The sequence below is a fragment of the Niallia yueguangensis genome (genome assembly GCF_052663115.1).
Window position 1 is genome coordinate 57,672 of the sequence record NZ_JBQTCX010000002.1, and the last position, 57,671, is coordinate 115,342.

Sequence of the window (57,671 nt, forward strand, 5' to 3'; positions counted from 1 at the left end):
AAAAAGAAAGATAAAGTTTCTGAAGTTCGATAGGTGTCCAGGTACAGCGCCTAGCCCCTGTGAAAGATAACCTCTTGTCTCTAAAAGTAAAAGACACTTTTTGAGACAAGAGAACATTTTTCTTCGGGGCTGGTCAAGGCGCTTTCGCTTTTCTATTAATCAAACGTTTGTTTAACGAATTTTTACTTCTTTTTTCTCGTCAGCTGGAATGCTTACGTACACAGTTTTTGTATTTGTATCATAGAAGAATGTATTCGTTTGTTTTTGTGCTTCTTCTAAAGAAGCTACTTCTGTGTATTTAGTGTTGCCAGCTTTAACGCGAGTTGGCTTTTCTACATTATTTACCTTTAATGTATATTGTGCAAGTTTAGAATCACTGTAGTTCTTCGTTTTTTGCTTTTGTTTAAATGTAATAGAGTTGTATTTTTTCTTCACCTTAAACTCTGTTTCGTTAAACTCGCCGTTTTTATAATCCTCTGTTTCTGCGTCATCTTCATAGAAAGTGTAAGAAACTTCTTTATCTACATACGTATCAAGAACAAGATTTGTTAACGGTTTTTCATCTGTATATTGCTGCACTTCACGTGTAGGGATAATCGAGTCTTTTTTCACGAAAATTGGCAAATGATCAAGCTGTGCGTCTACTGTAATCGTTTGGCCGCCTTGATATTCTTGTCCAGTCCAATAGTCTGTCCAATTTACGCCTTCCGGAAGATACACTTCGCGGGAAGTTTGTCCTTCTTTCACTACTGGTGCAAGCATCATTGAATCACCGAACATATATTGATCGCTAATATCATGTGTGTTTTCGTCCTGTTGGAACTGGTAAACAAGCGGCTGCTGTATTGGCTTCCCGCTGTCTGCAGCTTCTTTAAACTCGTTATACAGATATGGCAGCAATTGATAGCGCATTTCGATATACTTTTTGCTGATTTGTTCTACTTCTGGACCAAATGCCCACGGTTCTTGCCCTTGTTTTACTGGTGCTTTTGCATCTGAATCATAATGAATGCGAGCGAATGGCAGGAAGGCGCCAACTTCGATCCAACGTGCAAATAATTCTGGACTTGGACGACTAGCAAAGCCTCCGATATCATTTCCGACAAAAGAAACGCCAGACATTCCAACATTCATATTCATAGGAAGTGACATTTGCAGATGTTCCCAGTTACTTACATTATCACCTGTCCATAATGCAGCATAACGCTGTGTACCTGCATACATATCACGTGTTAACACAAATGGACGTGTTCCTGGTTTATTGACTTTAAATGCTTGATACGTAGCATCCGCTTCATCATGACCATATGTATTATGGTACTCCGTATGAAGAATCTTATTATCCTCTGTACCAAAATAATTATCTAATGGCATTGTATGGGCATGGCGATCGTCATCACGGAAGACTGCAGGCTCATTCATGTCGTTCCAGATACCGTCAACTCCCTCGTTTAACAAGACATTATGGTTTTTAGCCCACCAATCACGCACTTCTTGTTTCGAGAAGTCAGGAAATGCAGAGTCTCCAGGCCAAACAGGACCAATATAAGGAGTGCCATCTGGATTTTTCGCCCAAAAATCTTTTTGTGTTCCTTCTTGATACAAGCTGTAATTCTCATCTTGTTTTACAGCTGGATCGTTAATCGCAATCGAATGGAAGCCTGGCATTGATTCTAACTGTTTCAACGCTTGTTTATATTGCTCGTTCCAAGTAAACACGCGATATTCATCCATATAGTCGATATCAAAATGCATCGTGTCGAGTGGAATATTTTTCTCACGATACGTTTTCGCTACATTGAGAATTTCCTCTGGTGTGTAGCCCCATTTACTTTGGTGCAATCCTAATGTCCATTCTGCCGGAACATCCATTTTTCCAGTCAGCTCTGTGTAGCGGTCAATAACATCGCCAACTTCTGGACCATAGGCAAAGTAATACGTTAACTTCCCGCCGTTTGCATAGAAGTAATAATAATCATCCGATTCACTTGCCATTTCATAATAAGAGCGATACGTGTTATCAAAGAAAATCCCGTATGCCTTTTCATTTTTTAAGCCAATGAAAAATGGAATAGACGTATAAAGATATTTTGTATCCTTTGTATAAGAATAAGCATCTGTATTCCATAATCCAATGCTGTCCCCACGTTTATTCACATCTAAACCGGATTGTTCTCCAAAACCATAGAAATCTTCATCTGTATCTGTTTTCTTGAAAACATAAGGTTTTCCATTTTCATAACCGGATGTTTTATCTTGATTTACATAATCTTCATTAATGACATTTCCTTCTTTGTCGAGGAATTTAACACCAAAAGGCTCTTTTTTAATTTCAACGGTTAGATCATCTGTTTTTAGGGTAATGATGCCATCTTTATCCTGTACTTTAAATCTAGGAGTCTTCCAATCTGCTTCTTTTTTCGCAATCCCTTGCGACTCAAATTCCTTTTCACCTTTTTTAAGGATGGATACTTTTACTAAGTCTTTGTCAAAAATCTTGATATAGGCTTCATTCGTGCCTAAATCAAATTTGACCCCATTTGGCAGGTTTTCTACTCCCAAAACTTTTAGCTTTTCTAAATTTTCCTTTACTAATGGTGTATCAGGCTCTGGCTGTGTTACCGCTGCAAGTGCGTTTGGGGCTACCGTTGTTAAACTGACAGCAGCTGCAAGTGAAAGACTTGCTATCACTTTTAGTGGTGTTTTCTGTTTCTGTTTCACTTTACCCATTTTCTCACCTCATCAATTAATTGCATTACGAAGCAAATATACGAAACAGCAAAATAAACTACAATGAGATTTATTTCCAAAAATATCTATATGAAGGAAGGCTTATAAATAGCGGAAAATATAGAATAAAACCGCATACATTATTGGTTGATAGCAGTTTTAAAGAAAACAAAATTCCTTCTATATATCTGTTCATTTTAGGAATTAACATAAAAAACAAGGTAATAGACCTAAAAATGTAACAGAAACCAAAAACAAAATTCAGAATTTTTTCAATTGAAATAGTAATGAAATAATTTTAATAGAAATAAGCGAATAAATTAGTTAAAAGGAAGTGTTTTTAAAAATAGGCATGGGTAAATAAAGGAGTATATATTTGGAAATATAACTATTTTAGCGGGTTTTCTAAATATCAGCATCTTTTATTAATAACTCAACTTTCGCACCCAAATAATTCAGGAAACGAGTTGATCTTGTAACCATTATTGCACTTTCATTATGTTCCTTGACATTATTTATACAAATGAAAAAACACCTCGTTCTATGGTAAAGTGAGATTGACGAGAAATCACTACCATACAGAAGAGGTGTCCTCTATATGATAGAGCAGAAGGAACAAAATAATCAACTACCAAATGAATTAAAATCAGTATTCAATGAATTAGAAATCTTGAAACATCTTCGAAAATCAAACATTAAAAAGAATTTTGGCTTTACCTGTTCTTAATTATTCCAATTGGTGTTTTGTCTTATTTTCCAACAGAAGAATTGGTTTCGCCTTTTGGAATCTAAGAAAGCGGACAAGTTACCAGCAAAAGACGCAATCTATCGTTTCTTGAACCATTCGAAATTCGCTTGGAGACGTTTCCTATTGTCTTTTAGTTCTTCAACCATTGTCAAAGTAAGTAACCTAACGGATAAAATGCGTATCAAAGTATTTATTATTGATGACTCTATGTTTGACCGCAATCGCAGTAAGAAAGTCGAACTGCTTGCCCGATGTATGGATCACTCATCGCTGCGAAAACGATTCTATAAAGGTTTTCGTATGCTTACTTTAGGCTGGTCTGACGGCTATTCCTTTATGCCAATTGATTTTTCTTTATTAAGTTCCAAAAAGGCCCAAATCAACGGGATTTCTGAAGAAGTTGATAAACGTACATCTGGATATAAACGCCGTGTTGAATCATTACAAACAGCTCCTGAACAAATACCAGCCATGCTTAAGCGTGCCTTGAGTGCAGGAATAGAAGCCGAATATGTCTTGATGGATACTTGGTTTACTCAACAGCCTCTAATTCGGTCTATCGTGGAACAAGGACTTGATGTGATTGGCATGGTGAAGGCAACCAATCAACGGTATCTCATAGAAGACCGTTCTGTCTCATTAAAAGAACTCTTTCGTTTGTCTCGTTCATTCCAAGGAAAGAAAGGGATTCTTCGTTCCATTCACACAGTGATGGCGAATGGAGTTCCGGTTAAAGTTGTCTTTATTCAAAATCGAAACAAGAAAAGCGAATGGCTAGCTATTTTAAGCACAGATTGTACGCTAACCGAAGAAGAAATCGTACGTATTTATGGAATGCGTTGGGACATCGAAGTCTTTTTCAAAACGACAAAGTCACTTTTACGTCTACAGAAAGAGTTCCAAGGTCGTTCTTATGACTTGCTTATTAGCATACAACCATCGGTTTACCCGTTACATTGTCCTCTCTTGGCAGAATCGATGTAACACGGATGATCGTACCATTGGCGGTCTCTTTTATGAATTATGTGATGAAATTAGTGAACTCGATTGGGCTGTCGCTTTACAGCAGTTAATCGCGCTTCTTCAAGATACCCTAAAAAAGACAAACAGAATGACCAAAAAACTCATTGAAAGTCAACTACAACAGTGGATTGCAGGCCTTCCAAGCTACATCAAGGCTTATTTGCCAATTTCACTCTGCGAAAGTTGAGTTAATAATTTATATTCTTCTATTTGTAAAACTATCCGGATTCTGAATAAAACTAGATATTTATATAAAAATTGGTATAAATAGGGTAGGATAAAAATGAACGATGCAGCTGAATTTAGAAGGATATTAGGTTCTATTTAGAATGAAAGGAGATTAAAACATGGGAAAAAAGGATAGATTTTATGAGTGATATAATAAGTTATTACAGTCAATTTGATGAGTGGGGCAGACTTGAACGTGAACCGGTTGAATTCCAAGTAAATTGGCACTATATAAAAAAGTATATCCCGAAAACAGGATGTGTACTTGATAATGGTGCTGGGCCTGGAAAATATTCAATGGAACTTGCAAACGAAGGTTATAAGGTCACACTGACTGATTTAACGCCAAAGTTAGTTGAAATTGCTAAAGATAAAGCAAAAGAACTTGATTTAGAAGGACAATTTGATGGCTTTTATGCTGCTGATGCAAGAGAACTTAATATGCTTAAAGAGGAACAGTTCGACGCATCATTAATGCTTGGTCCTATGTATCATTTACAGGAAGAAAATGATCGCATTAAGGCTGTTAAAGAATTAAATAGAGTGACGAAAAAGAATGGGATTGTTTTCGTTGCTTTTATGCCAAGAATTAGACATATACTTGCATCACTCTTATCTCCAGAGAATTGGAAGCCAAACAACTACATGGATTCCATTATTCAATTTTATCAAACAGGTTGTTTTAATCACGCTGATAAGGGACGTTTTACAGGAGCGTACTATTTTAATATTGAAGACATCAATCCTTTTATGGAAGCACAGGGATTTGAAACTTTGGATTTAATAGGATCCAATGCAGGGGCTATTTTAAATAATGATAGTTGGAAGCACTGGCAAGACAAGGGTGAGCAAGAAGTAAAAAAAATAATAGATTTGATTAAGGAAAAAGCAACAGACCCTTATATTCTTGGGATTTCATCTCATTTACTTTATATCGGGAAGAAAAAGTAAACTAATAACATTGTTATAAACAAACAGACCTTTAAGCAGTTGGTTGATTAAAAATAAAGTTGTTTTACAAATTTCAAAATAGGGAGGAATTTTAAGTGAACTCTCATGCATTACAATTATATGATTATCACGTATGGGCAAACAGAAGAATTTTTGAGCATTTAAAAAAACTACCACAGGACATATACGACAAGGAGATTCAAAGTGTTTTTCCTTCCATATCAGAGGTGTTGGTGCATATGTACAATGCCGATACTATATGGCTGCGTGTTATGTCCGGTGACAGTTATGATGAAATCGTAAAATCAAGGAAACAACTGCAGGAGAAAACAAAAGGAAAAAGTATAGAAGAATTAGAGAAAATGTATTTTGATTTATCAGAGCAATATATAGTATTTTTTGATCGTCAAGGGAACTTAGATCAAACAACTTTCTACGAGCATCCTAAATTTGGCCGTCTGGAAACCAGTTTTTTTGAATTAGTACAGCATGTTGTCAATCACGGAACATATCATCGCGGAAATATAACAGCAATGCTAAGGCAGATAGGGCATTCTGGGATCATGACGGATTATGTTGTTTATTTGTATGACAAGAAGACAAAAAAATAGCTTTTTCCGAACTATTTAGAAATAGATGATGCTTTTTTTATTCCGTAATCGGACGTGATATTAAAAAGTTTCGTGAATTGATCTTGATGAACTTTTAAATCACGTCAATTTACGGTAAGCTAATAAATGAAAGCGGTTGTTTATGAAGGGAATGAATATAAATTGAGCACAAGGAGTCGTGGGAATTTAATAGGACCTCCTCGTTTTAAAATTGCTGTGCGTGCGCTTGTATGGCTATCACGGAGTGAAGGAAAGTTGTCCAGTGCATCGATTGCATGTCAGGTCAATTCGCACGCCACTTTTCTAAGACGAGTTTTAGTTTTATTAGTAAATGCAGGAATGGTTGAGGCAAAGGAAGGACGAGAGGGAGGCTATATCTTAAAAAGACCTTCATCTGAAATTACGCTTGCAGATGTTTATTTGGCTGTAAAAAGCGAATGTTTAGAAACGGAAGAAACACCAAACTGCGGTGAAGCAGGAAAACAACTAGACATGGCTTTAGAAAATATTATGAATGAAGCAGAGCAAAAAACGCTTGATTCTCTTCGTCAATATACCATATCAGATTTAACAGCGAATATGGATTTTTTCGCTGAAATAAAAAAAGTATAATTTTGTTAGCATTATCCTTGCTTTGAAGATAATGTTCTTTGTATAATGTGCTTATAAAAGTTGCAGTTAGTTTTTTGCTTGCTGCATTTCTTTTTAATTGTAACTGTGCTTTGTTTAGTTGCAGTAAATTTACTCTTACTAGCGTAAACTGAACACCAAGGGAAGCTTTTAAAGAAAACTGTGCTAAATATTGAACAGTTTTTTGATTCAAGAGTTTTGGAAAATAGTATGAATTTAAGGCCGTTTTCTCAAAGTTTGTTGTTTTTCACCTGAAAACATGGGAGAAGAAGTACTCAGCAGACTGAATACACGTAGACTCCTGTGGGAATGCGAGAAAGACGAGACTTAAGCAGAGCGTAGGCGACGAGGAGGCTCGACGCTCGCCCACGGAAAGCGAAGTGTATTCAGGCTGCGAATTTAAAAGCAACAATCTATACGAAAACAGTCTAATTTAAATTACTTATTTTAGGAGGAGAAACAATGTCAACAAAAGCAAAACAAGAAGCGTTATTTTCTACTGTCATTCGAGATCGCCATTCCGTGCGAAAATATGATTCCAATTGGAAAATGTCTAAGGATGAATTAAATGAAATTTTACAAGAAGCGACACTGGCTCCTTCTGCTGCCAATATGCAGCCGTGGCGTTTTCTCGTAATTGATGATCAAGCCAAAAAAGATATTCTTTTGCCGATTGCACATAATCAGGAGCAGGTCGTGCAAGCATCTGCTGTTATAGCGGTATTAGGGGATTTACAACTAATAGAGAAAGTGGAGCAAATTTACAGTGATGCTGTCGAGGCTGGCTATATGACAGAACAGGCAAAAAGTCAGATGATTAATAATATACATGGCTACTTCTCTGATCCCCACTCTGACATAGTAAAGCGTACCGTGCTAATTGATGGCGGATTAGTATCTATGCAAATCATGCTGTCGGCTAAAGCAAGAGGATACGATACAGTACCAATGGCAGGATACAGCGAGCCAGCATTTCGAAAAGCTTTCGGCATTTCCGACCGCTATGCAGCAGTCATGCTTATTGCAATTGGTAAAGCGGCTCATCCTGCCCATACAACAGTGCGATTGCCTTTAGAAGAAGTTACATTTTGGAATACGATGCCAGAGCAAGGTTAATTGCACCTTATATTCAAAGAAAAAGGGCAGGAGATATAAAAATAGAGGAAGTAAGTTTTTGATATTGGGATAACTGAGCATCATATGGGGAACTTTGCTCTGAGGTAAGCGGAAGCACTCAAATTACGGGTGCTTTTTCTTCATTTTTATCATAGTTGAGCGAGAAGACTCCTTCCTCAAGGAACGAAGAGAGTAGGTGGGAGATGAATCGCCTTCTTTTTTTTTGTTTAAAAGAAGATATAACTGGAACATTCGTTCTTATTTTGGTAAAATATTCTTATCAAAAGTAGGTGGTGAAACAAATGCCAACCATTACGATTAAACTGCCCTTGTTTCAACCAACAAATGTGAAAGAAAAGATGTATGAAACGATGCAACAAAACTTTTCGGAAGCTTGTAATATAGCTATTCAATACAAAAAAGAACATCCTGCAGTAACAAAGTCGGAATTAGATAAAAGATTAGCTCCTATTGAACTTCCTTCTACCCTCATTCAAGAAGCTAGAAAACTAGCACTTAGTCGATACGAGGACTGGAAACAGAATGAGAAAACGAAAGGCTTTCCTTCTTTTCGCGGAAGAATATCCATTCTATTTAATAACCAGAATTGGAGGTTAAGACAGGATAATGGTTATCTTAAGTTGGGAATTCCTACAATGGAGAAGGGAAATCTTACAATAGATAAATACGTTCCTTTAAAGACCAATGCGTATAATCATTTTTGGATTGGTTTTCTTTTGACGGGAGAAATGGACAAAAACTCTCCATTCTTTCAAGCATCCTATGACAGTATCTCCAAATTAAAAAAGGGAAACGGACAATTGTTCAATAAGAAAGGAAAATGGTATTTTTCTTTTGCGCTTTCGTTTGAATTAGAGAAAAAGTCTACAGGTACAAAATCTATTGGGGTTGATAGAGGACTAAAATATATTGCGGTAGCCGGAGATAGGGAAACAGGCAAGTATATTCATTTTAACGGAAAACAGATTGGTCATATTCGTAGGAAGTTTTTTAAACTTCGCAGAAAATTACAAAAAGCGAAAAATACGAAGGCGTTAAAACGATTAGAAAATAAAGAACAACGTATCATTCAATACTGGAATCATGTCATCTCAAAGAAAATGGTTCAGTTTGCTAAAGATTGTGGTGCTTCTATCATTAAAATCGAAGACCTCTCTTCTATTCGTTCTATGAAAAAATATTGGAAAAAAAGCGACAGAAATATTCATTCCTGGTCTTTCTTTGACTTAGAAACAAAACTTATATACAAAGCACAATTAGCCGAGCTGGAAGTGCAAAAAGTAGATCCGTACAAAACGAGTCAAGAATGCTCCAAATGTGGACATACACAAAAAAAGAACCGTCGAGGCTCTTTGTATACAGGTTCGTGTGGATATAAACAAAATGCAGATGTCAATGCAAGTTTTGTTATATCTACACGACCATCAAAAGATATAACTGCGGCTTAAAACCGCTGCGAGGGATTTAATATCCTTCGCAAGGCTCCTGACTGAGCTGTACACCTAGCTGATGATTCCCTACCGTTCTTTGTTTTAGAAACAACGTGCGGACAGGGAGGAGGTAATGGTAACACTAAAGGCACTGACGGTTAGTACCGCAGTGAAATCCCTTTGGAATCCCCTTCCTCAAAAAACGTTAGGATTTTAGGTAGGGGAGGATGTCAAGAAGTTCAGGTAAATAGGAATCATTTAATATTCAATGACTAATTTAAGACAAACAATGGCAGCCCTAACCCAGCTATCCATACCATGGGAACTAAATTAATTATAATCGCTACACGCTTGCTCCGCTCTTGAAGAAACCAAGCGAAAATGGAACAAAAGACGACGGCGATTGGATATAGACCAATTCCTACAACAAAAGCAACGTTAAAGACATGGATACCGCTGTCAAAACTCATAAATGAGAATCCAAAAACAACAAGCCAAGGTATGGTACATAGCAAATAAAAGATTTGGCTGATTACTAAAAATGTTTTCATATAATTCCCCCTTGAAATGGTTAGGTATAGGTATCATATGCTGTAAATATAACTTTAGAGCGGGAAATGAAAAAAAGGAATATGTCCATAGAATAAAACAAAAGAGGGAAACAGGAAAGCCTTCCTAAACTGATAAATTTTCTAACAATATCAATATAGTAAGTTAAACTACTAAATAACCTTTAACTTACTATTATTTGAAAATTACTTAAACTTAACGTTTTACATAAAATCACAAAAAAATGTAACATTCAACAAAATTTCCTCTTTATTCTAAAAAAAATCACTGTTATAATTAACCTAACCTAATAGTTCTGTAAAAAGAACGATAACGTTCTTTGTTAGCGACAAACGAAAAGAGGTTTTGTAGTGATTGATATAAATTGTCATTTATTATCGAATATAAAGCAGCCAGTTAAAAATTTTACAGAAAGCATCTCTATGGCTAGAAAGGCTGCGGAACAAGGTATTCGATTTTTGATCGCCACACCAACTTTAACGATAAATGATTCAAAGGATAATATTATTAACCAGGTGAAGGAGCTCAATATTAAATTGAAAGAGGAAGGTTTAGATATCACCATCCTTGCTGGTGCTGAAACTACAATGAATGATTCCTTTGTACGCCAAGTGAAAGAAAAGAAATTTATTCCGCTTAATCTAGAAAGCCCGTATCTGCTTATTAATATGTCATCAGAAGAAATACCTCATAATATAACTGAAATCATTTTTGAGTTGCAAATTCTTGGTTATCAAATTATTTTAGCAAATCCTGAACTGAATCTTCACTTTAGGAAAAATCCAATGGAGTTATATCATTTAGTGAGACAGGGTGTTCTTACACAAATATCTGCAGCAAGCATCATTGGAAAAAATGGATGGAAAGTTCAGAAAGTAACTGAACAATTAATTAAAAGGCAAATGACTCATTTTATTGCTAGCAGCGCTCAAAATGATAATGGCTTGTGGCTAGAAAAGGCTTATAACTATATAAGAAAACATTACGGCAGTGACCAAGCATTGTTTTATATGGAAAATGCCCAAGCAGTCATTGAAAAGAATAATATATATACTGATCAGCCGATAAAACCCAATAGTCGAAAACTGTCTCGATATTTTAGGGGTTAAATGTTCTTTATAACGAAAAATCCCTGTTCATTTTATAAAAAATCTTATCTTATCATTCTTTTTTAAGAATTTTTTGTTTAATTATGACTCTTTGTCATAATCAGTGTTCAACATTCTTTTAATCTAGCAAGTCATTATATTAGAAATAAAGGATCTTTTTGATAATATGGAACAATTAAAAAAAAGACATATTGCATAGGAGGATTTATGGACAAGCAAAAGATAATAGATATTGAAGAATTGGACAGTGAATGGATAGATCTTATTCTATATGCTCTTGAAATGGGATTATCACCGGAAAAGGTAAGAGAGTTCCTAAATGACATGAAAAAAATATAATTCTCTTAGAATGAGAGATACTGTACTTTTTTAGTTTTTAAATGGTACAAAAACGTTTAAAAATATACAAAAATGGAACAATTAAAAAAAAGACATATTGCATAGGAGGATTTATGGACAAGCAAAAGATAATAGATATTGAAGAATTGGACAGTGAATGGATAGATCTTATTCTATATGCTCTTGAAATGGGATTATCACCGGAAAAGGTAAGAGAGTTCCTAAATGACATGAAAAAAAATATAATTCTCTTAGAATGAGAGATACTGTACTTTTTTAGTTTTTAAATGGTACAAAAACGTTTAAAAATATACAAAAAAGGAAGACGACTAAAGCCTTCCTCTAACTTATAAATTTATACAACCTAACTTGTTGCGTTGGCTTGTTTTGCTAGTAGACACTTTCCCGTTCCCTGTAAGATTTCTTTCTGAAATTTCCTAAAAACAACACATTCGTTACTGGAGATTGTTTACTCAACTTATAAAAAATCAGAGGAGCAGCAAGTCCAATCAAAGTAAACAGCAGCCAGTCGTAACTTGGCCACTCTAAAGCAATTAATCTATTAATAGGCATGTGCAAATACATAATTGGCATCGTCACTTTGCCGAGATGAGCGATGAGATTTACACCTGGTATTTTTTCTAACCAATAGCAGAACAAGAGCAGTGTTAAACTAAAGGTTATTGGAATCAATAAGTCTAAAACAATATTCGTATATCCATGGAATTTCATATCAAGTTTATAATCATAGATGTTAAAACGCTCGCCTAAAAGTAATAGAAAAGAAAGAGAAATGATACTAATGGACATATAACGATTTTGGAAAAAGTCTTTTGCAAATGTTTTTAAATACCAACCGAACGCCACATAAGCAAGTGCCAGCAGGGCTACATCTGCATTTAACGGAAAAGCAAAATCCTTTGATACCAAACTTGCTTCGATATGTGCCAGTATATAACATAATGCAACGATCGATATCCTAATAATATGTGATTTAAAAAGTAACAAGATCCCGGCAAATAAAATCTGCGTAACAAATAAGCAAGTAACAAACCAAAATACAGCGAAATAGTTAGTCAACACTTGTCCACCATAAAATAGGTTATAAAAATCTTTATAAGCATCTATTAAACGAAATTCATTCGTCATGATATTAACGAATTGATAAACAATAAAAAGGGATATTCCAAATGAAACATAAGGAATCAGCAATCTTTTCGTAAACTTTTTAAGCCAAGCCACAAAGTCCGTTGTGTTTGAAATTTCCTTGAATGTATAGCCGCTCAGAATAAAGAATAACGGCATATGAAACCAATAGAAGTAATGCTGCGCAATGTCGTTACTCGTATGGCCCATGATGACAAGTATGATCCCTATCCCTTTCGCCATATCAATCCAAGTTTCTCGTTTATTCATGAAAAATAACAACTCCTTTGGAAAGTTATTTAACAGTCTAACAAATAAATGCAATCATGCAAAAAAGGGAAAAGATGGATAAGGGAAGATGATACTACTGCATATGGAAAATTTTAGGTAGTTTCAAGCCGATATAACCATTCGAAAAAAGAAGCTTATACAACTTAGTAGACATAATGTCATAATGAAAAATAGGTGTTAATGAGGAATTTTGAGAAAAATGTTGGTAAAAACACAGTGGAAGGGCTGGGAACAGGTACCTAAATTTAAAAGGCTGTTTTCGTATAGATTGCTTTTAAACTCGCAGCCTGAATACACTTCGTCCGTTTAGTGAGCGCCGAGCCTTCTCGTCGCATACGCTCTGCTTAAGTCTCGTCTTTCTCCCATTTTTTTACGTGAAAAACAACAAACTTTGAGAAAACAGCCATTTAAAAAAACTCGATATTTAGCAATAAAAAAATAATTCGACAAAACATTCTCTTTATTCTAAAAATAATCCTTGCTATAATTAATTTCATCAAGTAGTTCTTTAAAAAGAACACATGTATTCTTTTTAACTGCGAATGAAGGGAAGGTTTGTAGTGATTGATATAAGTTGTCATTTATTATCGGATAATGAGAGAGATAGAAATTTTGCAGAAAGCATTTCTATAGCTAAAAAGGCTGCGGAACAAGGTATTCGATTTATGATTGCTACACCATCTTTAACGATCAATGAATCAAAGGAAGAAATTATTCTTCAGGTGGAGGAGCTGAATGCTAAATTAAAAGATGAAGAATTGGATATCACCATCCTTGCCGGTGCCGAAGCTACAATGAATGATTCGTTTGTACGCCAAGTGAAAGAAAAGAAATTTATTCCGCTAAATATAGAAAGTCCATATCTACTTATTACCATACCACCAGAAGAACTACCTCACTATTTAACTGACACCATCTATGATCTGCAAATGCTCGGTTATCAAATTATTTTGGCAAACCCTGAACTTAATCCTAACTTTATAAAAAATCCTATAGAATTATATCATTTAGTAAGAATGGGTGTTCTTACACAAATATCAGCAGCAAGCATTATTGGGAAAAATGGATGGAAAGTTCAAAAAGTAGCCGCACAATTCATTAAAGGGCAAATGACTCATTTTATTGCCAGTGGCGCTCAAAGTGACAAAGACTTATGGCTAGAAAAAGCATACACCTATATAAGAAAACACTACGGAAGCGACCAAGTATTTTATTATATGGATAATGCTCAGGCAGTTATTGAAAATCATAATATTCATACTCGGGAGCCAGTTAAACCCAAGAAACGAAATCTTACTACGTTATTTTAGAATGGGGTGTGATGAATAACGGGAAAACATTACTTTATTTGTTGCGAGCAAAAATCAAAAAAAAGAAGATGACTTTAACTTATCCTTCCCAAATGACCACTCTATTTAAAGAGTTAAGATCCCACCTCCACGCAAAGTGTAGGTGGGATTTTTTAGTTGGATGGGGTAGAGTCCCATAGCCATTAAGCTAACGAAAGTTATGTTCTATTCACCTTTCGTTAGCTTTTTTCTATCTCATTTCATACCATTTATTTATGAAAAGTCGATAACTAAAAAAGCTTTTTTTTGAAGGTTTCGATATCTACATAATTATGTAATACATTATCTTTATCAAAATTTTACAATAAAAGGGTATGGAAAAAACAAAACTTTAGTATGGTAATCTTTGATTCAAAAAATTATCTAGATATGTTGATTATGTATGATAAAGGAAGAATATTGAATGAATATCTGTATAGTAAATCATAATTTTAAATTAGGCGGAGTTCAAAGAGTGGCAATAGAGTTAGCGAATTCATTCCAAAAAGAAAATCATCATGTAACATTAATTGATTTTTCTGGTGAAAATAAGTTTTATTATGATTTAGCAGTTGGAATCAAGACACCTTGCGTAATAAGACGTAGAAAAATGACTAGGAAGATACTAAGGAAAGCCTTATATGTTAAATATAAGATAAATAGAACTCCTTTACATACAGTTAGGTTGTATAAAGAACAGGTAGAAGATATAATTAAATACCTAAAGAAAAGTAATCATGAAGTTCTAATACTTTGTCAAGGAATATTAACTGCATTAATACCAGTAATAAAGGAACAGATACCCGGGATAAAAATAGTAACTTGGCAGCATAATGATTATGATGTTTATACAAAGCAATATTATAAAGAAATTATTAATGACTATTTAAAAGGTATTGAGTTAGCAGATTTGGTTGTATGCTTAACAGCTGCAGATATTGATAAATTTAAGAAAATAAACTTTAAATCTTGTAATATATATAACCCTTTAACCATATCGAAACCTAGAATTAGTGAATTAAATCAAAAAAATATTGTATTTGTCGGTAGGTTGAGCATAGAACAAAAAGGTTTAGATTATTTAATCGAAATAGCTAAGGAACTAGAAGAAGAATGGACAATAACAGTTGCAGGTGATGGGGAAGATAAAGAAAAATTTATTCAGTTGATTAAGAAAAACAAGCTAGAAAATAAAATAATTTTAAAAGGACCTTTAAAAAGTGCAGAAATGCAGGAATTATATTATGGAGGTTCTATATTAATATCAACATCAAGATGGGAAGGATTTGGATTAGTCATTACAGAAGCAATGGCTTGCGGTTTACCAATTATTAGTTTTAAAAATTTAGGACCAACAGAAATTTTAAAAAATGGAGATTGTGGAATTTTAATTGATCAATATGATATAGAAAGCTTTGTTTCTAAATTAAAACGACTAATGGAGAATAAGAGGCATAGAGAATTATTGCAAAAAAAGAGCTTAGAACGAGTAAAAGATTTTAATATAAATGTTATTTCAAATAAATGGATTTCTAAGTTAAAGGCACTTTGATTTTTGAACCCCTAGGGATCTGACTAAAAGTGCCTGTCCTTAAATTATTGGGGAAAGGCACCTTCATTCTTATTCTGTCACTAAAAATGAATTAATATAATCGCTCCAAATTTTATATCCTTTTTCATTCACCATACCATCAGCATGTAAAAACTCTAATACTTGTTTATCATTACCAGCTGGCCAGTTCTCCAAATGGTTTAAATAATAAATACCGTGTCTTTCGGCATATTTTTGTAAGGCGTCTACTTGTAATGGATAGAGACTTGCGTTATAAATTTGGTTTGGAGGCTGCAATATAAATGTTGTATCTGACAGTTTCTTGTTAGTAGATTCTATAATTTTAGAAATATTTGCAAGCGATGTATCCATATCAATAACATTATTATCGTTTAAAGTAAACGGCTCAAAAATGACCATATCCGGTTTCTTCTTTATTAAATCGGTTACTTTATTGTCATTAACATACTCTGTAGAGGTTCCATCATATACAATGCTTTCTATTGTGACATAATTTTTATATACAGTAGATAATGTTCTTTTAATATTCGGCAATAATCCTAATTTATCATTACCAATTGCTTCCGAGCCTAATAACACAATATGATATGTTTGTTTATTTTCTAGTGTTGCTTCTAATTGCTCTTTAGCGTCTTCAGGCCAAGCAGAAGCAAAGCGTACATACTCTTCAGCACGGAAATCGTCTTGGAAATTGGCTTCAGTTTCAGTTTTGTTGTTTGTTTCGATTAAGTAGTTTAGTTGATTAGGAGAAGAGCTAGAATGTTTTTTTGTCCATTTCATATTACCAAAAAATAGAACAGCAGCTAGAATAATGACAAGAACAGAAATAATAATCGCTTTCATTACACCCTCCACATTATATTTGTAAAATATTTCAATCGATAGTTAATAACGTAGTATTTAAGTAGTAAATAGTATGCTTTATGAAAAAAATGCTGTTAAATCTGTTAAAAACTTGCTAAATTAGATTCAAAGAGAAAACTTATCTACTAAAAGTATGACAAGAAAAGACATTTTTAGCAAATCTCTTATGCTACAATATGTTTGCTTTATAATAGTTTAGGAGGAAATTATGGAAGAAACGATTAGCTTAAAAGAATTATTTCAAACATTAAAGAAAAGACTAGCATTAATCATCTCCATTACATTGATTGCCATGATTGCAAGCGGAGTAATAAGTTATTTCGTCATCACCCCAGAATATAATTCTTCAACACAAATACTTGTCAATCAAGCAAAAGACGATCAATCGATATACAATTACAATGAAGTTCAAACAAATGTTCAGTTAATCAATACATATAGCGTCATTATTAAAAGTGCAGCTATTTTAAATACTGTAAAAAGTGATTTAAATTTAAATATGAGCATAGCGCAATTAAATAATAAAATCACGGTTGAAAGTGCACAAAACTCACAAGTTATGACAGTATCTGTTACCGATCCAGATCCTGCTGTTGCATTGGAAATTGCCAATAAAACGGCACAAGTTTTCGAAAAGGAAATAAAAAAATTAATGAAGGTCGATAACGTAAGCATCTTGCCGCTTGCATATGACCAAGAAAATCAGTCGCCGGTAAGTCCAAACCCACCGCTTAATATAGCGATTGCAGCAGTTGTTGGATTAATGATTGGTGTCGGTTTAGCATTTTTATTAGAATATTTGGATAGTACGGTGAAAACAGAGCAGGATATTGAAAAACTATTAGAGCTGCCTGTATTAGGTGCAATTACAACGATTGATGAAATGAAAGAAACAAGTGGAAGAGGAAATAGAAGCAATAGTAGAAACAGAGGTGATTTAGTTGGCACTAAATAAAAAAACAACGAAAAAAAAATTATTAGATAGCAAAAGAAAGCTCATCACTAAATTAGATCCTAGATCACCAATTTCTGAGCAATACCGTACGATTCGGACGAATATTTTATTTTCCAGTGTCGATAAAGAAATCCGTACCATTATGGTAACTTCCACTGGACCTGGAGAAGGAAAATCAACAACTGCTGCAAACTTAGCGGTTGTCTTTGCACAGCAAGGGAAAACAGTTTTGTTAGTGGATGCAGATTTGCGGAAACCAACTGTTCATTACACATTTAATCTGATTAATACAACAGGACTAACGTCTGTGTTAACGAATCAAGTTTCATTAAAAGAAGCAATTCATATAAATGATGAAAATAATTTGTATATCCTTCCGAGTGGTCCTATTCCACCAAATCCATCAGAATTATTAGGGTCACGTGCGATGCAGTATTTTATGGAACAAGCACTAGAAGAATTTGATATGATTCTATTTGATACACCGCCAGTCCTAGCGGTAACAGATGCACAAATTCTGGCGAATGAATGTGATGGCAGTGTGTTGGTTGTTAGCAGCGGTAAAACAGAAAAAGATGGTTTGTTAAAAACGAAAGAACTTTTGTCTGCATCAAAAGGCAAGATCTTAGGAGTTGTCTTAAATAATAAGAAGCGAGATAAAAAAGGCGGATATTACTATTATTATGGGACAAATTAACAATAAAAATATAAGATTCGACAAAGTTAGCTATTTACTAAAGATATAGTAGGCTGATAACATTTTGTTATATTAATAGAATAGTTAAACAAATAATGATTGGGAGGGGGTGTTACGATGATTGATATTCATTGTCATATACTGCCTGGTGTTGATGATGGCCCAGAAACAATGGCAGAGAGTGTAGAAATGGCAAAATTAGCTGTACGGGAAGGTGTAAAGACAATTGTCGCTACACCTCATCATAAAAATAATAGATACGAAAATACGAAATCTAAGATTATACATCATGTTAATTTATTAAATACAGCGCTTCAAAAAGAGAAGATTCCATTAACCATCCTTCCAGGTCAGGAAGTACGTATGTATGGAGAAGTGTTAGAAGACTATCAAAAAGGAGAAATACTAACCCTTTCCCATACAAACTATTTATTTATCGAATTTCCCTCATCTACTGTACCAAGATATGCAGAAAGACTATTATATGATATTCAAACAGAAGGACTAATCCCAATTATTGTTCATCCTGAACGCAACAAGGAACTGCAAGAAAATCCAGATTTGCTATATAAACTAGTAATGAACGGTGCACTTACGCAAGTAACTGCAGCGAGTGTAGCTGGATATTTCGGGAAGACAATTAAAAAATTTTCTGAACAGTTAATAGAATATAATTTGACTCATTTTGTGGCTTCTGATGCGCATAATACGCATAATCGAGCATTTAAGTTGAATGAGGCTTATGACTTAATAGAAGAACGATTTGGAGTAGACTACGTTTATTTATTTACGGAAAATTCCGAAATCCTATTACAAAATAAGAACATCATAAAAGAAATACCAGAACAGATTAAGAGGAAGAAGTTTTTGGGGATTTTTTAATATAAAGTAAGTTAAAGTTTTATCAATTCAATTAGTTGGTTTTTCTCATTTATAAACCTAGGTCTAGGTGAATTAATAACCATGGAATTTTATGTTTAAAATAGATTAGTTCCAAGATTTATTCGATCGATGAACTTAAAAGAAGATATCTTAGGTAAGTTACTATAATAAATTAGAAAAAATATCATATAAAGTATTAATCTAATAGTAAAAAGTCTATATAAATGATGGTGTATAAGACTAAGATAAATTATGTAGAAAGTTGGTGAAAGTTAGTGTCAGTTACAACTTCTAATAAAGGAGCCTCACCGCAAAAAGGTAGTGAAATACCTTTAGAAAAAATAAAAGTGAGTGGTAGTAAAACTTATTTGATAAGTAAAAGAATTATTGATATTTTAGCCGCAATTATAGGTATATTATTATTATCACCCCTGTTCTTAATCGTCGTTCTTCTTATTAAAGTCGAAGATAGAAGAGGACCGATATTATTTAAACAAATACGAGTAGGTAAAGGCGAATCCGAGTTTTATATGTACAAGTTTCGTTCTATGGTATCTAATGCTGAAGAATTAAAGGCCTCACTTATGAAGCAAAATGAAGCAGAAGGGCCAGTTTTCAAAATTAAAAATGATCCTAGAGTAACAAGGGTTGGAAAATTTATCCGGAAGACAAGTATAGATGAATTACCCCAGTTATTTAACGTTTTAAAAGGGGATATGAGCTTGGTTGGCCCTAGGCCACCTTTACCTGCAGAAGTAGCTCAGTATTCGAGTTATGAAAGACAACGTTTAACGGTAGTTCCAGGATTAACTTGTTACTGGCAAGTTAGTGGTAGAAGTAATATTGAATTTGATGAATGGATTAAGTTAGATTTAAAATATATTCAGGAAAGAAATACTATTGTGGATTTGGTGCTTATTATGAAGACATTTTTTGTATTATTTGGTTCAAAAGATGCTTTTTAGATTAATTAAGAGAATTTAATAAGTACTAAAATTATTAAGGGAGGTGTCAAATTGTGGATGACTTAGTAACCGTCATCATACCAACATTTAAAAGGGCTGATTATCTATGTCGGGCTATAAATAGTGTTTTATACCAAAGTTATAAAAATATTGAAATAATAGTTGTTGACGATAATGATCCTAATAGTAATTATAGGAAGAACACAGAGTTATTAATGAATAACTATAAAGATTATAAAAATGTTATTTATTTAAAACATCAGCAAAACCTTAATGGTTCAGCAGCCAGAAATACAGGCATAAAGCAAGCAAAAGGGAATTTTATAGCATTTTTAGATGATGATGATGAATTTTTAAATAATAAGATTGAACTTCAAGTTAAAGTAATAAAAGAATTAAGTAATAAATATGGTGCTGTTTATGGTGGATATAATATTATAAGGGGAAATAGAGTAATAAAGAATAGTATACCTGATAAGTGTGGTAATCTAACCTCAGAATTATTACAAATGAACTGGGGAACAGGATCTGGATCAAATGTATTATTTAAAAAGGAAGTTTTTAAAAAAATTGGCCTTTTTGATGAATCTTTAAAGAGACATCAAGATTGGGATATATTATTAAGAATGTTTAGAGAATATGAGATTTTTTCAATAAATAAAATTATATTAAATATATATAAAGATTCGCGAATAAATATTCCGAACCCCTACGGATTTGTAGAAGTTAAAAAGTATTTTTTATCTAAGTTTTCAAGGGAAATAGAAAATTTAAATATTAAAGAATCTAGTAACATCTATAAAATGCATAACATGGAAATTTCTGTAGCTTTTTTAAAATCCCGAAAGTATATAAAAGCAATTAAATATTATAAAAAAGCAAAACAATACTCAACTATTAATTTTAAACAAAAGATAACATTAATCCTAATTTTTATATTTTTTACTCTACCAAAAAGAGAATTATTATTAGTCTATTTAGGACCAGTAATAGAAAAAATTAGATTTATCAAAAACTAAAAATTTAGGAGACTAATTATGAAGATATGTTTAGTTGGTTCAAGTGGAGGACATTTAACACATCTATATTTTTTAAAAGAGTTTTGGGAAAAACATGACCGTTTCTGGGTAACTTTTGAAAAAGAAGATGCAAAAAGTCTTTTATTTAATGAAAGAAAGTATTGGTGTCATTACCCTACTAATAGAAATATAAAAAATTTACTCAAAAATACATTTTTAGCTTTAAAAGTTTTAATAAAAGAAAAACCTGATTTAATTATTTCATCTGGTGCTGCTCCTGCGATACCTTTTTTTTACTTAGGCAAAATATTTGGTGCAAAACTAGTGTATATGGAAGTTTATGACAGGATAGACATGCCAACGATAACAGGAAAAATAGTTTACCCTATTGCTGATAAGTTTATTCTTCAATGGGAAGAACAAAAAAGATTTTATCCTAAAGGAGTTAATTTAGGAGGGATCTTATGATATTCGTAACTGTTGGTACGCATGAACAACAGTTTAATCGGTTAATTAAAAAGATTGATAATCTCAAGCGAAATGGATTAATTTTAGATGACATTTTCATGCAAACTGGTTATTGTAACTATACTCCAAATTCAGTTGATTATAAGAAATTATTATCATATGAGGAAATGAATTACTATGCTGAAAAAGCAAATATCATTATTACTCATGGTGGTCCGGCAAGTATTTTTTTAGCATATTCTTATAATAAAGTTCCAATAGTAGTACCAAGATTAAAACAATTTAATGAACATATTGATAATCATCAACTTCTTTTTGCAAAAAGGTTAGAAAAAGAGAATAAAATAATATTAATTGAAGAGATAGATTCTATTGGGAATGTAATAAACAGTTTTGCTGATAGGGAAGATGGGATTTTCAAGGATTTTAATTCAAATACTAAATTATTTAAAGAGAGATTTGAAAGAACTATTCAAACACTATTTAGTTAATTTATGTATTATTTTTTATAAAAAATAGTAATTAATCGACTTAGAGGTATTCATTTTATGTAACGAATATAAATGAAATCTCTAAGTTATATTTATTAATAATGAGTAATTTATTTGAACAATAGATAGGGAGGGATAAGGTAAATGAAATGTACTTTTGTTGTTTTACATTATCTAACTTATGATGATACTTATGAATGTATTGAATCAATTTTACATAACATTGAATATGAAAATTACAATATTGTAGTTGTAGATAATGGGTCTCAAAATAATAGTGGAGAAATGCTTGAGAAAAATTATGCTGGAAATAAAAAGGTGCATATTGTAAAAAGTAAGAAGAATTTAGGGTTTGCTAAAGGGAATAATTTAGGTTTTATGTATGCAAAATTAACCTTAAAGTCTGATTTTATAATTTTAATTAATAACGATACTCTTATAGAGCAAAAAAATTTCTTAAGTGAGCTAATAGAAAAATACAAAACAACTCCATTTCATGTGCTCGGTCCTGATATTTTATCTACTAAAGATGGGTTACATCAAAATCCTCAACTTGATAAAGTAATTCAAGAGCCTGAAATTAAAAAGATTATATTAAAAATAAAGATTAAAGCATTCTTAAATAAAATCGGTTGTGAAGAATTAATAATGAACACATACTTTTCATTTAAAAAAGGTGGAAAAGAAACAAATGAATTAAATAATAGTTTGAATTGGCAAGCTGAGCAAGAAAATATTCAGCTGCATGGGGCATGTTTAATTTTTAGTCCAGACTACGTAAACAATTATAATGGATTATATGATAACACATTTATGTATATGGAGGAGCATATTTTATTCTATATCACTAATAGAGAAAAATTAAAAACATTATATTTTCCAAAAATTAGGATACTACATAAAGAAGACTCTTCAACAGACGCTTTATTTAATAAGAGTAATAAAAAAAGACTATTTGTTTATAAAAATATGATTGCATCATTAAATGAGTTATTAAGAATTCATAGAGATAATAGTATATACATTGAAAATATGAAAGACTAAATTATAAACGTATTAATTATTGTGAAGTGAATGAAGATGCTGTTAGAAATTTTTAAGGCATCATATAGGGGTACGGTGATGAGGGATGAGTTTTGAATAATAAGGCTATGAGTTTTATAAGAAATTTTTCTTATACAGTAACATCTAATTTATTATCAATATTCATTTCCACAATAGTAATACTAATTGTACCGAAGTTAATAGGTATAAAGGAATATGGGTATTGGCAGTTATATTTATTTTATATTTCTTATGTTGGTTTTTTACATTTCGGTTGGAATGATGGTGTATATCTTAGATTTGGTGGAAAGGAATATAGTAAACTAGATAAAAATTTATTCTTTTCACAATTTTGGATGCTTGTTTTTTTTCAATTGTTTTTAGCTTTTATAATATACGAAGTTTCTATTTTTTGTATTTCTAATGAAGATAGGTTATTCATTGTTAAAATGACTATAGTTAGTATGGTTATTGTAAACTCAAGATACTTGTTGGTTTATTTATTACAAGCAACAAATAGAATGAAAGAAAATGCACAGATCATAATTTTAGAGAAAGTAATATATTGTTGTCTAATTATATTGTTGTTAAGTATAGGAATTAAAGAATACAAGTTATTGATCATTGCAGATATAATTGGAAAGATTTTAGCATTGGGATATTCAACGTATTGTTGTAAAGATATAGTATTTAGAAGGCTAACTGATTTTTGTATAAATTTTAAAGAAACTTTAGATAACATAAATGTAGGAATTAAATTAATGTTTGCAAATATAGCCAGCATTTTGATAATTGGAATTGTGAGATTTGGAATTGAGAGAAATTGGAATGTTACTACATTTGGAAAAGTCTCCCTAGTTATAAGTATAGCTAATCTTATAATGATATTTGTAAATGCTATTGGAATTATTATGTTCCCATTGTTAAGACGAACAAAGGTTGAAAATCTTTCGAAAATCTATAGTACTCTTAGAACGTTATTAATGGTTCCTTTATTGGGGCTTATAATTGTCTACTATCCTTTAAAATTAATAATAGCTTTATGGCTTCCTCAATATGCGGATAGTTTAGCATTTTTAGTTATGATTTTTCCTATGTGTATTTTTGAAGGGAAGATGGCATTACTCATAAATACTTACTTAAAAACATTACGGAAAGAAAGATTAATGTTATTAATTAATTTGATAACTGTTTTTTTAAGTATAATACTTACAACTTTTTTTACAGTTGTATATGAAAGCTTATTATTAATAGTTTTTTCAATTATTATTCTTTTAGCTTTTAGAGCTATTTTAGCAGAGAGCGTATTATCGAAATTACTAAATATTAATGTATTTAAAGATATAATTCTTGAATGTACTTTATCTTTTACATTTATCTTTTTAGGATGGTTTACTTCAGTATATGGAATCATTATTTATATAGTTATTTATATTTTGTATTTGGTAATAAAGAGAAAAGATATAATTACAACTGTTAGCGATTTAAAAAGCATGATAAAAAAATAGAAATAAGTTTTTTATTGTATAAATTTTAATAATTCATATCAACCTATTTTAATGAAGTTTTATAGAAGTAGAGTTTAACAAAATTAATTGGGGGTTATTATGAAGGGGATTATTTTAGCTGGAGGTAGTGGTACAAGGCTTTATCCACTAACACAAGTAACTAGTAAACAACTACTACCTATAAACGATAAACCAATGATTTATTATCCTTTATCTACATTAATGTTAGCAGGTATAAAGGATATATTAATTATTTCAACACCTTTGGATACTCCTCGTTTTGAAGCATTATTAGGTAATGGATCGCAATTTGGTATTTCATTACATTATGAAGTTCAGGAATCACCTGACGGATTAGCTCAAGCATTTATTATTGGAGAAAAGTTTATTGGTCAAGATTCTGTTGCAATGATTTTAGGGGATAATATTTATTATGGCAGTGGCTTAAGAAAAATACTGCAACGAGCTGCACAGAAAGATAGGGGAGCAACGGTATTTGGATATCATGTACAAGATCCAGAAAGATTCGGTGTTGTTGAATTTAACAATGATGGAAAAGTTTTAAGTGTAGAAGAAAAACCTAAAAATCCAAAGTCTAATTATGCAATAACAGGATTGTATTTTTTTGATAATCGTGTGGTAGAAATAGCTAAAAATGTCGTACCATCCCATCGTGGTGAACTGGAAATTACTTCAGTAAACGAAGCTTACTTAAAGTTAGGGGAATTAGAAGTAGAGCTTTTAGGTCGTGGTTTTTCTTGGCTAGATACTGGAACCCACCAAAGTTTAGTAGATGCATCTAATTTTGTTCGTACAATAGAAGATTACCAAGGTATTAAAATTTCTGCTCCTGAAGAAATTGCGTTTATAAATGGGTGGATTTCAAGAGATAGTCTGATTGAGCGTGGAAATTTTTATGCTAAGACAGGTTATGGCCAGTATTTATTAAAAGTAGCAAACGGTGAAATTAAATATTAAAAGAGAAAAGGTGCTATGATGAAAATAATAGATACGTTTATTGAGGGATTAAAAGTTTTAGAGCCAACCGTGTTTGGTGATCATCGAGGTTGGTTCATGGAAACCTATAATGAAGCTGTATTAAAGGAAGCTGGAATTTTTATTCAATTTGTTCAGGATAATCAATCATTTTCTGCAGTTAAAGGTACATTACGTGGTTTGCATTATCAGTTAAATCCTAAAGCACAAACAAAGTTGGTTCGCTGTACAAAAGGGATAATTTATGATGTTGCCGTTGATATTCGTAAAGGTAGTTCTTCGTATGGGAAATGGTTTGGTATTGAATTATCTGCTGAAAATAAGAACCAGCTTTTAATCCCACAAGGATTTGCTCACGGTTTTATGACCGTTACAGATGACGTGGAAGTACAATATAAAGTAGATGCATTGTATGCTCCAGAATGTGACAGAGGAATTATTTGGAATGATTCTTCTATCAATATTGAATGGCCAATGGACATTACACCGGTTTTATCCGAAAAAGATAAAAATGCACCAACGTTAGAAGAAGCAGAAAATAATTTTAATTTTGGTGATAATTAATGAAAATATTAGTTACGGGATATAATGGTCAGCTTGGTTATGATGTTGTTCTTGAAGGAAATCGACGTAATTTGCAGATGATTGGAACTGGTAGTGGGGAATTGGATATAAGGGATGAGAAACAGGTAAAAGAGTATGTTCAAATACTTAGACCAGACGTTATTATTCATTGTGCGGCATATACAGCGGTTGATAATGCTGAGGACGATAAAGAAACATGCTGGGATGTTAATGTAAATGGAACAAAATACTTAGCAGAAGCAGCCCAAGATCTAGATGCAAAGTTTATTTATATTAGCACCGATTATGTATTTAATGGAGAAGGAAATACACCTTTTGTGGAAACGGATAAAGCAGCGCCAGTAGGATATTACGGATTAACCAAATTTGAAGGAGAACAAATAGTACAATCTATTTTAGATAAATACTATATTGTAAGAATTTCTTGGGTTTTCGGAATAAATGGAAATAATTTTATAAAAACAATGCTACGTATAGCAGAAACTAGAAATGAGTTGAGTGTGGTTGGAGATCAGTTTGGCTCCCCAACATATACATACGATTTGGCTAGGCTATTAATTGACATGGCATTAGCTGATAAGTATGGCGTATATCATGCTTCAAATGAAGGGTTTTGTAATTGGGCGGAATTTGCAAAAGAAATATTTAAAGTAGCAGAAAACTCAGTTATTGTTAATAGTATAACTAGCGAGCAATATCCAACAAAAGCGGTTCGTCCTAAAAATTCAAGAATGTCTAAGCAAAAACTAGTGGAAAAAGGATTTAAACCATTACCAAATTGGCAGGATGCGTTAATTAGATATGTACAAAAATTATCAGAAGAGGTGAAATAAGTGGCAAAGAAGAAACTACTAGTAACAGGTGGAGCAGGTTTTATTGGTGGTAATTTTGTACAATACATGGTTAATAATTATCCAAACTATGATATTTATAATTTAGATCTATTAACTTATGCTGGAGATTTAACAAAACATAAAGATATAGAAAATAAAGATAATTATCACTTTGTGAGAGCAGATATTGCAAATAGAGAAGAGATATTTGCTTTATTTGAGAAGGAAAGATTTGATTATGTAACACATTTTGCCGCAGAAAGCCATGTGGACAGATCAATTACTGGTCCTGAAATTTTTGTTAAAACGAATGTTCTTGGAACACAAGTATTGTTAGATGCAGCAAAAGAATATGCTATTACTAAATTTGTTCACGTATCTACTGATGAAGTATACGGAGAGTTAGATTTTGATCCTACAACATTTTTTACTGAAGAAACACCGTTGCAACCAAACAGCCCCTATAGTGCAAGTAAAGCATCATCTGATTTACTAGTAAGAGCTTATTATGAAACATTTGGATTGCCAATAAATATTACTCGTTGTTCTAATAACTATGGACCATATCACTTTCCAGAAAAGTTAATCCCATTAACTATTTCTCGTGTATTAAATGAGCAAAAAATTCCGGTATATGGAGACGGAAAGAATATTCGTGATTGGTTGCATGTTATAGATCATTGCGTTGCCATTGATTTAGTTCTTCATGAAGGAGCCATTGGTGAAGTATATAATGTAGGAGGTCACAATGAGCGAACAAACTTAGAGGTAGTAAAAACAATAATTAACACACTAGCTAAATCAGAAGAGTTAATTGAGTTTGTTACGGATCGTTTAGGGCATGACAAACGATATGCAATTGATCCAACGAAGTTAGAAAAACTAGGTTGGAAGCCAAAATATACATTTGAAACTGGTATTGCTCAAACTATTCAATGGTACCTTGATAATAAAGAGTGGTGGGAGCAAATTATTAGTGGTGAGTATCAAAATTATTTTGAGAAGCAATATGCATTATAAGTTTGTTTAAAAGAAGATCAAATCTTTAAATGCATGAAAGGTATTTTAATATACAAGTAAACAGAGTTTCAATTGCAAATACAAGGATATGCACTTTCGAGCATCAATATAAGCTTAGAGAAGATATGTTTTTAAGGCTTGGCTGTGCCTAGCCTATCATGTCAGCATAATTATCTTTTTAAGTGAAGTTGTTAGAAAACTTTTGTATGCGAAACTTTAAACATTTATTTTGCATTATACATTGAAAATAGTTGTTTAATATATTCAATTATAAAGGATGGATAGGTCTTATATTTATTTTTACTAAATAAATAAAAAGGAGAAAAAAATTGACTAAAATTACAGTAGCAGGAACAGGTTATGTTGGTTTAGTTACAGGCGTTTGTTTGGCTGAAGTAGGTCATAAAGTTACATGTGTGGATAATGTACAAGAAAAGATAGATCTTTTAAACAAAGGCATTTCTCCAATTTATGAACCGCAGTTAGACGATTTAATTGTAAAGAATTCAAAAGTTAGCAAAATATCATTTACCACTGATTTTGAAAGTGCATATGCAGATTCTGATGTTATCTTTATAGGTGTTGGTACTCCAGAAAATGAAGATGGTTCCGCTAATTTAAATTTTGTTTATACTGTTGCAGGTCAAATTGCAGAATCTATTACCCGAGATTGTTTAGTAGTTATTAAATCAACCGTTCCAATTGGTACAAATGATAAAGTTGAAGCATTTATTAAGAACTATTTAAAGCATGATGTTAATGTAGAAGTTGCATCTAATCCAGAATTTCTTGCTCAAGGAACAGCAGTAAAAGACACATTAAATGCCTCTCGTATTGTAATTGGTGTAGAAAGTAAAAATGCAAAACAAGTGTTAACTGATATTTACAAACCTTTTAATCAACCAATTCTTACTATGAATCGTCGAAGTGCAGAAATGGTAAAGTATGCATCGAATGATTTCTTGGCACTTAAAATTTCCTTTGTGAATGATATTGCTAATTTGTGCGAAGTGGTTGGAGCAAATATTGAAGATGTAACAAATGGAATGAGCTACGATGATCGTATTGGAAACAAATTTTTAAATCCTGGTATTGGCTATGGTGGCTCTTGTTTCCCGAAAGATACAAAAGCATTGCATTGGTTGTCAGAAGAAGAAGGCTATGTACTGCGTACAGTAAAAGCTGCAATTGAAGTAAATGAAAAACAAAAGTTTAAATTAGTAAAAAAAGCAAGAAATGATTTTGCTTCATTCCAAGGGTTAAAAATAGCCGTCCTAGGATTAACCTTTAAACCTGGAACAGATGATTTAAGGGAAGCTCCTTCCATTCCGAATGTACGTTTATTGCTAAATCAAGGTGCACAAGTTCATGCATATGATCCTGTGGGAATAGAAAACTTTAAAAAAATTTATCCAACTCAAGTAATTTATGAATCCACACCAGAAAAGGCATTGGAAAATGCTGACTTATGTTTTGTTTTTACTGAATGGGAAGAAATTAAAGTACTTGACTTAAATTTATTTAAAGAAAAAATGAAAACACCTTTTGTTTATGATGGTCGTAATTGCTTTACTCTGGAAGCAGCAAAAGAATCAGGTATAAACTATCAATCTATAGGACGACCTGAAATAAGAGAATTTTCAGTAACCCCTGCAAAAGTTTAATATGTAGACATGTTTATATTCACCTCTTAATAATCGGAACTGTGGTTACTAGGAGGTGAATTTTATAATAATCATTTTTAAAACTAACCAATTAATGAAAAATTAATTGGTTAGTTTTATTATCCTAAATTATTCTAATTAATGGGGGTAATTGAAAATTCAACTAATAATTTGGTGTTTTTGGTATTACTTAAGTGTATTACTAATTTTCGATAGTTTTCATTTCCGTTTTGGTTATTAATTATTGAGGTTTGTAAAGGTTTAGCTTTCATTATGGAAAATTTAGCCGTTGAAGGTGACTTTATATGAATATATAATATTTTTCCTTCTCTAACTAAAACCGCAGTTTGCTTATTTAAACTTAGTCCAATATTTGCTTTTGTATGCATAAACCAATAAATTTCTGATTTCTCATTTAAAGAAATTTTATCCTCTAAAATTACTTTTTTTCTATTATTTACTAGGGATAATTTCCTCTGTATTAACTTTGCATTTTCATAAGCTTTGGACATATTAATTACCACAGAAGCCTCATTCTTTTTAGATTTAAAACTTTTTATCTCACCTATAGCATGTATACTTTGATTAACAGATTTATTTGGATTTATTACTAAGCTATTTTGGCCTTCTGTGCCTTTTCTATAATACATCCATCTCGCTCTGTTCATATCAAAATAACCTGGGAGGTTATAATTATCAGTACCAAGTTCCTCAGCCCACCTTACTCCTTGCGCATCTAATACAAATGAGCCTATATCTAAATCTCCATGACTTGCCTGATTATCCCCAGCGTGTATCCCTGCAAAGATTGAGTTGGAGTCGGACCATGAGCTTCTCATGGTTACTATTCCTGTTTCTTTTCTGGAAAAATATTTATCTAAGGGTAAATATTTAGTATTCTTATAACCTAATGTTTTTTTGTACCAAATTAAGTTCATAGCATTATATTTTTTCAATGCTGGAAATCCGAATACTGGATTATTATATTTATTAGAAAACCATAACAATTGGGATAAATTATTATAATTATCTCCCCCTGAATCTCCTACATTAAATAAGCCTCCAGGACCATTCATATAAATATAAAAATATCCTGTTTCAGAAAGTCCTTTCATTGTGGATAAACCGTAATCGTTTCTAAGAGAAGTGTCCATAGAAGATAAAGAGTATGCAATATATTTTGTTGCGTAGTTCCAATATCCAGGGCCTTCCTCAGTTCCTCCATCCTCAGAATATGAGGATAAAGATTTTTGTATAGACTTAATAGCATTCTCCAATACCTCACTTGAAATTTCCTCTAACTTTGTAGATTCATCTGCGATTGCTAATGCACTAACAATAAGGCCGCTATTAGTTATTGTATTCCAATTGTTTGTTGTGTTTTTCCAAAAAATCGGAATATTTTCTATGTCAGTAGTATTATTATATACCTTGAGAGCTGGATTAAAAGCTTTATTAATTAGAGCATTTTGCAAAACTTCTTTTTGACGAGGTCTTAGATAATCATATAACCAGTCATATCCAATTCCAAATGCAGTCGCCATCTCAGCAGTATCTAAGAAATGAGAAGGATTCCAATCATAAAATTTAGATGCTTGCTCTAATTCTTTCCAAGCTGCTTCAGCATATCTCCAATCACCACTTAACTTATACATCATGGATAAAGTAATAGTTCTATCTAGAACAGTTTTACTGACAGGGAGGATTCTAATTCCATCCGATTTTTTATATTGTACGACAGGTTCATTTAATATTTTATTTGCGTCTATATTAAGTTCATTAAACCACTGTTTTAAGTAAATATCTGACTTTAAAGACTCTTTAATTTTTTGGAAGTCTTCGTTAGTTGCCATTAACCGTGGATGTTTTTTATTTGGAGAGTTCTTTTTTAAGTCTATTAATAATTCTTGGGATGTCGGTTCATCTATTTTTACTATTTTAATATTGTTTTTTTTAATCTCTTTTTTTTTATTACTTAAATCAGTTTGATATATCATAAAGGCGAAAAAGACAAATATTAATATAATTAATATATATATATATTTCTTTTTTATCCTCATGGAAATCCTCCATTATATAAAAATACAATTTAATTTGTGAGAATTTTTTGTTCATTTTTTATGAATACTCTATACACGTAAGGAATATAAGAAATTATTAATATATTTCAATAAAAAAAATGTTAACTCACTTTTTTAAAATAACCCTTTTTTTCTACAATATTGGAATTATTAGTACTCGATTCTTTTTTTACTGTTAAACAAGAAATCACAAAAGCTAACATTAAGCTCACATTTTGCCATTCATAAAGTTCAAAGAAAAACAATTCTACACTAATTACAAGTAGGCATAACAATGATAATTCATTAACCCAGTTTCTTTTTTTTATTAATATATGTGTGAAAATAAAGAATATTGTAATAAGGTAAGAAACTAATCCTATAATACCTAGTTCGTAAAACCATGCAAGATACTGATTATCAGTAGTAGAGAAGTTTTGCATGGTAATTGGGTGTGCCAACATAAATTTGCTTACTTGACCACTCCCATATCCAAATAAATAATTTATATAATTACTTTGTTGCATATATTCTAGTATTAAACTTATTGTCATTGTACGTTGTAAACTAGAATTATCTGATGAATTAAAGCTTAATGAATCTCCAAATCTATTTGCTATTGCATTATAAAGTTCGTAATAATTAAAAATTAAATAAATTACTCCTATAATTGTGAAAATTGAAGCTATATACATAATTATCATTTTTTTATAAGTCAGAATAATTTGTTTAGGTAATTTAAATATTCTTTTGTAATGTATAGTACCATAGAAAATTAGAGAAATAACTAATGCTATCCAAGCACTTCTTGACATGGTAGAATAGATGTTTATTAAAAGAATAAACTGTAAGGAGTACTTATATAGAGGTGTTTTTAAGATGTATATATTACTTAAAAATGCAATAACAAAAAAAAGCCCACAAACTATAGGGTGGTCAAAAACCGACATTGTTCTATATAAATCTGTTCCTATATGATAATTATAGCCTACTTCTCTTATATTCATATAATTTAGTAATAACGGCTTTTTAAAAAATACTTGATAAAGATTCATGACTGATAAAATATTTAGTAGTATAGTTAATTGTCTATAAGTTTTGGCAGCATATTGGGTTCCATATTTAGTAAACATAATATACATATAAAATATAAGCATATACATTAGTAAATAATTTCTAATAAAAAACATACGGTTATCAATTGATGAAATTACTGTATAAACTAAACTTACTATTAAAAAAAAGAGGAAATAAATATTTATCTTTTTTAGATGTAATCCTATTTGTGTATATCTAATAATTAACATGGAAGAAAATAGTCCAAGAAATAAAGAATATGCAAAATGGGTTATAGGATATTTTATTAAAGTTGCTGCAATAAAACCTAAAACTATCAAACTGATCTCGAATTGCTTTCTATGATTTTCTATTTTCACAATTTAAAACCTCCTTATTACACTCACATTATAGTAAGTATATAATAAATCCATATTCTTTAGGAGTGGTTTTTGTTAATTTATAGTATAAACTAGCACATTATTTCAGACTCTCTTTTTTCACTTTAATCCGAGGGGAAATATGAAATAATGTGCTATTTTTCACGTTATTCCAAATGAAATTAGTAAGCCCGAAATAAAAAATAAGCGCACCTTCACGGTACGCATCACAAATAACCGTATATCATGATTTTTTTCATCAGATATACGGTTATTTCATTTTATGTGCCACATTAAGCTTGGATCATTTTTGACCAAGGCATATATTGATTCAACACTTCTGGGTGTTGATAGATATCTAGATTCGGTAAATCCGTTCAGTAGCTTCAAGAGATAACGATAGAAATCCACCCCATTGGCTTTTGTCGTTTCTACGATACTTAAGCAAATAGCGTTCGCTTTTGCTCCAGCTTCACTGACGGAAAAAAGCCAATTTTTTCGACCAATTACATTGGGACGAATGGAGTTTTCTGCAGGATTATTATCGATGTTGATCCGACCATCCTTCAAAAATGCTTTTAATCCATCGACTCTGTTCAGCGTGTATTCAGCTGCCTTGGCCAGCGCGTTTTTTCTGTAGAATGGTGATTTTTCAACCCAATCAAGAAACTTTTCAACAATTGGCTTCGAGTACTTTTGGCGTTTTTTTCTTTGTTTACTTGGGGACAAATGTTTGAATTGCCTTTCAAGTAGATATAAATGATCACAATAGTTCACACCGATTTGTCCATTTTTACTGTCCGCTTTCAGCCAATAACGACGAACATACGCCCAACAATTTGCGAAGGTAACACCTTCTATTTTGTTATAGGCAGAATAACCATCACAAACAATCGTGCCAGAATACCCTTCAGTGAAGTTTTCAAGAACAGCCCGAGCACGTCGATAGTGAACTTTGAAACAGAATAATCGTCGGACCTTGACTTGGCACACTTCGATACACCCAATTATAAGCATTTGATTGACCTGATTTCCCATCAGACCGTTTGATAATTTGTGCATACGTTTCATCGACATGTAGAATGGTTTTAGACATCATCAAAGACTTCATTCGATCGTACACTAGCAATAGCCAATCGTGTGATGCACGAATAACCCAATTGGAAAGGTTCTTATCATTCGTATTCAGGCCATAACGTTCCCATTCTTTAAAGTGGTAAGTATTGTGAAAATTTATCATACATCACTTTGGCTAGTACGCTAGGACTTGCCATGCTCCGTTGAATGGGGGGGTGTGGTGCTTTAACACGTTAAATCTGCGCTTTTTGAAATGTGTCGCCTTTGCAGTTTTTACATTCATAGGCGTGTTCAATATGTTGCACTTTTTTCATTTTTGTCGATATTAAAGAAAAGGAGGAATGCTAAGAATGGATAAGAATAAAAATAAAAGGCTATTTTGTGAATCGTTGTTTGGTAGCTTCGATAAGATAATCGCTGAGCTAGAAATGGTATACAATTTAACTCACAACGGTGAGAAAGGGAGAGAAGCTGAGGAAATATTGCGCTCATTTCTGTCAACTTTCCTCCCTAAAAAGTATCAGGTTGGTACAGGTTTTGTGCGTAGCGACCTTGGTGTTAGTAACCAAAGCGACATTTTGATATACGATGGGATTAATATACCACCTATCTATTCAGGATATGTTAATAAAATTATTCAGCTTTATAGTTTAAGATCCGTTATTGAATGTAAAATGAACCTTTTGGTCGAAAGTATTGAAAAACAAAATTTGAAGTTTGCAAGTATTAAAGATATGTATCGAAAAGATGAAGAAATTCAATCAATTATTGATGAGCCATTAACAGTACTATTTGCCTATAAAAAAATTGGCAATATAAAAGCAAAACTTGACAGTCTGCCGGTAAGAAATATCGATATGGTATTCTGTGGTGAAGGCGAATTATATATAAACGGAGAAGATGGATATACCAACAATCTTTGTGATGGAATCTATTATGGACAAACAATTCACGGATACAGTGTAACAAAAAGTCAACAGGCCTTTGCTGTTTTTTATTCACATTTCATTGATAGACTTAATAAAATGAAATTTGATTACTCAAGAGTGTCAATGATGTATGAATATAGCAAGTCAGCCGTTTATATTGATTACAAAGATCTTTAAAAATAAAAAATCAAACTCTAGGTCACAATGGGTTTCAATCCATTAGGTAGAAAAAATAAATTCTGGTGCTATGTCAAGAAAATGGACACTACAAAACAAAGAGAAACGATTAATTCATTTTTCTTTGTTTGTAGAAACTTTTGGTCACAGTGATGCCCCGAGATTTGTCAAATATTGATAGATTAGAAGTGCAAAAGCTGAATTTGTTGTGCTTCTTTCTTTTTTGTTCATTTTTTGTGATGTCATGGCAGGGTTTTGGCCTATTTTGTAGAATGGTAGATGTACATATTTTATCGTTCCTATGTTTTAATAGGGAATGCTCCTGTTTTTAAATCTGGATTTACTTCATCGTTATTTTTATCTTCATTTACTTATTTTAAACAATTCCTATTTTTGGTTGCTGTTAATTAAAAATTTATAACTGGAGGCGAATATATGATTGTTAAAGTTGGTATGTCAACACAAAACTAGACAACTGCTGCGACATACGGTATTCCGCATGTCGATTTTAATAGATGAAACGCAACCGAATGCATCAATTAATCCATATGGAAAGTCTAAACTAATGGTTGAGCATATACTAGCTGATTTTGCTGCTGCATACGGTTTAAATTATGTAGTGCTTCGCTATTTTAATGTTGCTGGTGCACATGCTTCTGCTGAAATTGGGGAAAGTCATGATCCGGAAACACATTTAATTCCGATTATTCTACAACACTTATTGGGAGAACGGGAGAAAATTAGTGTGTTTGGTACAGACTATGATACACTAGATGGTACATGTATCCGAGATTATATTCACGCAACAGATTTAGCAAATGCTCATATTTGGCATTAGAAGCTTTATTATCCGAATCAAAGAGAACGGAAACGTATAACTTAGGAAATGGCAATGGTTTTTCGGTAAAAGAAGTAATTGAAACATGCGAAAAAGTAACAGGGATAAAAGCTAATATTGAATATGCGGATCGTCGTGCCAGTGACCCTGCGAAGTTAGTTGCTTCATCAGAGAAGATTCAACGAGAACCTGGTTGGGAGCCGAAGTTTAGTTTAGAAGAGATTATTACTAGTGCGTGGAAGTGGCATAGTAAGGGGAAATAACTATTATCGTTGGGACTTGCCTTAGTTCGAGGTAGGTCCTTGAACTCTAGGTCACAGTGACGCCCCGAAGTGCCCCGAGTTTTGTCGAATATTGATAGATTAGAAGTACAAAAGTTTAGTTGTTGTGCTTCGTTCTTTTCTTTATTCATTTTTTGTAATGTCATGGCAGGATTTTGGCTTATGTTGTAGAATGGTAGATGTAGGTATTTTTTGTTCCTTTGTTCTAAAAGGAAACGCTCCTGTATTAACCTCAATTAATTTCCTCTTTCTTTTTATCTCCATGCATTGCTTTTCAATGATTCCTATTTTTTATGTTGCTGTTACTCTAAAATTTTTAAATTGGAGGCGAATGTATGATTGTTAAAGTTTCAAGTATTTATTTAAAAGTTTTGGAGGGCTACCGGGTGTTGGCTTCGATTGCACATTTTGATCTGGATGTGACAGACAAGAAGGTTGTCGTGAAATCTATCTCTGTCTGATCAAAAGAAAAACGGTGTACTGTATGATTTGGCAATTCCCAATGTAGCATTGAAGGAATTGGGTGAGGTGAAGAATGAGATTCCAATAGAGATGGCGTTTATTGGTGCCTCATTCCTAGTCACTGTGTGACCATCTGGAATTTGTTGCATTTAACAAATAATATGAATGGAAGTTGGATATTGTAAGGATGATTGTTATATTGATCAAATAAGCTTTCTTTAAAACTTATGAAATGAATTGCTTCTGTTTGTTCAATAAGAGTCTATTCGTTTACAAATGTTCCTTGTATAAGCCTTGTGATTTCTTAACATTTTTTATCTATAACTATATAAGCCTCATTATTTGGCGTCATAAAACGGAGCTTTTCTAATACCTTTTGTCTTTCTGTTTCTAGCTTAAGAGGTTCAGCTATTAGATCCTCAATTTAATAAAGAGAATCAAGAAGATAAAAAGTCCATCCTCGATGTTCATGCTCAATTAGAAGACGGTAGTCGTGTAAATATCGAGATTCAAGTTAATAATAAACATGACATGGAGAAAAGAACACTATATTATTGGTCTCGAATGTTTACCAGTCAAATGAAAGAAGGAATGGACTACGGGGAACTTTGCCCAACCATTACTATTAACATTGTTGACTTCCGTTATTTCTCGCATATAAATGGATATCATTCGGTATTTCATTTATATGAAAAAGAAGAAAAGCTGTTATTAACAGATATGTTAGAGATTCACTTTATGGAATTACCTAAGCTCTTAATTAAATGGCGTAGGAGAGAAGTAGACCCTCGTGAAGATCAATTAGTGAGATGGTTATTACTGCTTGAAGCATCAGAGGATGAAGAAATCACTCAGGTATTGGAGGAGATTGCGATGCAAGAAGATCAAGTATTGAAAAAGGCCATGGATGAATGGGAAAGAGTCAGCCAAGATCCAGAAGTATTACTAGCATATGAGGCAAGAAAAAAGCTCTATTAGATGAAAAATCAGCTCTAAGAAGAGCGGAAAAGCTTGGTGAGAAAAGAGGAGAAGAAATAGGAGAAAAGAAAGGAATTATGAAAGTTGCTTTAGGAATGATTCAAAAGGGAATGGATGATGAAACAGTAGCTGAATTAACAGGGCTTACACAACAGGAAATTGATGAACTTCGTCAGCAATGAACTCCTGATCACAGAGCCCCCAAAATCGCCTCGAGATTTGTCGAATATTGATAGATAAGAAGTACGAAAGCTGGGTTATTGTACTTCTTTCTTTTTTAATTTTTTGTGATGTCCTGGCAGGATTTTGGTTTATTTTGTAGAATGGTAGATGTGGATATCTTTCGTTCCTATGTTCTAAAAGGGAACGCTCCTATTTTAAACCTCAATTGACTTCATCTTTTTACCTCAATGTATTCATTTTAAACGATTCCTATTATTTTAGTGCCTATTGTATGTGTTATTATTTAAAAATTTATAACTGGAGGCGAATGTATGACTGTTAAAGTTTCAAGTATTGGCTTAAAAGGTTTGGAGGGCTACCGGGTGCAGGTAGAGGTGCGGATTTCGCATGATACGGAATCGATGGTGATTGTGGGCTTGCCTGATGCTTCGGTGAAAGAGTCGCGGGAGAGGGTGTTGGCTTCGATTGCACATTTTGATCTGGATGTGACGGACAAGAAGGTAGTCGTGAATTTATCGCCGTCTGATCAAAAGAAAAACGGTGCACTTTTTGATTTGGCAATTGCCATTGCTGCATTGAAGGAATTGGGGGAGGTTAAGAGTGAGATTCCAACAGAGACGGCGTTTATTGGTGCTTTATCCCTTGATGGTACGATTGTGAGTGGAGAAGGAATGTTGCCGGCGGTTATTGCTGCAAAAGGGCTTGGGATAAAGCGGGTGTATTTACCGTATGATCCTGTTCTTCCGCTCCATATGCTAAAGGATATTGAATGTATCGTTGTCCAGCATATTGAGGAAGTGGTTCAGTATTTGGAAGGCCAAGAAAGTTTATCGTTTCATCCCCGCTCATCTCCTATCGAGCAATTGCCACAAAATGTTGACGCTCATCAAAAGGATTTCTGTCATGTGATTGGCCATGAACAAGTGAAACGAGCATTAGAAATTGCTGCTGCTGGTGAGCATAATGTGCTCATGAGTGGTCCGCCAGGCTGTGGAAAGAGCTTGTTAGCGGAAACTTTTCCTTCTATCTTACCAGCCTTAACCGATCAAGCTCAGCTCGAAGTGATTAGTCTCTATCAACTAGCAGGTGAAAAACGTACCCAATTTCAAACTGTTCCTTTTCGACATCCTCATCATTCAGCATCTTCCGTAGCTATCATTGGCGGTGGGTCATATCCACGTCCTGGTGAGATCTCATTGGCGCATCGTGGTATTTTGTTTCTCGATGAGATTGCAGAATTTGCAAAGAAGACACTAGATATGCTTCGGCAGCCACTCGAAACTGGTAATGTGACAATTAGCAGAGCGCATTCTACGGTGACATATCCCTCCTCTTTTATCCTTGTTGGTGCCATGAATCCTTGTCCGTGTGGGTACCTCGGATCTCTCCATCATTACTGCACCTGTTCTCAAAAGCAAATTCAATCGTACCGAAATCGACTGTCAGGTCCTATATATGACCGGATGGATATTCTTTTATCCTTAAAATCGGTAAATGTAAACCAGTCCTCGAAGGTGCAAGAATATTCAAGTGATATTCGTAAACGAGTGGAAATAGCTCGGCTGCATCAGTATGACCGTTATCAACAAGAAGTGTCAAATGCGAAGGTTCCTTTTGAACGAATGATGGAAACGAGTCCGTTAACAAAGGAACAGAAAAAGATGCTTACAAATGTTTCTGCTAAGCAAAATTGGAGCAATCGTGTTCAAATAAAAATTATTCGGCTCGCAAGGACCATATCTGATTTAGCAGGAGAGGAAGCGATTTCCGACCGTGCGATTTGGGAAGCGATGACGTTAAGAAGGTGGCAGCTTAATAAGCAGCAAGTGATTGCGAGGGAAACATAATGCCATTTAAGAAAAGAATCTATATACCAGAACGATTTTATCATATTGTTTGCAGAGGAAATCGCCGCGATCCCTTGTTTAGAAATGCAAGTGACTTTCAAGCTTTTTTCCATATTTTTCACCAACTTTACGAAAAATCCCCATTCGAACTAGCCTCCTTTTGCTTCATGAACAATCATTACCATTTACAATTACGATCAAAGGAAGTATCTATTTCAAAGCTAATGTCACTCATTAATAAGCGCTATGCTAATTACTATAATACAAAATATCGTTTAACAGGCCATGTGTATGAGAAACGTTTCTACGACAAGATGATTGTGGATAAAGAAGGAATGTTAGAAGTCAGCCGCTACATCCACCTCAACCCAGTCGAGGCGAAAATGGTCAAGCAGCCAGAGTTCTATCCTTGGAGCAGCTACCATTTTTATAAGAATGAGAATTCAATAGCTCCTTGTTTTATGAATATGAATAGTCTGCTAGATTATTATGAAGGGACATTTCTTCAGAAACAGGAGAAGTACTGTAACACAGTAATGTCCTAAATTTCCTAGCAATCACAGTGATGCCCCGAATTATTAATTATTAAATACTAATATTGTCAGTTAAATAATAAAAGAGGGGATAAAATAGATGATTAAAAACGATTCGTATAATACCAATTTTATGTTTGAAATTCCTGTTACGTTCAAAAAGGTATGGATAAATAAATAAAGTATTTGATTTTAAGGATATTATTTATATGTCCTAAAAGAATGGATAACAATAATAAAAAAAGCCAAATTTGAATATCAACTTCCTTATTTAATATAATATAAAAATTTAATTTTGGTTATTTGTGGTAAAATCTAATAGTGGAGGGGGTGAAGGAGTGGCAATAGGAATTGCTTTAATTATTTTAATCGGTGCTATAGTGATTGGTTATAAATCAAGTATTGGTAAGCCAAAAAGAAGAAAATTCATTAATTGGGGATTAGCTACAATGTTTGGAATAGCCCCTTTCTTTTCATGGTTAGTTGGAATTTCGTTTGGAGTTTATGTCGGTGATGGTTTTGCAGGAGGAGCATTAATGGTATTATTGTTTGGTATCCTTTTCTTTATCGGTCTTATTACGCTTTTAGTGGGTATTTTTAGAAAGGATACAGAAACAATTTAGTTTTTTGATCTTGGCAGAAAATTTTCAACAAGAGAAAAAACAGGGCTGATCCATATGTGAATTCACCTGTCTTGTTTTTTTATAAGTTTTTTAATGTTTTGCACCTCTCAAAAGAGAACCCGTTATTCTATAGGTTGATGTGCTTTTTTAATATATGATTTTGTCATTATTTATATGAAAGGCTGTTTTCTCAAAGTTTGTTGTTTTTTACATAAAAAAAGGGAGAAGAAGTACCCAGCAGCCTGAATACACGTAGACTCCTGTGGGAATGCGAGAAAGACGAGATCCCACAAGAGCGTATGCGACGAGGAGGCTCGACGCTCGCTCACGGAAAGCGAAGTGTATTCAGGCTGCGCGTTTAAAAGCAACAATCTATACGAAAACAGCCATATGAAATGAAAGAATAATAATAAAACACTAAAAACTATTATAGTATTAAAATTGAATTTACTAGAATAGTAATTGATATTTCATAAGGATGGACAAAAAAGATAAATGGATAAGAAGATAAAAAAATTAATGTTATTAAATATTCTTTTTTATGTAAATAATTTTATTGTGATCATTCTTACAAATAACTTTGGAATAAAGGATATTGGAGCGATTTTGTTTTTCTCACCATTCATTTTAATACTATTTACTACTTCAATAGTTGAAAGTTCAAGGGGGAAAATGTTAGGTCAGCTTAAAAAATTGTCTATTTTAGACTTTTTATTAAGGTGCACAGTATTAGTTATTAATTTCCTTGTTATTAGTGGAATCATCCATCTTACGTTTTATTATCTTATTGTCTTAGGAATCATTTTTATGACTGTGAATGTTTATTTGGAGTGGAAAATATATAAACAAATACGCTTTTTAAAATTACAAAATAAAACCATAGAGGAAGGTTTGCTAACGAAAAAAGAAATAGATGATTTGTGTGAAGACTACGCTAATGACCAATCTATCCTAAGGTATAAATCTCCTGATGAAAAAGAAGAAATTAGAAATATTTATCATTCAACCTTCTTTGTAGGCTACTCCTATGTGTTGATTTTAATATTAATTGGAGAGGGAATCTTTGCGTTCGATTTTTTTGGAGAGAAGAATAGAATAGTAATATTAATGATAGCTTTTCTACTATTAGGAATATACTTTTACTTAACAAATAAAAAACTTGCTTTGTTTTTAAAAGATAGTAGCCATAGAATGAAAATAAATTTAAGAGATAACTTAACATTTATAATTGGATTATCAATCATTTATATACTACAGGGGTATATTCATATAGGAACGGGAACATTTAATTTCTTAGGTATCTTCTTTGCTGTCATATTCTTTATTCCAACTATAAAAACAAATCATTTGATAAGAGATGAATTTCATAAAATAAATAAGAAATATCTTAATAAATAGTTTTTGCTTTAGCTTGTGGAGCTTGTTTTAAGTAAATGTGAACTTGCTAGCTTTGAAGGGTTAGCAGAACAGTATACTTCAATGATTCACCATATGATAAAAAAACTTGCCATTTATAAAAACAAAGAAGAATTCTTTCTGCTTGGCTTATAGCATGTTATAGGAAGGTAGGCTTTTTTGATCTTATTATAAAAAAGAAGGTGTCAGCATATAAAAAGTATGTGACACCTTGATGTTTGAGTAGTTTCTTCTAATCCTTAATTCCATATGTTTGATCTATACCTAGAAAAAACTTGCTTCATACACCAAATTAGATCTTTTAAAAGAATAATTATTCATTTTTAATTGGAACATTCACCGTAAACGGTGATAATTCTTTTGTTTCAATAAAGCTTGAAAAGTTAAATTGGAGTATCGTATTTTCCAGTTGGAAGTTTTCTATTTTCTGTTCTCCATTAAGATGGAAAACCGATTGAAAATGAGCTGTTTTGTCATCTAGTAATGTTACTTTATTTCGGGAAACAGAATGATTTTCTGGGTAAATTTTATTCCTATAATTTTTATCTACCAATGTAAATTCATAAGCCAAGTTATTTTTTAGAATTCCCGATTTATGTTTACTTAACTTATCAGGAAGTCCGATAAATTGATAATCAAGAATCAATTTATCTCCTTCTTTTCTTACATCATTCACTTTTATTTCCATCTCTGTTCGTTTACTTTTCATTGTAAAAGATTTCGTATCCAATAATTGCTCTACATTCGGATCGGAAATAGAAAGAATCGGATAGAAAGTAAGAGAAGAAATATTTGAATGTAACTTACTCATCATCATTCTCACTGTTTTATGATAACCCTCCTGTTCTTTTGATTCAGAAAGTAACGTATCATTGCCAAAATAATAAATATTGCCTTTATCATCAACTGCTTTTTGTAGACGAATGTAATCGTTTTTATATGCCGATTCTCTTTCCATTATTAAGGATGAAGATGCTTTCGCGATAATAATTTCTTTTATACCAATCTGCATCTGCTCGCCTGGGTAAGTTTTCGTTTGCTTGATGGACAAAGTATGATATTTTTCTTGTGTAATTGGTATATTAAAATTCCAATCGCCTTTAATACCATTAATATAATGAATCGATATTGGAAGTGTAAGCTTTTCTTTAATCTCCTTATATGGATATTCCATTTGCCATTGAAAATTATATCCCTTTCCTTTTTTCCTAATGTCCGTACTTTTTCCATTTAACCATGGATCGTGATCTCCCTTATTGTTTTCGAAATTAACATCAAAACTTACTTCCCCTTCTTCATTGTGTCCCTTCCCCAAGTCCCCATTAACATATCCTGTAATGGAAACAACATTTCCATCAAAGTAGGCACTTGTTAACTTAACTGTTAAACCATTCTTTGTTATAGATTGGTTTAATTCAGTAACCAAGTTCTGTTTGGCTAAAGATAATCCCTGTGAATCTTCAAATTCTTGAAAAATTTCTCCGATAAAAGGAGCTTTTGCCAACACTCTACTCATACTCGGATTAATAAATCCAGATGTGAGGGTAGCCCCAAATAAGATCACAGCAGCGCTGGCACTAATTAGAATTCTTTTTTTAGTTGCATTAGAATTAGTCCTGCCTGCTCGTTTTAATCCTCTATCCATCGCATTAAAAACTTTATCCTTTGGTACGTTAATATTTTCAATTGCAGCTTTTAATTCCTTTTCATCCATGGATTTGTTCCTCCCTCTGATAGTATTTTTTTAAAGCTTCCTTCCCTCTACTTAAATATGTTTTTACCGTTCCTTCTGGTATTTCCATTATTTCACTAATTGTTTTAATAGAATAATCATGGTAGTAAAATAAAAAGATGGCCGTTCTATATTGTTCCTTCAGCATACCAATGGCATTTAATAGATAGATCGACTCCTCATAATTGGGGTTAATCTCCGATATTATATTACTCAGCATTTCCTCTGTTAGCGGAATTACCTTATCCCTCTTTTTTAATATTTGGCCTGCACAACGAATCACTATCTTTGTGAACCACGTCAAAAAGTACTCTGGATTTTTTAATGAATGGATCGACGTATATGCTTGATAAGTTGCCTCTTGAACAACATCTAAAGCATCCTCTTCTTTATGTACATATAAAAATGCAGTTCGGTAGATTTGTTCGTAGTGCTGCTTAATTAAGCTTTCAAAAGCTTTTTTATTTCCCTTAATTGCTTTTTTTATCATCCTATGATTCTCCATTTTCATCTCTATTCAACCCCCTTCATTCTATTAGTGGGATATAATACCTGAAAAAGTTTCAAAAAGTTATACTTTTTACAAAACCACATGAAAATAGCCTTCCAAAACTTAACTCCTACCATATTTTATTAACAAAAGTAGCTCTTCGAAATTTGGCGAATTTTAATAGATAGTATGAATAGCAAAAGTTGCACGTAAAGCTCCCTATCTCCCTTTGAAGTATGATGAGTAGTAACTTTATAAAACAAAAAGAAGCTGCTGGCTTCCAGGTGAAAAGGATGACGGCTGCTTACATAAATCTCAGTTCAGTTGAGGCAAAAATGGGCAAGCGCCCAGAGTTTTATCCTTGGAGCAGTTATCATATTTATCAGGATGAGATTACGTTTGTTCCTTTTTTTATGAGTTGTTATTCATCCCCTTTTAACAGCATGTAATTCGCGCAATTTTCTGAATGAAGCACACTGGCAATTGCAAATGAAATTTATTTATTACAGTTCATTTCCACGGTAAACGGTCGATAAATATTATATCAAGTTAATCTCGCTTTCCCCTCTAAACATGGTGAAAAACAGACTTTCTCATTGCTTCATTATTTTAACGCCTAAAAAGTCTGTGCAAAAACTGGAGATTGGCAACGACATAATAAACTTTTAGGGAGCGATACATATGATCAAGCAATCGCCAAGATCATCAAAACTCAGCTTACGGACCATTCAAATTTTATTAATGATTTCTGTAGTTCTTATTCCTAATATTTTCATCTTTTCCATTGTATATAAAGATGTCAATAAAGCTCTAAAAACAAGGTTGCATGAAGAAGCAACAAATAATGTGCAAATGCTTAATGATAATCTCACGGAGTTTATTCAAAAAGAGGCATTTACAGTAGAGAACGTAAGCAAAGAATTATCTAGTGATTTATCAAATGAAAAAGAAATTCGAAGCCTTCTAAAACATGTACAGGAAACAAATAATAGTGCGAGCGCCTTGACAATTATCAATAAAGATGGATATGCCCTGCGCTCCCCTATAATAGACAGCAGCAAGAAAAAGTATAAGCTGGAGTTTTGGTTCAACAAAGCAATTGAGAATCCTGAGAAAGTGATTATTACGCCTCCATTCACATCATCAGCAACAAACAAAACGGCCATCTTAATTACCAAAGCAACTCTTGATCGGAAAGCGGTAGTAGCGATGGATGTTGATATCAGTTCTTTGCAGGACATGGCGAATAAAGTAAGTGTGGGGAAAAATGGCTATGCTTTTCTCTTGGATGGAGGGGGAAACTGGATTGCTGACCCGATCGCAAAAGCAGGAGACCATGTAAATCAAGATTTATGGAATCTCTTGTCCAAAAACAAAGACGGCATGTTTAAAGATCCTGAACCAGGCAAAGACAATACAATTTTTTATGTGACGAATCCCTTAACTGACTGGAAAATAGGAGGTATAATGGTCAATCGGGATGTCAGTGCAATCATCGATCCATTGCTGTTGAAGCTGTTCTTCATTGCGCTAGCATTGCTGATGGTATTCCTAAGCATCGCACTCGTTTATGTAAGCAAAAAAATAATTAATCCTCTTCAGCAATTTGTAGCGTTATTTGCTCAAGTCAGCGAAGGAAACCTAAGCAAACGAATAGGCAAACAGGTGGCTGTCAATCGTGAATTTGCGAATTTAGGCAATGCCGCAAACCAAATGATGGACAACTTAAAAGATCTTGTTGACCAAATTAATCAAAAATCAGAGACTTTAGCGGCATCCTCTCAAGAATTAACGGCTTCCATCGAAGAAAATAAAGCAACAGGGGCTGAAATTACGAACTCCATTCAAGAAATAGCCGTTGGAGCCAATGATTCAGCGGAAAAAATTGAGCAGACGAATGAGTTTTCGGAAACGATTTCCCAGCAGCTGGAATTAATGACAAGGAATGCAGATTCTCTGAGCGGCGCCTCGTCAAATGCCGTTCATAAAGTCGGCGATGGCAAAAAAGCCTTGCAGGAAACAGTAAAGAAAATGCAGGATATTCAAGACACGCAACAAAATGTCACCGTGTCCTTTGATGATTTGCTGCAGCAAGTAAGCAGTATTGGAAAGATGAACAGGCTAATTGATGAAATTGCCGCACAAACACATTTGCTTTCCTTAAACGCTGCCATTGAAGCAGCGCGTGTCGGAGAAGAAGGCAAAGGCTTTGCCGTAGTTGCCGATGAAATTCGTAAACTGGTAAGCGAATCAGCTGATTCAACCAAACAAATTTCCGAAGTCATCCACTCCATACAGGCGAAATCGAAAGCAGTGATGCAGTCAATGGAACATGGAACGATGGAAGTAGAGAAAGGCATAGCAGCAGTCCACCAAACGGAAGCATCATTCGGAGACATTGAATCATCGATGAACACTGTCTTCATAGAAATTACAGATGTGACCCAGTCCATCAAAACCATCTTCAGAGAAATGGAGCATGTCAATACTGCATTAAGCAATCTTTCTCAATTTTCTTCGGAGGCGAGCGCTAATTCTGAAAATGTATCCGCCGCAACAGAAGAACAACTAGCTGCGATGGAAGAAATCTCCGCCAGCGCGACAATCTTATCGGAAATGGCTGAAGACTTGCAGAAGCTAGTTTCTGTCTTTAACGTCAATGAGTCGTAAGTAGATCATCACATTATTTTTTATCCTACTTATAGCAACAGGGCTGTCCAAAAGTCAAATTTCTGGACAGCCCGCTGTGAGGGTGGTTGGTTGTTACTCTTCTTTCCAGTTTAGGAAGGGAGGTGATAATCATGGAAAACATTTCTTGAATATATACGGGAGATTTTGAAAGGAATTGTACGAGAAATAACTGCTTATACCTTTCGGAAAAACGTACTAGAAAACAAGAAAACCACCCTATGCCGTCGCAAGCAAAAGGGTGGTTCCTCGAAAAACGAACAAGTAATTTTGACAACCATCACCCTGACGGTAGAGGTTGCAGGGAGAAGTGTTAGCAGCATTTCTCTTTTTATTATATGTTCATTATACATAAAGATATACTTGATTTCAATTTGGCGCCTGACTCCGGTTACTGGTAGAGGTGCGGATTTCGCATGATACGGAATCGATGGAATATTTTTTTGAGAAAGTTCTTTAATGTATAAAACATACTTGACAGATTGGTATACTAATATTATTATTCTTTTAATACTTAATTTTTAACTTGTTAAGACTTCTTAGTGAAAGAGAGACGATGCCCTACATATTTCATCATAATATGCTTGATAGGAAAAGATATGTTTATAATTTTTTTTTACACTAAAACAGAGTATTTTTATAGGAATAATAGAATTATGTATTAAATGCTAACAAGAGAAAATGGGGGAAAAGAAAATGAGAAAATGGTTAGTTAGTATACTTACGGTAGTATTAGTGCTAGTTGTGTCTGCATGTGGATCAAAAGATACAAACGGTACAGCAGGAGATAGTAATAAAGTAACGGTCGGTTCATCGGGATCTGATGCACAAGCGTGGCAATTCATTGCGAAGTCTGATGCTGCTAAAAAAGCAGGACTTGATATTACTGTAAAAGAATTCAGTGATGGTCTTCAAATTAACAATGCCACAGCGGATGGTTTAGTTGATGTGAATGCTTTCCAATCGCTATCCTATTTTCAAGATTATAACAAGCAAAAAGATAACGCACTTGTTGCCATCTCTACAACATATCTAGAGCCAATGGGGATTTACTCTCAAAAAGTAAAATCTATTGATAAAATACCAAATGGTGCAGAAGTAGCGATTCCTAACGATGCAGCTAATACCGCTCGTGCATTACGCGTGTTAAAAGCAGCAGGATTAATTACATTAAAACCTGACTTTAATTCTTTCTCTGGTGTGAACAGTATCGCAAGTAATCCTAAAAACCTAAAGTTTACGGAAGTAGATGGAAAAACGACTGCACGCGTGTTACCAGATGTAGACTTAGCTTTAGTTGGTAATAGTGTCGCATTAGACGCTGGTCTAAACTCTGTGAAAGATTCTATCTATCATGAAGAAATCAATCAAGATACAGAAGCAAACATTAATATTCTAGTAACAAAAAAAGGTCGTGAAAATGATAAAACCCTAGCAAAACTACATGACCTTTACCATACAAAAGAAGTACAAGATTATATTAAAAAAGAATTTGGTGGCACAAAAATCCCTGTTGATAAACCAGTAAATAGTATTATCGATAATAAATAATGTATAAGTATTTACTAATGAAAGATAAGTAAAGTATAGGAGATTAGAAGGTCCAATATCACAATTGGACCTTCTAATCTCCTATTTTCATTCAGGCTCTGTTAAAGGATAATGTTGATTAGTTTAAAACAAGACTAGATATGGATGCAGGCTGTGAAGAAAAAATAGATTGGGAATTTATCAAATGGGTGTGGAACTACCCAAAAAAGAGAAAGCCGATGATGATGAAAAAGGTAGGCTGTTTTCTAAAAGTTTGTTGTTTTTGAATAAATAATAAACATTGCTGAAGCACTGAGCAGCCTGAATACACGTAGACTCCTGTGGGAATGCGAGAAAGACGAGACCCCACAGGAGCGTATGCGACGAGGAGGCTCGACGCTCGCCCACGGAAAGCGAAGTGTATTCAGGCTGCGGGTTACATAACAACAAAGAGCGGAAAAGTTAAAACAAATGGAGCAAGATAAACAAGTAAATCTACTTACGCAATAACAAAGAAGTACAACAGTTTCTAGAACAAATAAGGTCAGCAACTTTTAGTGAAAAATCCACATAGTTATTTAACAGAGCCAATAAAAAAAGCAAGTCCATCAAAATGGACTTGCCCAGAGTGTCGAAAAAGTAAGACTGCAAACTTTCAGGCTGATTGAAAACGTTTGTCTATCGAGGAACGACCCTTTTTGAGGAGCGGCGGGCAACAGGACGTTGGTCAGAACGACGTTGTCACAGGACGTGACGTACTTAGTCGTTCATCCTCTTTTACCTAGTAATGAGCACCGCAAAAAACGGGGAGTGACGAAGAGAGCGAACGTTTTTCAACAGCCTGAGCAAGTCCATCAAAATGGACTTGCCTTCCTATTATCGGCGTCTAATTTTCTTAGCAATTAAGTTACCCGATGATTGTAGTGCTTGTACGATAATGACAAGTGCGATTACTGTTACGATCATCGTTGGTGTGTCAAAACGTTGGTAACCATATGTTAAAGCAAGGTCACCTACACCACCAGCACCAACAGCTCCAGCCATTGCAGATGCACCAACTAATCCAATCGTTGCAGTTGTGAACGTTAGGATAAGAGAGCTTAGTCCTTCTGGTAATAAGAAACGGTAAATGATTTGCCAAGTTGTTGCACCCATTGCTTCAGCCGCTTCAATAATTCCCTTATCGATTTCAAGTAAAGAGTTTTCTACTAAACGTGAAATGTAAGGTGCTGCATAACAAACAAGTGGAACGATTGCTGCTTCTATACCGATCGCTCTACCTACGATAAAACGAGTAAATGGAATAAGTGCAACTAACAAAATAATAAACGGTACGGATCTTAAAATATTAATAATAGGATTCAGGATGTTAAACACCCATCTATTGCTTAAAATATGTCCTTTTCTAGTGATTACTAGAAGAACCCCTAATGGAAGACCAATTAATGCTGAAAACAGTAAGGAAAATGCTACCATGTAAAGTGTATCCCCGAACCCTTGGATTAATTGATCTAATGAAATGCCCATTCCGAATAAGTTATTTTCATTGCCCATTTGCTACAACCTCCTGTAGGGATACATTTTCATCTTTCGCAAATTGATATGCTTTTGTAATTTCGTCTTGTTCTCCAGTAACATCTACAATTAAATTACCAAACGGTGTATCTTGAATTTCCGAGATGTTTGCCGATAGTACACTTATATCTACATCAAATTTTTTCGCAAGTGTAGAAAGCAAAGGTCTACCAGAAGACGTACCGATAAAGTTAATTTTCCAAATGCTTTTCTTACTTGCATGTAATTCATTTAAGATGCTCTGTGGTACTTCATCGTGAATAACCGTTCGTACAAAGTTCTTTGCAATTGTACTTTGAGGATTAGAGAAAATATCAAATACGGAACCATTTTCAACAACTTTTCCATATTCCATTACAGCTACTTTATTACAAATTTCACGAATTACAGACATTTCATGTGTAATTAAAAGAATCGTAATGTTATATTCTGCATTGATCTTTTTCAGTAATTGCAATACTTCACTTGTTGTCTGTGGATCAAGTGCAGACGTTGCTTCATCACATAATAGAATGGAAGGGTTTGTAGCAAGCGCTCTTGCGATTCCGATCCGCTGTTTTTGACCACCAGACAATTGATCTGGGTAATTTTTCGCCTTATCTGCTAAACCGACAAATTCTAGAAGCTCTGATACACGTGCTTTAATTTTTGCTTTTGGCGTTCTACTTAGGACAAGTGGCATTGCGATATTATCAAAAACCGTTTTAGAGTTTAATAGATTAAAATGTTGAAATATCATACCAATTTTTTTCTTCTCTTGGCGTAACTTACTCGGTTTTAAGGAAGCTAAGTTTATACCATTAACAAGTACGGCTCCTTCAGATGGACGTTCCAATAAATTTACCATTCGGATGAGTGTACTTTTACCAGCACCACTATAACCAATTACACCATATATATCTCCTTGTTCTACCTTGAGGTTAATCCCAGTTAAAGCTTCTATTTGTTGTTTATTTGATTGAAACACCTTTTTTACATCTTTAAATTCAATCACAATAAAACCTCCTTTAATTTTGTTCTAAAAAAACCTCTTCTGTTTGTAGTCAGAAGAGGCAAGCATGTAAGATTGATTCCTATGTATCATCAGTCATTATATGTGTATTTGCGTCTTCTCATCTTTCAAACAGCTGTTTGATGGAGTTAGTACAGTATTTATCTATTAGAGAAACCTGCTGCCGATGCTTCATGGGGCCAAATTCCTCCACATCTCTAGATAAGAATAAATGTATTATGTGATTCCTAATATATCGGCAATTTTTAACAATGTCAACCCGATAATTCCCATGAAAAAAGTTGGTTATTATAAAAGCAGGATTTTTTTATAAATGTAAAATGGGATAAACCCTTGGTAGAACTATGTTTACCGAATATTTCGCTGTACCGAAAACTAAAAATGAAAATAGTAATAATCGCATCAATTACTACTATTTTCAATAATTAGTAATTGACTTAAAGAAGAGAGGATTGTATAGTTACCATTATTCTAAGTTTTTGAAAAATATAACAGCTTATCGAGAGAAGTTGAGGGACCAGCCCAATGACACTTCGGCAACAGACTTTTTCATGAAAAAGCACTGTGCTAATTCCAGCAGGTTGTACCTGATAGAATAAGAAGGGTGTACTCTCATACGAGTCTTTCTCTTCTTATTTTCATCCCCCAACTTTTCTAAATTAGGAGAATTGGAAAGCCTTCTCCTGAACAATACTAATCTATTGAAAGTAGGTTAAGAAAATATGACACAATCAAGGCAAATCAAACTTGCTGCTTATTTGGTAGGAACAGGGATGCACATTGCTTCATGGCGTCACCCACATGCAAAACGTAATGCTAGTATTGATATTGACTACTATCAAGATCTTGCGAAAAAAGCAGAGGAAGGGAAGTTTGATGTTGCGTTTATCGCGGACAGTTTAGCCATTAATAGTGAATCGCATCCAAATATCCTCAACAGATTTGAACCAATTACGTTGATTACTGCACTCGCAAATGCAACGAAGAAAATTGGCGTTGTTGCGACAGCTTCTACGTCTTACATTGAACCATTTAACCAAGCGAGACTTTTTGCTTCTGTTGACCATATTAGTAAAGGTCGCGCTGGCTGGAACGTTGTCACGACAAGAGATTTATCTGGCAACACGGCACGGAACTTTAGTAAACAAGAACATTATGAACATGATTATCGTTACGAAAGAGCGGAAGAATTTCTAGACGTTGTGTTTGGTCTATGGCAGTCGTGGGAAAAAGATGCCTTTATTCAAAATAAAGAGACAGCTACATTTTATGATCGTAGTAAATTACATACGCTGAATCATAAAGGAGAATTCTTTCAAGTGGAAGGCCCATTAAATATTGGTCCATCGCCACAAGGTAGACCCGTGATTTTTCAAGCAGGTTCATCTCCAGCTGGTCAGCGACTCGCAGCAAGATCTGCAGACGTTATATTTACCCATCAATTCGATTATGAAAAAGGTCAACTGTTTTATAAAAATATAAAACAACAAATTGCAGATGCAGGTAGGAATCCGGACGATGTATATATTCTACAAGCAATATCGCCTATTATCGGAGACACCTTAGCAGAAGCGAAACAAAAGAAAGCAGATCTAGATGCGCTCATTACCGATGAACAAGTACTGTTATTTTTACAAGATTACTTTCATGGGAAGGTTGATTTCCACGGAGCAAGTGCAAATGAACCGGCATTGTCTTTTGGTTTAGATACGTTACAGGGCGTTCGTTATGAATTTAGAGAAAGATTCCAAAAAGATTTACTTAGTGCAAATCCAACACTAAGAGAGTTATATTCTTGGTTAACTGGCAGTAAAGAGATCGATGCGCTAGTAGGAACACCAGAACAAATTGCAAATGAATTGATTCGTTGGTTTGAAGGGCGTGTCGCAGATGGATTTATGCTCATGACGCCATTATTATCAGACGGCTTAGATGAATTTGTAGACAAAGTAGTACCATTGTTACAAGAAAAAGGATTATTCCGCACTGAATATGAAGGGAATACGCTAAGAGAACATTTTGGCATTCCATTTCCATTACAGACTACAAACAAACAGAGTGAGGTAAAGACAAATGAAATTTAAAAAGTTAGCTATTATTTTTTTAATTATATCCCTACTATCCTTATCGGCTTGCTCAAGTAAAAGTAGTTCAGAAGATAAGCCAGTTGTGATAGGAACAACAGAAGCGCAGTTAGATCTATGGAATTTTGTAAAAGAAAGAGCGAAGAAACAAAATATTGAGATTGATGTCAAAGTACTTACTGGGAACGTAGACATTGACCAATTAACGGCAGATGGTGAAGTGGACGCAAATGCATTTCAACATATGGCATATTTGTATAGCTGGAATAAACTTAAAAATCAGGATCTAGTTCCCGTCGGTTCTACTATAATTGCACCACTTGGCATTTATTCTAAAAAGATAAAAAATCTGAAGCACTTAAAAGATGGAGCAGAAATCGCAGTTCCTAATGATGATAGTAACTGGCCTCGCGCACTTGTTTTATTGCAAAGTGCAGGATTAATTAAGCTGAAGGATGATTTTGATGGAAAAGGCGGAGACGATAAAATCAAAGAAAATCCGAAACATATAAAAATTACGCCAATGCAAAGTGCGACGTTGCCACGTGTACTTGATGATGTCGATGCGGCAGTTATTATTAATGGCACAGCATTGCAAGCAGGCTATCCTTTAAGTACATCCCTTTTCCATGAGGATAAACAAGCAACGCCATATATAAATGTCATTGCGACAAAGAAGAAAAATCAAGATAATACGCAATTAAAGAAAGTGGCAGAAATCTTCCATTCTAAAGAAGTAAGAGAGTTTATCGATCAAAAATATAAAGGTAATTTTATCCATGTTACTCGTCCTATTGATGAAGTGATCAAAGACTATGAAAATAATTTTGTAAAATAAGAAGGGATAGATAGTAACATGCAACCTACATTTAGTATTTTGGATCAAAGTATTATTGGTCACGGTGATACAGCAAGTGAAGCTTTATCTCAAACGATCTCGCTTGCCAAATTAGCGGAGTCTTTAGGGTATCATCGGTTTTGGGTGGCGGAGCATCATGATACAAATGAAGTGGCGGGTACTTCTCCTGAAGTTTTAATTGCTTATATTCTAGCTGTCACGAGCAATATTCGCGTAGCATCTGGGGGCGTGATGCTTCAGCACTATAGTCCTTATAAAGTCGCAGAAAATTTCGGAGTGCTAGCAAACCTTGCACCAGGCCGTGTTGATTTAGGAGTTGGGCGCTCACCAGGTGGTTTGCCGAGAGCAACGAAGGCACTGCAAGGGATAAACGCTGAAAAGAATGAATCTCTTTTTGAAAAAACGCAGCAGTTAAAGGATTTTTTATATGATACTTTATCTACTGACGATCCTTTATCAGGAGTAAAAGCTTACCCCCGACCAACAACAAAAATACCGTTGTATCAGTTGGGTGCCAGTGTTTCAAGTGCAGTGTCTGCTGCAGAGTTAGGTTTGGCTTACGTGTTCGCTCAATTTGTAAATGGAGATCCGGATACATTAGATGAAGCAATACGAGCATACCAAGAGAAGTATGAAGAGAAATGGCATAAAAAAGGATCGCTTTCGCTTGCAGTTACGGTTGTGGTGGCAGATACTGAAGAGGAGGCGGAACGACTCGCAAGTGAATTAGAGACAGTGAAGCTTCACTTTGAAAATGGCAAAGTTCTAACGATTAGTAATTTGAAAAACGCAGAAGCATATCGTGCGGAAACAGATGAGTCCTTTACGATTGAATTAGTAGAGGCGAAGCACGTGATTAAAGGAACGAAGGCGCAAGTTGCGGAGAAAATTCGTGCGCTTGCGACAAAATATGATGTAACGGAATTTATTATTCATACTCCTTTAAAAAATTATGAGAAAAGACGTTATTCTTATGCGCAATTAGCAGATGCTTTTTCATTAGGGCATTTTTCGCAAGTATAAGGTATCATTAACGTATTAAAGGAGGAACAATTATGACATTAACGTATCGCGTCGCTACTTTGGAAGATGCAAAAAGCTTGTTATCGTTGTCGCACAGATCATATGAGCCGATTCGTAAACTCGGCTTACCTTTTCCAGCAGCAACGGCAAGTTTATCATTTGTAGAAGAAAATATTACGAAAAACACAACTTATATCGCAGAAAAAGACGGGAATATCGTCGCAACGGTTACATTAAAGTTTCCGTGGAATGATCCGAATGTCCCGTTTAGTTATCCATATTTTTGGTGGTTAGCGGTCGATCCAGATTACAAAAATCAAGGGATTGCTGCTACTGTTTTAACGTATATAGAAGAAACAATCGCAAGAGATACGCTGAAAGCCCCAGGAATAACATGTAATACGTCGGAGGATCATCCTTGGTTAATCGACTTGTATTTGCGGAGAGGATACGAACGAGTTGGCAAATTGTATTACGGTGAAAATGGTGAAGGCACGTATATGAGAAAAATCCTGAATCCGCATTTAGTGAAGGAAAAGGATGAAGATTTAAATTTCGTGATTTCTTATCGGTAAGGAAAAAGGCAATGCTCAAGTCGTGGGTATTGCCTTTTTGGATGGGATTACTCTAGGTCGCAGGGACACCCCGAAACACCTCAAAGTTTGTCTATTATTAACAGATAGAGTACCCGCATAAGAAAAAGCATATATAAAAACAAGTATAGAAGCAGTGGATTTCGCAAGTGAAATCTCACTGCTTTTCGCATTTTATCAGGTGAAATGGTGTAAAGTTTTTAAAACTAAATGGAGTAATTCAAGCAACAAAAATATATACTTTATGAATTGCCTAATAATTGTACTTACCGATAGAGATTTTTATCTGTCGTTCTTTTTTTAAAAATTTTGATAGGATTGAATCATAAAAAACGTATTACTAATCAGTTACTGAATAATCAAGGAAGGAGGAGGGACCGAGTTGCGTGTTTTAGAAGAAAATGTTGTGCAACATATAAAGTTAAAAAATGAAGAGAGTATTAATTTTGTACTCCAAACATATGGAGGGCTGCTTAATGCTATTATTCGAAAATATCTTCAAGGAAATCAGCAGGACATCGAGGAATGTTTGGCTGATGTATTAGTTTCCATTTGGTTTCATATTCATTCATTTGACCCTGCTAAAAATGAATTTAAGCAGTGGATTGCCGCTATTGCTAAGTACAGAGCGATTGATTATGTCCGAAAGGCTGAAAAAGAAAAGAAATATGCAAGTAAATTTGAATGGGAAGATAAAATATCAGGTCAATCGGTTTTAGAACCATGTATGTTCGATATGGAAAGCATGTTAAATGAACTATCTGATGTGGAGCGGACTATTTTTGAAAAATATTATGTAGAGGGTGTACCTTCCAGAGAAATTGCCACTCATTTTCAAGCTAAGGAATCCTGGGTACATAATAAGCTATCTAGAGGAAGAAAGAAATTAAAAAGCATATTATTAAAAAATGAGGTGTAATGGTATGTCTATTTATAAAGAGCTTAATAATGTCAATTTAGATGTAAGTGAATTTGAGGAAATACCACTGTCAAAAAATGAACAAAAAAGAGTGTTAAAGCAAGCAAAAAATAAACTTTCTTTAAGAAAACCGAAGAAAAAGTGGATGAGAGCAGGTGTTGCGACTGCCGCTGTTTGTGTGCTTAGCTTATCGCTGACAATTAATAAAGAAACGATCGCAAGCGTGCCATTTATAGGCGAAGTGATTGAAAAATATATCAATTCAAATGAAGATCTTAATTATTCATCCTATAAAACCGCTATTAGGGAAACGGCTGAAAATGAACTCGGTAAATTAACTTTAAATGAAGTAATGTTGGATGACCGACAATTATTTTTAAGTTCCACATTCGAACCAGCAGACAATGTAGACTTTGACTATCAGACAAGTATTACCCCAAAAGTAAAGATCAACGGCAAGGATTATACGTTCACAACAGGAGGACAGTCTA

Annotated in this window: 50 protein-coding genes, 3 pseudogenes and 2 riboswitches (1 of these 55 only partly in view); of the genes and pseudogenes, 42 read left to right on the forward strand and 11 right to left on the reverse strand. The window is 33.6% G+C overall.

What is annotated here, in order from left to right; genetic code table 11:
• Positions 1-171 precede the first annotated feature (171 nt).
• Positions 172-2,730 carry a glycoside hydrolase family 31 protein gene (locus tag ACTYA4_RS01945; protein ID WP_445505424.1) on the reverse strand — a complete coding sequence of 853 codons (2,559 nt, stop codon included), beginning with the start codon at positions 2,728-2,730 and terminating at the stop codon, positions 172-174.
• Between the two features lie 598 nt (positions 2,731-3,328).
• Between ACTYA4_RS01945 and ACTYA4_RS01950 the strand changes: the two are divergent.
• The 6 genes and pseudogenes from ACTYA4_RS01950 to ACTYA4_RS01975 all read left to right on the forward strand — a co-directional run bounded on the left by ACTYA4_RS01950 (position 3,329) and on the right by ACTYA4_RS01975 (position 9,506).
• Positions 3,329-4,688: pseudogene (locus tag ACTYA4_RS01950) on the forward strand (IS4 family transposase).
• A gap of 182 nt (positions 4,689-4,870) precedes the next feature.
• A complete protein-coding gene (locus tag ACTYA4_RS01955; RefSeq protein ID WP_445505425.1) occupies positions 4,871-5,680 on the forward strand; it encodes a class I SAM-dependent methyltransferase in 810 nt (269 codons plus the stop codon).
• A gap of 95 nt (positions 5,681-5,775) precedes the next feature.
• Positions 5,776-6,291 (forward strand): DinB family protein, encoded by a 516-nt coding sequence (locus tag ACTYA4_RS01960; protein ID WP_443482616.1) that lies wholly within the window; start codon positions 5,776-5,778, stop codon positions 6,289-6,291.
• A 162-nt stretch (positions 6,292-6,453) separates the two neighbouring features.
• Positions 6,454-6,903, forward strand: a complete 450-nt coding sequence (locus tag ACTYA4_RS01965; protein WP_445505426.1) for an RrF2 family transcriptional regulator — start codon at positions 6,454-6,456, stop codon at positions 6,901-6,903.
• A gap of 480 nt (positions 6,904-7,383) precedes the next feature.
• The gene (locus ACTYA4_RS01970) at positions 7,384-8,037 is read left to right on the forward strand and encodes a nitroreductase family protein (RefSeq protein ID WP_443482618.1); all 654 of its coding nucleotides are present in this window, start codon (positions 7,384-7,386) and stop codon (positions 8,035-8,037) included.
• Positions 8,038-8,339: 302 nt separating this feature from the next.
• Positions 8,340-9,506, forward strand: a complete 1,167-nt coding sequence (locus ACTYA4_RS01975) for an RNA-guided endonuclease InsQ/TnpB family protein (protein ID WP_445505427.1) — start codon at positions 8,340-8,342, stop codon at positions 9,504-9,506.
• A 254-nt stretch (positions 9,507-9,760) separates the two neighbouring features.
• Here ACTYA4_RS01975 and ACTYA4_RS01980 read toward each other — a convergent pair whose 3' ends face one another.
• Entirely contained in the window at positions 9,761-10,039 is a 279-nt protein-coding gene (locus ACTYA4_RS01980) for a hypothetical protein (RefSeq protein ID WP_443482620.1), read from the reverse strand.
• Positions 10,040-10,408: 369 nt separating this feature from the next.
• Here ACTYA4_RS01980 and ACTYA4_RS01985 point away from each other — a divergent pair, with 369 nt between their 5' ends.
• The 3 genes from ACTYA4_RS01985 (at position 10,409) to ACTYA4_RS01995 (ending at position 11,766) form a co-directional block, all read left to right on the forward strand.
• Positions 10,409-11,167, forward strand: a complete 759-nt coding sequence (locus ACTYA4_RS01985; protein ID WP_443482621.1) for a tyrosine-protein phosphatase — start codon at positions 10,409-10,411, stop codon at positions 11,165-11,167.
• 207 nt (positions 11,168-11,374) lie between these two features.
• Positions 11,375-11,506 carry an anti-repressor SinI family protein gene (locus tag ACTYA4_RS01990; RefSeq protein ID WP_443482622.1) on the forward strand — a complete coding sequence of 44 codons (132 nt, stop codon included), beginning with the start codon at positions 11,375-11,377 and terminating at the stop codon, positions 11,504-11,506.
• Between the two features lie 113 nt (positions 11,507-11,619).
• Positions 11,620-11,766, forward strand: coding sequence for an anti-repressor SinI family protein (locus ACTYA4_RS01995; protein ID WP_443482623.1), 147 nt, complete (start codon positions 11,620-11,622; stop codon positions 11,764-11,766).
• 130 nt (positions 11,767-11,896) lie between these two features.
• Here the strand turns inward: ACTYA4_RS01995 and ACTYA4_RS02000 are convergent, their stop codons facing one another.
• A complete protein-coding gene (locus ACTYA4_RS02000; RefSeq protein ID WP_443482624.1) occupies positions 11,897-12,922 on the reverse strand; it encodes an acyltransferase family protein in 1,026 nt (341 codons plus the stop codon).
• A gap of 581 nt (positions 12,923-13,503) precedes the next feature.
• On the opposite strand from ACTYA4_RS02000, the gene ACTYA4_RS02005 reads away from it, so the two are divergent.
• Together ACTYA4_RS02005 and ACTYA4_RS02010 are read left to right on the forward strand one after the other, a co-directional pair.
• The gene (locus ACTYA4_RS02005) at positions 13,504-14,253 is read left to right on the forward strand and encodes a tyrosine-protein phosphatase (protein ID WP_443482625.1); all 750 of its coding nucleotides are present in this window, start codon (positions 13,504-13,506) and stop codon (positions 14,251-14,253) included.
• 442 nt (positions 14,254-14,695) lie between these two features.
• Positions 14,696-15,823 carry a glycosyltransferase gene (locus ACTYA4_RS02010; RefSeq protein WP_443482626.1) on the forward strand — a complete coding sequence of 376 codons (1,128 nt, stop codon included), beginning with the start codon at positions 14,696-14,698 and terminating at the stop codon, positions 15,821-15,823.
• A 69-nt stretch (positions 15,824-15,892) separates the two neighbouring features.
• On the opposite strand, the gene ACTYA4_RS02015 is transcribed toward ACTYA4_RS02010, so the two are convergent.
• Positions 15,893-16,687, reverse strand: coding sequence for an SGNH/GDSL hydrolase family protein (locus ACTYA4_RS02015; RefSeq protein ID WP_443482627.1), 795 nt, complete (start codon positions 16,685-16,687; stop codon positions 15,893-15,895).
• Positions 16,688-16,916: 229 nt separating this feature from the next.
• Here ACTYA4_RS02015 and ACTYA4_RS02020 point away from each other — a divergent pair, with 229 nt between their 5' ends.
• From ACTYA4_RS02020 to ACTYA4_RS02085, 14 genes are all read left to right on the forward strand, one after another.
• A complete protein-coding gene (locus ACTYA4_RS02020; protein WP_443482628.1) occupies positions 16,917-17,663 on the forward strand; it encodes a YveK family protein in 747 nt (248 codons plus the stop codon).
• Complete coding sequence (locus tag ACTYA4_RS02025) at positions 17,650-18,360, forward strand: CpsD/CapB family tyrosine-protein kinase (RefSeq protein ID WP_443482629.1); 711 nt, start codon at positions 17,650-17,652, stop codon at positions 18,358-18,360. Before ACTYA4_RS02020 ends, ACTYA4_RS02025 begins: the two co-directional genes overlap by 14 nt.
• Positions 18,361-18,477: 117 nt before the next feature.
• Complete coding sequence (locus tag ACTYA4_RS02030) at positions 18,478-19,242, forward strand: tyrosine-protein phosphatase (RefSeq protein ID WP_445505428.1); 765 nt, start codon at positions 18,478-18,480, stop codon at positions 19,240-19,242.
• Between the two features lie 275 nt (positions 19,243-19,517).
• Positions 19,518-20,207: a sugar transferase gene (locus ACTYA4_RS02035; RefSeq protein ID WP_445505429.1), complete on the forward strand. Its 690-nt coding sequence runs from the start codon at positions 19,518-19,520 to the stop codon at positions 20,205-20,207.
• Between the two features lie 53 nt (positions 20,208-20,260).
• Positions 20,261-21,226, forward strand: a complete 966-nt coding sequence (locus ACTYA4_RS02040; protein ID WP_445505430.1) for a glycosyltransferase family 2 protein — start codon at positions 20,261-20,263, stop codon at positions 21,224-21,226.
• An 18-nt stretch (positions 21,227-21,244) separates the two neighbouring features.
• The gene (gene pssD, locus ACTYA4_RS02045) at positions 21,245-21,694 is read left to right on the forward strand and encodes a PssD/Cps14F family polysaccharide biosynthesis glycosyltransferase (protein WP_445505431.1); all 450 of its coding nucleotides are present in this window, start codon (positions 21,245-21,247) and stop codon (positions 21,692-21,694) included.
• Positions 21,691-22,185, forward strand: coding sequence for a glycosyltransferase (locus ACTYA4_RS02050; protein ID WP_445505432.1), 495 nt, complete (start codon positions 21,691-21,693; stop codon positions 22,183-22,185). The genes pssD and ACTYA4_RS02050 overlap by 4 nt, the downstream gene beginning before the upstream one ends.
• Before the next feature lie 144 nt (positions 22,186-22,329).
• Positions 22,330-23,229, forward strand: a complete 900-nt coding sequence (locus ACTYA4_RS02055; RefSeq protein WP_445505433.1) for a glycosyltransferase family 2 protein — start codon at positions 22,330-22,332, stop codon at positions 23,227-23,229.
• A 92-nt stretch (positions 23,230-23,321) separates the two neighbouring features.
• Complete coding sequence (locus ACTYA4_RS02060) at positions 23,322-24,737, forward strand: lipopolysaccharide biosynthesis protein (RefSeq protein WP_445505434.1); 1,416 nt, start codon at positions 23,322-23,324, stop codon at positions 24,735-24,737.
• 99 nt (positions 24,738-24,836) lie between these two features.
• Positions 24,837-25,715, forward strand: a complete 879-nt coding sequence (gene rfbA / locus ACTYA4_RS02065; protein ID WP_445505435.1) for a glucose-1-phosphate thymidylyltransferase RfbA — start codon at positions 24,837-24,839, stop codon at positions 25,713-25,715.
• 18 nt (positions 25,716-25,733) lie between these two features.
• On the forward strand, positions 25,734-26,297 hold the full coding sequence (gene rfbC, locus ACTYA4_RS02070) for a dTDP-4-dehydrorhamnose 3,5-epimerase (RefSeq protein WP_445505511.1): 564 nt from the start codon (positions 25,734-25,736) through the stop codon (positions 26,295-26,297).
• Positions 26,297-27,151, forward strand: coding sequence for a dTDP-4-dehydrorhamnose reductase (gene rfbD, locus ACTYA4_RS02075; protein WP_445505436.1), 855 nt, complete (start codon positions 26,297-26,299; stop codon positions 27,149-27,151). Before rfbC ends, rfbD begins: the two co-directional genes overlap by 1 nt.
• Positions 27,152-28,171, forward strand: a complete 1,020-nt coding sequence (rfbB, locus tag ACTYA4_RS02080) for a dTDP-glucose 4,6-dehydratase (RefSeq protein WP_445505437.1) — start codon at positions 27,152-27,154, stop codon at positions 28,169-28,171.
• 329 nt (positions 28,172-28,500) lie between these two features.
• Positions 28,501-29,835, forward strand: a complete 1,335-nt coding sequence (locus ACTYA4_RS02085; RefSeq protein ID WP_445505438.1) for a UDP-glucose dehydrogenase family protein — start codon at positions 28,501-28,503, stop codon at positions 29,833-29,835.
• Between the two features lie 134 nt (positions 29,836-29,969).
• Here ACTYA4_RS02085 and ACTYA4_RS02090 read toward each other — a convergent pair whose 3' ends face one another.
• The 3 genes and pseudogenes from ACTYA4_RS02090 to tnpC form a co-directional block, all read right to left on the reverse strand.
• Positions 29,970-31,895, reverse strand: a complete 1,926-nt coding sequence (locus ACTYA4_RS02090; RefSeq protein ID WP_445505439.1) for a heparinase II/III domain-containing protein — start codon at positions 31,893-31,895, stop codon at positions 29,970-29,972.
• 122 nt (positions 31,896-32,017) lie between these two features.
• Positions 32,018-33,331, reverse strand: coding sequence for an O-antigen ligase family protein (locus ACTYA4_RS02095; RefSeq protein ID WP_445505440.1), 1,314 nt, complete (start codon positions 33,329-33,331; stop codon positions 32,018-32,020).
• A gap of 293 nt (positions 33,332-33,624) precedes the next feature.
• Positions 33,625-34,734 (reverse strand): annotated as a pseudogene (gene tnpC, locus ACTYA4_RS02100) (IS66 family transposase); the annotation flags it as partial.
• Positions 34,735-34,758: 24 nt separating this feature from the next.
• On the opposite strand from tnpC, the gene ACTYA4_RS02105 reads away from it, so the two are divergent.
• The 9 genes and pseudogenes from ACTYA4_RS02105 to ACTYA4_RS02140 all read left to right on the forward strand — a co-directional run bounded on the left by ACTYA4_RS02105 (position 34,759) and on the right by ACTYA4_RS02140 (position 42,657).
• Positions 34,759-35,514, forward strand: coding sequence for a DUF6602 domain-containing protein (locus tag ACTYA4_RS02105; protein WP_445505441.1), 756 nt, complete (start codon positions 34,759-34,761; stop codon positions 35,512-35,514).
• Between the two features lie 471 nt (positions 35,515-35,985).
• Positions 35,986-36,615 (forward strand): annotated as a pseudogene (galE, locus tag ACTYA4_RS02110) (UDP-glucose 4-epimerase GalE); the annotation flags it as partial.
• A gap of 353 nt (positions 36,616-36,968) precedes the next feature.
• A complete protein-coding gene (locus ACTYA4_RS02115; RefSeq protein ID WP_445505442.1) occupies positions 36,969-37,094 on the forward strand; it encodes a hypothetical protein in 126 nt (41 codons plus the stop codon).
• Positions 37,095-37,551: 457 nt separating this feature from the next.
• Complete coding sequence (locus ACTYA4_RS02120) at positions 37,552-38,073, forward strand: Rpn family recombination-promoting nuclease/putative transposase (protein ID WP_445505512.1); 522 nt, start codon at positions 37,552-37,554, stop codon at positions 38,071-38,073.
• Positions 38,074-38,150: 77 nt separating this feature from the next.
• On the forward strand, positions 38,151-38,255 hold the full coding sequence (locus ACTYA4_RS22315) for an Rpn/YhgA-type helix-turn-helix domain-containing protein (protein WP_510186541.1): 105 nt from the start codon (positions 38,151-38,153) through the stop codon (positions 38,253-38,255).
• 312 nt (positions 38,256-38,567) lie between these two features.
• Positions 38,568-40,103, forward strand: a complete 1,536-nt coding sequence (locus ACTYA4_RS02125; RefSeq protein ID WP_445505443.1) for a YifB family Mg chelatase-like AAA ATPase — start codon at positions 38,568-38,570, stop codon at positions 40,101-40,103.
• Positions 40,103-40,648, forward strand: a complete 546-nt coding sequence (locus ACTYA4_RS02130) for an REP-associated tyrosine transposase (RefSeq protein ID WP_445505444.1) — start codon at positions 40,103-40,105, stop codon at positions 40,646-40,648. The genes ACTYA4_RS02125 and ACTYA4_RS02130 overlap by 1 nt, the downstream gene beginning before the upstream one ends.
• 326 nt (positions 40,649-40,974) lie before the next feature.
• Complete coding sequence (locus ACTYA4_RS02135; protein ID WP_445505445.1) at positions 40,975-41,259, forward strand: hypothetical protein; 285 nt, start codon at positions 40,975-40,977, stop codon at positions 41,257-41,259.
• A 495-nt stretch (positions 41,260-41,754) separates the two neighbouring features.
• Positions 41,755-42,657 (forward strand): SoxR reducing system RseC family protein, encoded by a 903-nt coding sequence (locus tag ACTYA4_RS02140; protein WP_445505446.1) that lies wholly within the window; start codon positions 41,755-41,757, stop codon positions 42,655-42,657.
• Positions 42,658-42,988: 331 nt separating this feature from the next.
• Here the strand turns inward: ACTYA4_RS02140 and ACTYA4_RS02145 are convergent, their stop codons facing one another.
• Positions 42,989-44,389 carry a DUF4179 domain-containing protein gene (locus ACTYA4_RS02145; RefSeq protein ID WP_445505447.1) on the reverse strand — a complete coding sequence of 467 codons (1,401 nt, stop codon included), beginning with the start codon at positions 44,387-44,389 and terminating at the stop codon, positions 42,989-42,991.
• Positions 44,382-44,918: a sigma-70 family RNA polymerase sigma factor gene (locus ACTYA4_RS02150; RefSeq protein ID WP_445505448.1), complete on the reverse strand. Its 537-nt coding sequence runs from the start codon at positions 44,916-44,918 to the stop codon at positions 44,382-44,384. The genes ACTYA4_RS02145 and ACTYA4_RS02150 overlap by 8 nt, the downstream gene beginning before the upstream one ends.
• Before the next feature lie 660 nt (positions 44,919-45,578).
• Here ACTYA4_RS02150 and ACTYA4_RS02155 point away from each other — a divergent pair.
• Both ACTYA4_RS02155 and ACTYA4_RS02160 read left to right on the forward strand, forming a co-directional pair.
• Positions 45,579-47,567: a methyl-accepting chemotaxis protein gene (locus ACTYA4_RS02155; protein WP_445505449.1), complete on the forward strand. Its 1,989-nt coding sequence runs from the start codon at positions 45,579-45,581 to the stop codon at positions 47,565-47,567.
• Between the two features lie 714 nt (positions 47,568-48,281).
• Positions 48,282-49,136 (forward strand): MetQ/NlpA family ABC transporter substrate-binding protein, encoded by an 855-nt coding sequence (locus ACTYA4_RS02160; RefSeq protein WP_445505450.1) that lies wholly within the window; start codon positions 48,282-48,284, stop codon positions 49,134-49,136.
• A gap of 855 nt (positions 49,137-49,991) precedes the next feature.
• Here the strand turns inward: ACTYA4_RS02160 and ACTYA4_RS02165 are convergent.
• Both ACTYA4_RS02165 and ACTYA4_RS02170 read right to left on the reverse strand, forming a co-directional pair.
• A complete protein-coding gene (locus ACTYA4_RS02165; RefSeq protein WP_443482666.1) occupies positions 49,992-50,642 on the reverse strand; it encodes a methionine ABC transporter permease in 651 nt (216 codons plus the stop codon).
• A 16-nt stretch (positions 50,643-50,658) separates the two neighbouring features.
• Positions 50,659-51,684 carry a methionine ABC transporter ATP-binding protein gene (locus ACTYA4_RS02170; protein ID WP_443482644.1) on the reverse strand — a complete coding sequence of 342 codons (1,026 nt, stop codon included), beginning with the start codon at positions 51,682-51,684 and terminating at the stop codon, positions 50,659-50,661.
• Between the two features lie 115 nt (positions 51,685-51,799).
• A riboswitch (SAM riboswitch) is annotated at positions 51,800-51,910 on the reverse strand.
• Positions 51,911-52,195: 285 nt separating this feature from the next.
• A riboswitch (SAM riboswitch) is annotated at positions 52,196-52,304 on the forward strand.
• Between the two features lie 120 nt (positions 52,305-52,424).
• On the opposite strand from ACTYA4_RS02170, the gene ACTYA4_RS02175 reads away from it, so the two are divergent.
• From ACTYA4_RS02175 to ACTYA4_RS02200, 6 genes are all read left to right on the forward strand, one after another.
• The gene (locus tag ACTYA4_RS02175; RefSeq protein ID WP_445505451.1) at positions 52,425-53,786 is read left to right on the forward strand and encodes an LLM class flavin-dependent oxidoreductase; all 1,362 of its coding nucleotides are present in this window, start codon (positions 52,425-52,427) and stop codon (positions 53,784-53,786) included.
• The gene (locus ACTYA4_RS02180) at positions 53,776-54,624 is read left to right on the forward strand and encodes a MetQ/NlpA family ABC transporter substrate-binding protein (protein WP_445505452.1); all 849 of its coding nucleotides are present in this window, start codon (positions 53,776-53,778) and stop codon (positions 54,622-54,624) included. Before ACTYA4_RS02175 ends, ACTYA4_RS02180 begins: the two co-directional genes overlap by 11 nt.
• An 18-nt stretch (positions 54,625-54,642) precedes the next feature.
• Complete coding sequence (locus ACTYA4_RS02185) at positions 54,643-55,668, forward strand: LLM class flavin-dependent oxidoreductase (RefSeq protein WP_443482647.1); 1,026 nt, start codon at positions 54,643-54,645, stop codon at positions 55,666-55,668.
• Positions 55,669-55,700: 32 nt separating this feature from the next.
• Positions 55,701-56,243 carry a GNAT family N-acetyltransferase gene (locus ACTYA4_RS02190; protein WP_443482648.1) on the forward strand — a complete coding sequence of 181 codons (543 nt, stop codon included), beginning with the start codon at positions 55,701-55,703 and terminating at the stop codon, positions 56,241-56,243.
• 400 nt (positions 56,244-56,643) lie between these two features.
• The gene (locus ACTYA4_RS02195) at positions 56,644-57,180 is read left to right on the forward strand and encodes a sigma-70 family RNA polymerase sigma factor (RefSeq protein WP_445505453.1); all 537 of its coding nucleotides are present in this window, start codon (positions 56,644-56,646) and stop codon (positions 57,178-57,180) included.
• Between the two features lie 4 nt (positions 57,181-57,184).
• Positions 57,185-57,671: the start of a DUF4179 domain-containing protein gene (locus ACTYA4_RS02200; protein WP_445505454.1), read on the forward strand. The gene runs 491 nt beyond the window's last position; the window shows 487 of its 978 coding nt (coding positions 1-487); its start codon is at positions 57,185-57,187; its stop codon lies off the right edge, out of view.

Coding starts and splice junctions, on each gene's coding strand:
- ACTYA4_RS01955 (WP_445505425.1), top strand. CDS start 4,871: ATGAGTGATATAATAAGTTATTACAGTCAATTTGATGAGTGGGGCAGA.
- ACTYA4_RS01995 (WP_443482623.1), top strand. CDS start 11,620: ATGGACAAGCAAAAGATAATAGATATTGAAGAATTGGACAGTGAATGG.
- ACTYA4_RS02010 (WP_443482626.1), top strand. CDS start 14,696: ATGAATATCTGTATAGTAAATCATAATTTTAAATTAGGCGGAGTTCAA.
- rfbC (WP_445505511.1), top strand. CDS start 25,734: ATGAAAATAATAGATACGTTTATTGAGGGATTAAAAGTTTTAGAGCCA.
- ACTYA4_RS01980 (WP_443482620.1), bottom strand. CDS start 10,039: ATGAAAACATTTTTAGTAATCAGCCAAATCTTTTATTTGCTATGTACC.
- rfbD (WP_445505436.1), top strand. CDS start 26,297: ATGAAAATATTAGTTACGGGATATAATGGTCAGCTTGGTTATGATGTT.
- ACTYA4_RS02000 (WP_443482624.1), bottom strand. CDS start 12,922: ATGAATAAACGAGAAACTTGGATTGATATGGCGAAAGGGATAGGGATC.
- ACTYA4_RS01970 (WP_443482618.1), top strand. CDS start 7,384: ATGTCAACAAAAGCAAAACAAGAAGCGTTATTTTCTACTGTCATTCGA.
- ACTYA4_RS02160 (WP_445505450.1), top strand. CDS start 48,282: ATGAGAAAATGGTTAGTTAGTATACTTACGGTAGTATTAGTGCTAGTT.
- ACTYA4_RS02055 (WP_445505433.1), top strand. CDS start 22,330: ATGAAATGTACTTTTGTTGTTTTACATTATCTAACTTATGATGATACT.
- ACTYA4_RS02050 (WP_445505432.1), top strand. CDS start 21,691: ATGATATTCGTAACTGTTGGTACGCATGAACAACAGTTTAATCGGTTA.
- ACTYA4_RS02165 (WP_443482666.1), bottom strand. CDS start 50,642: ATGGGCATTTCATTAGATCAATTAATCCAAGGGTTCGGGGATACACTT.
- ACTYA4_RS02105 (WP_445505441.1), top strand. CDS start 34,759: ATGGATAAGAATAAAAATAAAAGGCTATTTTGTGAATCGTTGTTTGGT.
- ACTYA4_RS22315 (WP_510186541.1), top strand. CDS start 38,151: ATGAAAGTTGCTTTAGGAATGATTCAAAAGGGAATGGATGATGAAACA.
- ACTYA4_RS02020 (WP_443482628.1), top strand. CDS start 16,917: ATGGAAGAAACGATTAGCTTAAAAGAATTATTTCAAACATTAAAGAAA.
- ACTYA4_RS02015 (WP_443482627.1), bottom strand. CDS start 16,687: ATGAAAGCGATTATTATTTCTGTTCTTGTCATTATTCTAGCTGCTGTT.
- ACTYA4_RS02150 (WP_445505448.1), bottom strand. CDS start 44,918: ATGAAAATGGAGAATCATAGGATGATAAAAAAAGCAATTAAGGGAAAT.
- rfbA (WP_445505435.1), top strand. CDS start 24,837: ATGAAGGGGATTATTTTAGCTGGAGGTAGTGGTACAAGGCTTTATCCA.
- ACTYA4_RS02185 (WP_443482647.1), top strand. CDS start 54,643: ATGCAACCTACATTTAGTATTTTGGATCAAAGTATTATTGGTCACGGT.
- pssD (WP_445505431.1), top strand. CDS start 21,245: ATGAAGATATGTTTAGTTGGTTCAAGTGGAGGACATTTAACACATCTA.
- ACTYA4_RS01975 (WP_445505427.1), top strand. CDS start 8,340: ATGCCAACCATTACGATTAAACTGCCCTTGTTTCAACCAACAAATGTG.
- ACTYA4_RS01990 (WP_443482622.1), top strand. CDS start 11,375: ATGGACAAGCAAAAGATAATAGATATTGAAGAATTGGACAGTGAATGG.
- ACTYA4_RS02125 (WP_445505443.1), top strand. CDS start 38,568: ATGACTGTTAAAGTTTCAAGTATTGGCTTAAAAGGTTTGGAGGGCTAC.
- ACTYA4_RS01945 (WP_445505424.1), bottom strand. CDS start 2,730: ATGGGTAAAGTGAAACAGAAACAGAAAACACCACTAAAAGTGATAGCA.
- ACTYA4_RS02155 (WP_445505449.1), top strand. CDS start 45,579: ATGATCAAGCAATCGCCAAGATCATCAAAACTCAGCTTACGGACCATT.
- ACTYA4_RS02180 (WP_445505452.1), top strand. CDS start 53,776: ATGAAATTTAAAAAGTTAGCTATTATTTTTTTAATTATATCCCTACTA.
- ACTYA4_RS02145 (WP_445505447.1), bottom strand. CDS start 44,389: ATGGATGAAAAGGAATTAAAAGCTGCAATTGAAAATATTAACGTACCA.
- ACTYA4_RS02130 (WP_445505444.1), top strand. CDS start 40,103: ATGCCATTTAAGAAAAGAATCTATATACCAGAACGATTTTATCATATT.
- ACTYA4_RS02090 (WP_445505439.1), bottom strand. CDS start 31,895: ATGAGGATAAAAAAGAAATATATATATATATTAATTATATTAATATTT.
- ACTYA4_RS02115 (WP_445505442.1), top strand. CDS start 36,969: ATGATTGTTAAAGTTTCAAGTATTTATTTAAAAGTTTTGGAGGGCTAC.
- ACTYA4_RS02175 (WP_445505451.1), top strand. CDS start 52,425: ATGACACAATCAAGGCAAATCAAACTTGCTGCTTATTTGGTAGGAACA.
- ACTYA4_RS02030 (WP_445505428.1), top strand. CDS start 18,478: ATGATTGATATTCATTGTCATATACTGCCTGGTGTTGATGATGGCCCA.
- ACTYA4_RS02140 (WP_445505446.1), top strand. CDS start 41,755: ATGGATAAGAAGATAAAAAAATTAATGTTATTAAATATTCTTTTTTAT.
- ACTYA4_RS02190 (WP_443482648.1), top strand. CDS start 55,701: ATGACATTAACGTATCGCGTCGCTACTTTGGAAGATGCAAAAAGCTTG.